The organism is Kluyvera sichuanensis, from assembly GCF_014218705.1.
GTDB lineage: Bacteria > Pseudomonadota > Gammaproteobacteria > Enterobacterales > Enterobacteriaceae > Kluyvera > Kluyvera sichuanensis.
Window position 1 is genome coordinate 52,655 of sequence record NZ_JABBJF010000018.1, and the last position, 44,632, is coordinate 97,286.

At 56.1% G+C, this 44,632-nt stretch carries 41 protein-coding genes (1 of these 41 only partly in view); 20 read left to right on the forward strand and 21 right to left on the reverse strand.

The window, feature by feature from the left end; genetic code table 11:
* Positions 1–768 carry the 3' end of a YccS/YhfK family putative transporter gene (locus tag HII27_RS17030; protein ID WP_185668970.1) on the forward strand. It extends 1,308 nt beyond the left edge of the window, so only the last 768 of its 2,076 coding nucleotides appear in the window; its start codon lies beyond the left edge, outside the window; it ends in the stop codon at positions 766–768.
* Here the strand turns inward: HII27_RS17030 and argD are convergent.
* The 3 genes from argD to ppiA form a co-directional block, all read right to left on the reverse strand.
* Positions 761–1,978 carry a bifunctional acetylornithine/succinyldiaminopimelate transaminase gene (gene argD, locus HII27_RS17035; RefSeq protein WP_123650851.1) on the reverse strand — a complete coding sequence of 406 codons (1,218 nt, stop codon included), beginning with the start codon at positions 1,976–1,978 and terminating at the stop codon, positions 761–763. The two genes, HII27_RS17030 and argD, sit on opposite strands and share 8 nt — an antisense overlap.
* A gap of 84 nt (positions 1,979–2,062) precedes the next feature.
* The gene (gene pabA, locus HII27_RS17040) at positions 2,063–2,626 is read right to left on the reverse strand and encodes an aminodeoxychorismate synthase component 2 (RefSeq protein WP_185668971.1); all 564 of its coding nucleotides are present in this window, start codon (positions 2,624–2,626) and stop codon (positions 2,063–2,065) included.
* 95 nt (positions 2,627–2,721) lie between these two features.
* The gene (gene ppiA, locus HII27_RS17045; protein ID WP_185668972.1) at positions 2,722–3,294 is read right to left on the reverse strand and encodes a peptidylprolyl isomerase A; all 573 of its coding nucleotides are present in this window, start codon (positions 3,292–3,294) and stop codon (positions 2,722–2,724) included.
* A 278-nt stretch (positions 3,295–3,572) separates the two neighbouring features.
* Between ppiA and tsgA the strand changes: the two genes are divergently transcribed.
* From tsgA to cysG, 4 genes are all read left to right on the forward strand, one after another.
* Positions 3,573–4,754 carry an MFS transporter TsgA gene (gene tsgA / locus HII27_RS17050; protein WP_185668973.1) on the forward strand — a complete coding sequence of 394 codons (1,182 nt, stop codon included), beginning with the start codon at positions 3,573–3,575 and terminating at the stop codon, positions 4,752–4,754.
* A 313-nt stretch (positions 4,755–5,067) separates the two neighbouring features.
* Positions 5,068–7,611 carry a nitrite reductase large subunit NirB gene (gene nirB, locus HII27_RS17055; RefSeq protein WP_185668974.1) on the forward strand — a complete coding sequence of 848 codons (2,544 nt, stop codon included), beginning with the start codon at positions 5,068–5,070 and terminating at the stop codon, positions 7,609–7,611.
* Positions 7,608–7,934, forward strand: a complete 327-nt coding sequence (gene nirD / locus HII27_RS17060; RefSeq protein WP_035894394.1) for a nitrite reductase small subunit NirD — start codon at positions 7,608–7,610, stop codon at positions 7,932–7,934. Before nirB ends, nirD begins: the two co-directional genes overlap by 4 nt.
* A gap of 143 nt (positions 7,935–8,077) precedes the next feature.
* Positions 8,078–9,451 (forward strand): siroheme synthase CysG, encoded by a 1,374-nt coding sequence (gene cysG / locus HII27_RS17065; RefSeq protein ID WP_185668975.1) that lies wholly within the window; start codon positions 8,078–8,080, stop codon positions 9,449–9,451.
* Between the two features lie 107 nt (positions 9,452–9,558).
* On the opposite strand, the gene trpS is transcribed toward cysG, so the two are convergent.
* The 12 genes from trpS to HII27_RS17125 all read right to left on the reverse strand — a co-directional run bounded on the left by trpS (position 9,559) and on the right by HII27_RS17125 (position 19,603).
* Positions 9,559–10,563, reverse strand: a complete 1,005-nt coding sequence (trpS, locus tag HII27_RS17070) for a tryptophan--tRNA ligase (protein WP_185668976.1) — start codon at positions 10,561–10,563, stop codon at positions 9,559–9,561.
* Complete coding sequence (gene gph / locus HII27_RS17075; RefSeq protein ID WP_185668977.1) at positions 10,556–11,317, reverse strand: phosphoglycolate phosphatase; 762 nt, start codon at positions 11,315–11,317, stop codon at positions 10,556–10,558. The genes trpS and gph overlap by 8 nt, the downstream gene beginning before the upstream one ends.
* Positions 11,310–11,987 carry a ribulose-phosphate 3-epimerase gene (gene rpe, locus HII27_RS17080; protein ID WP_185668978.1) on the reverse strand — a complete coding sequence of 226 codons (678 nt, stop codon included), beginning with the start codon at positions 11,985–11,987 and terminating at the stop codon, positions 11,310–11,312. Before rpe ends, gph begins: the two co-directional genes overlap by 8 nt.
* Positions 11,988–12,021: 34 nt before the next feature.
* Positions 12,022–12,855: an adenine-specific DNA-methyltransferase gene (dam, locus tag HII27_RS17085; protein WP_185668979.1), complete on the reverse strand. Its 834-nt coding sequence runs from the start codon at positions 12,853–12,855 to the stop codon at positions 12,022–12,024.
* Positions 12,856–12,964: 109 nt separating this feature from the next.
* Positions 12,965–14,257 carry a cell division protein DamX gene (gene damX, locus HII27_RS17090; protein ID WP_185668980.1) on the reverse strand — a complete coding sequence of 431 codons (1,293 nt, stop codon included), beginning with the start codon at positions 14,255–14,257 and terminating at the stop codon, positions 12,965–12,967.
* A gap of 84 nt (positions 14,258–14,341) precedes the next feature.
* Positions 14,342–15,436, reverse strand: coding sequence for a 3-dehydroquinate synthase (gene aroB, locus HII27_RS17095; protein WP_185668981.1), 1,095 nt, complete (start codon positions 15,434–15,436; stop codon positions 14,342–14,344).
* Between the two features lie 56 nt (positions 15,437–15,492).
* Positions 15,493–16,014: a shikimate kinase AroK gene (aroK, locus tag HII27_RS17100; RefSeq protein WP_185668982.1), complete on the reverse strand. Its 522-nt coding sequence runs from the start codon at positions 16,012–16,014 to the stop codon at positions 15,493–15,495.
* Positions 16,015–16,295: 281 nt separating this feature from the next.
* The gene (gene hofQ / locus HII27_RS17105) at positions 16,296–17,528 is read right to left on the reverse strand and encodes a DNA uptake porin HofQ (protein ID WP_185668983.1); all 1,233 of its coding nucleotides are present in this window, start codon (positions 17,526–17,528) and stop codon (positions 16,296–16,298) included.
* The gene (locus HII27_RS17110; protein WP_185668984.1) at positions 17,410–17,844 is read right to left on the reverse strand and encodes a HofP DNA utilization family protein; all 435 of its coding nucleotides are present in this window, start codon (positions 17,842–17,844) and stop codon (positions 17,410–17,412) included. The genes hofQ and HII27_RS17110 overlap by 119 nt, the downstream gene beginning before the upstream one ends.
* Positions 17,834–18,301 carry a HofO family protein gene (locus HII27_RS17115; RefSeq protein ID WP_185668985.1) on the reverse strand — a complete coding sequence of 156 codons (468 nt, stop codon included), beginning with the start codon at positions 18,299–18,301 and terminating at the stop codon, positions 17,834–17,836. Before HII27_RS17115 ends, HII27_RS17110 begins: the two co-directional genes overlap by 11 nt.
* Entirely contained in the window at positions 18,288–18,827 is a 540-nt protein-coding gene (locus HII27_RS17120) for a PilN domain-containing protein (protein ID WP_185668986.1), read from the reverse strand. The genes HII27_RS17115 and HII27_RS17120 overlap by 14 nt, the downstream gene beginning before the upstream one ends.
* The gene (locus tag HII27_RS17125; protein WP_185668987.1) at positions 18,824–19,603 is read right to left on the reverse strand and encodes a pilus assembly protein; all 780 of its coding nucleotides are present in this window, start codon (positions 19,601–19,603) and stop codon (positions 18,824–18,826) included. Before HII27_RS17125 ends, HII27_RS17120 begins: the two co-directional genes overlap by 4 nt.
* Before the next feature lie 119 nt (positions 19,604–19,722).
* Between HII27_RS17125 and mrcA the strand changes: the two genes are divergently transcribed.
* Positions 19,723–22,275, forward strand: a complete 2,553-nt coding sequence (gene mrcA, locus HII27_RS17130; protein WP_185668988.1) for a peptidoglycan glycosyltransferase/peptidoglycan DD-transpeptidase MrcA — start codon at positions 19,723–19,725, stop codon at positions 22,273–22,275.
* Positions 22,276–22,300: 25 nt separating this feature from the next.
* On the opposite strand, the gene nudE is transcribed toward mrcA, so the two are convergent.
* A complete protein-coding gene (nudE, locus tag HII27_RS17135; protein WP_185668989.1) occupies positions 22,301–22,864 on the reverse strand; it encodes an ADP compounds hydrolase NudE in 564 nt (187 codons plus the stop codon).
* Between the two features lie 303 nt (positions 22,865–23,167).
* Here nudE and HII27_RS17140 point away from each other — a divergent pair, with 303 nt between their 5' ends.
* The 4 genes from HII27_RS17140 to hslO all read left to right on the forward strand — a co-directional run bounded on the left by HII27_RS17140 (position 23,168) and on the right by hslO (position 27,366).
* Positions 23,168–25,315: an intracellular growth attenuator family protein gene (locus tag HII27_RS17140; protein WP_185668990.1), complete on the forward strand. Its 2,148-nt coding sequence runs from the start codon at positions 23,168–23,170 to the stop codon at positions 25,313–25,315.
* A gap of 68 nt (positions 25,316–25,383) precedes the next feature.
* On the forward strand, positions 25,384–26,052 hold the full coding sequence (yrfG, locus tag HII27_RS17145) for a GMP/IMP nucleotidase (RefSeq protein WP_185668991.1): 669 nt from the start codon (positions 25,384–25,386) through the stop codon (positions 26,050–26,052).
* A 10-nt stretch (positions 26,053–26,062) separates the two neighbouring features.
* Entirely contained in the window at positions 26,063–26,464 is a 402-nt protein-coding gene (hslR, locus tag HII27_RS17150) for a ribosome-associated heat shock protein Hsp15 (RefSeq protein ID WP_185668992.1), read from the forward strand.
* Between the two features lie 23 nt (positions 26,465–26,487).
* A complete protein-coding gene (gene hslO / locus HII27_RS17155) occupies positions 26,488–27,366 on the forward strand; it encodes an Hsp33 family molecular chaperone HslO (protein ID WP_185668993.1) in 879 nt (292 codons plus the stop codon).
* An 84-nt stretch (positions 27,367–27,450) separates the two neighbouring features.
* Here hslO and HII27_RS17160 read toward each other — a convergent pair whose 3' ends face one another.
* Positions 27,451–29,169, reverse strand: coding sequence for a DUF4153 domain-containing protein (locus HII27_RS17160; protein WP_185668994.1), 1,719 nt, complete (start codon positions 29,167–29,169; stop codon positions 27,451–27,453).
* Between the two features lie 368 nt (positions 29,170–29,537).
* Here HII27_RS17160 and pckA point away from each other — a divergent pair, with 368 nt between their 5' ends.
* Positions 29,538–31,154 (forward strand): phosphoenolpyruvate carboxykinase (ATP), encoded by a 1,617-nt coding sequence (gene pckA / locus HII27_RS17165; RefSeq protein WP_185668995.1) that lies wholly within the window; start codon positions 29,538–29,540, stop codon positions 31,152–31,154.
* Positions 31,155–31,358: 204 nt separating this feature from the next.
* The gene (gene nadS, locus HII27_RS17170) at positions 31,359–31,655 is read left to right on the forward strand and encodes a NadS family protein (RefSeq protein ID WP_185668996.1); all 297 of its coding nucleotides are present in this window, start codon (positions 31,359–31,361) and stop codon (positions 31,653–31,655) included.
* Between the two features lie 98 nt (positions 31,656–31,753).
* Here nadS and envZ read toward each other — a convergent pair whose 3' ends face one another.
* Both envZ and ompR read right to left on the reverse strand, forming a co-directional pair.
* The gene (gene envZ / locus HII27_RS17175) at positions 31,754–33,106 is read right to left on the reverse strand and encodes a two-component system sensor histidine kinase EnvZ (RefSeq protein WP_185668997.1); all 1,353 of its coding nucleotides are present in this window, start codon (positions 33,104–33,106) and stop codon (positions 31,754–31,756) included.
* Positions 33,103–33,822 (reverse strand): osmolarity response regulator transcription factor OmpR, encoded by a 720-nt coding sequence (gene ompR, locus HII27_RS17180; RefSeq protein ID WP_001157751.1) that lies wholly within the window; start codon positions 33,820–33,822, stop codon positions 33,103–33,105. Before ompR ends, envZ begins: the two co-directional genes overlap by 4 nt.
* 230 nt (positions 33,823–34,052) lie before the next feature.
* On the opposite strand from ompR, the gene greB reads away from it, so the two are divergent.
* The 5 genes from greB (at position 34,053) to feoC (ending at position 40,220) form a co-directional block, all read left to right on the forward strand.
* Complete coding sequence (greB, locus tag HII27_RS17185) at positions 34,053–34,526, forward strand: transcription elongation factor GreB (RefSeq protein ID WP_185668998.1); 474 nt, start codon at positions 34,053–34,055, stop codon at positions 34,524–34,526.
* Positions 34,527–34,625: 99 nt separating this feature from the next.
* Positions 34,626–36,962, forward strand: coding sequence for a Tex family protein (locus HII27_RS17190; RefSeq protein ID WP_185668999.1), 2,337 nt, complete (start codon positions 34,626–34,628; stop codon positions 36,960–36,962).
* A 438-nt stretch (positions 36,963–37,400) separates the two neighbouring features.
* Positions 37,401–37,628: a ferrous iron transporter A gene (feoA, locus tag HII27_RS17195; protein WP_052282977.1), complete on the forward strand. Its 228-nt coding sequence runs from the start codon at positions 37,401–37,403 to the stop codon at positions 37,626–37,628.
* 28 nt (positions 37,629–37,656) lie between these two features.
* Positions 37,657–39,975 (forward strand): Fe(2+) transporter permease subunit FeoB, encoded by a 2,319-nt coding sequence (gene feoB, locus HII27_RS17200; protein WP_185669000.1) that lies wholly within the window; start codon positions 37,657–37,659, stop codon positions 39,973–39,975.
* Positions 39,976–39,983: 8 nt separating this feature from the next.
* Positions 39,984–40,220: a [Fe-S]-dependent transcriptional repressor FeoC gene (gene feoC, locus HII27_RS17205; protein WP_185669001.1), complete on the forward strand. Its 237-nt coding sequence runs from the start codon at positions 39,984–39,986 to the stop codon at positions 40,218–40,220.
* Between the two features lie 51 nt (positions 40,221–40,271).
* Here feoC and HII27_RS17210 read toward each other — a convergent pair whose 3' ends face one another.
* Both HII27_RS17210 and bioH read right to left on the reverse strand, forming a co-directional pair.
* A complete protein-coding gene (locus tag HII27_RS17210) occupies positions 40,272–40,541 on the reverse strand; it encodes a YdgH/BhsA/McbA-like domain containing protein (protein ID WP_185669002.1) in 270 nt (89 codons plus the stop codon).
* A gap of 121 nt (positions 40,542–40,662) precedes the next feature.
* A complete protein-coding gene (bioH, locus tag HII27_RS17215) occupies positions 40,663–41,433 on the reverse strand; it encodes a pimeloyl-ACP methyl ester esterase BioH (RefSeq protein WP_185669003.1) in 771 nt (256 codons plus the stop codon).
* A gap of 38 nt (positions 41,434–41,471) precedes the next feature.
* Between bioH and gntX the strand changes: the two genes are divergently transcribed.
* The 3 genes from gntX (at position 41,472) to gntT (ending at position 44,517) form a co-directional block, all read left to right on the forward strand.
* Positions 41,472–42,146 (forward strand): DNA utilization protein GntX, encoded by a 675-nt coding sequence (gene gntX / locus HII27_RS17220; protein WP_185669004.1) that lies wholly within the window; start codon positions 41,472–41,474, stop codon positions 42,144–42,146.
* A gap of 58 nt (positions 42,147–42,204) precedes the next feature.
* Positions 42,205–42,780, forward strand: coding sequence for a Fe-S biogenesis protein NfuA (gene nfuA, locus HII27_RS17225; RefSeq protein ID WP_106925116.1), 576 nt, complete (start codon positions 42,205–42,207; stop codon positions 42,778–42,780).
* A 420-nt stretch (positions 42,781–43,200) separates the two neighbouring features.
* On the forward strand, positions 43,201–44,517 hold the full coding sequence (gntT, locus tag HII27_RS17230; protein WP_035892130.1) for a gluconate transporter: 1,317 nt from the start codon (positions 43,201–43,203) through the stop codon (positions 44,515–44,517).
* Positions 44,518–44,632: the final 115 nt, after the last annotated feature.

The following is a 44,632-nucleotide window of genomic DNA, read 5'->3' on the forward strand; positions in this document are numbered from 1 at the left end:
CTGGCGCTGACAGGCATGCTTATCGTCACGCTGGGGAGTTACCTGATCATCCGTCGCCACTACGGCTGGGCCACCGTTGGCTTTACTATCACCGCCGTGTATACCCTGCAGATTCTGACGCTGAACGGCGAGCAGTTCATCGTCGCCCGCTTTATCGACACCATCATCGGCTGCCTGATTGCCTTTGGCGGCATGATCTGGCTGTGGCCACAGTGGCAAAGCGGCCAGCTGCGGCAAAACGCTCAGGCGGCGCTGGAGGCAGACCAGGAGGCCATTCGTCTCATCTTAAGCCCCGACCCGCAGGCACCGAAGCTTGCCTACCAACGGATGCGCGTCAACCAGGCACACAATACGCTCTTCAACACGCTGAATCAGGCGATGCAGGAGCCAGGCTTCAACTCGCGTTATCTGGCAGATATGAAGCTGTGGGTTACCCATAGTCAGTTTATCGTCGAGCACATCAACGCCATGACCACGCTGGCGCGCGAGCACAATATGCTGACGCCGGATCTGGCGCAGCAGTATCTGGAATCCTGTGAGGTTGCCCTTCAGCGCTGTCAGCAGCGTCTGGAGTACGATGAGGCGGGAAGTAGCGGTGAAGTGAATATTATGGAGTCGCCGGACGCGCTGTCCCACGGGCCGTTAAGCACCATGGAACAGCATCTTCAGCGTATTCTGGGGCATCTGAGCACCATGCACACCATCTCGTCGGTGGCCTGGCGACAGCGCCCCCGTCATGGCGGCTGGTTAAAACGACGGGCTAGCTAACGATTTTAGCGACCGCCTGAGCGAAGCGCTGCATCCCTTCGTCGATATCCACCTCTTCCACCACCAGCGATGGTGCAAAGCGCATCACATCCGGCCCTGCGTTCAGTACCATCACGCCAACGTCCGCCGCCGCGTAGAGGAAATCACGCGCCCGGCCTTTGTATTTCTCGTTCAGCGCCGCGCCAATCAACAAGCCCATACCGCGCACGTCGCTAAAGACATCGTACTTCGCGTTGATATGCTGCAGATGCTGCACAAAGCGCTCGCGCTTGGCGTTCACGCCGTTCAGCACTTCCGGGGTGTTGATAATATCAAATGCCGCACCCGCTACCGCGCAGGCCAGCGGGTTACCGCCGTAGGTGGAGCCATGTGAGCCGACGTGGAATGCGCTGGCAATGTCGTTGGTGGTCAGCATCGCACTCACCGGGAAGCCGCCGCCCAGCGCTTTGGCGCTGGTGAGGATATCTGGCGTTACGCCATAGTGCATATAGGCAAACAGCGAGCCGGTACGCCCCATGCCGCTTTGTACTTCATCAAACACCAGCAGCGCCTGATGCTTATCGCACAGGGCGCGCAGGCCCTGTAAGAACTCAGGGGTCGCCGCCAGCACGCCGCCTTCGCCCTGAATCGGCTCAACCACGATGGCGCAGGTATGGTCATCGATCACCGCTTCTACTGCATGCAGATCGTTAAACGGCACGTGGACGATATCGGCAGGTTTCGGGCCAAAGCCGTCAGAATACTTCGGTTGCCCGCCAACGGAGACGGTAAACAGCGAACGGCCGTGGAAGGCATTATGGAAAGCGATGATTTTCGTTTTGTACGGGCTATGACGAGTGGATGCGTAGTAGCGCGCCAGCTTAAAGGCGGTTTCGTTCGCTTCCGTCCCGGAGTTCATAAACACCACGCGCTCGGCAAAGGTCGCGTCTACCAGCTTCTGGCCCAGACGCAGCGCCGGCTCGTTGGTGAAAACGTTACTGGTGTGCCACAGCGTTTCGCCCTGGGTTTTTAGCGCCTCAACCAGTGCCGGATGACAGTGGCCCAGCGCGGTCACCGCGATACCGCCCGCGAAATCAACGTACTCTTTGCCTTGCTGATCCCACACGCGGCTCCCTTTACCTTTCACCGGAATAAATTCAGCCGGTGCATAGATTGGCAAAATGACCTGATCGAAGGTCGCGCGGGTAATAGCAGGTTGTTTGGTTTCCATGTCATGCCCTTCTGCAAACGATGAAGCAATGATTGTGAGAATTTATCCACAAAATATGCATAAAAAATCACGTCATGGCAACTACTATCGCGTGAGGAAGTTTGCCAGTAGCGCGTGACCTTGCTCACTGAGAATACTTTCCGGGTGGAACTGCACCCCTTCCAGATCCCATTCACGATGGCGGATACCCATAATCTCCCCCGTTTCACTGCGGGCCGTCACCTCAAAGCAGTCGGGCAGCGTCGCCGGATCGATCAGCAACGAGTGGTAGCGCGTTACGGTGAGCGGATTATTCAGGCCGCGGAACACGCCCTGCTGCTGATGGGTAATCGGGGAGGTTTTGCCGTGCATCACTTTTTCGGCACGAACAATTCGCGCACCGAATGCCTGAGCAATAGCCTGATGGCCTAAGCAGACGCCAAGCAGCGGCGTTTTACCGGCGTAGCGGCGAATAACATCGAGAGAGATACCGGCGTCATCCGGCGTGCAGGGACCAGGGGAGATAACAATTTTGTCCGGCGCAAGCGTATCGATATCATCGAGAGTGATGTCGTCATTACGTTTGACCGTCACGCTGGCCCCTAACTCACAGAAGTACTGGTAGAGGTTCCAGGTAAAGGAATCGTAGTTATCAATCAGCAGAATCATGGCGGCTCCGGTCTTTCAATCAGCCGCCATTCTACCGGGTGCTTACCACTTTAGCGACTGGGCGGCAGCCTCATGCCAGATGCCGCCCCGTGCAATTACGGCAGGACTTTCGCTGAGAGGATGACAATCGGCTTGGACGGCACATTCTGGTATGGCCCAACGTTGTGAGTCGGCACCTGGGCAATTTTGTCTGCCACGTCCATCCCTTTCACGACCTTACCAAATACCGCGTAGCCAAAGTCACGCTGGCCATGATCCAGGAAGGCGTTATCCGCGACGTTGATAAAGAACTGGCTGGTTGCGCTGTCTTTGTCTGCGGTACGCGCCATCGCGATGGTGCCACGGGTGTTACGCAGGCCGTTATCGGCTTCGTTTTTAATCGGAGGATTCGGCTGCTTCTGCTGCATCTGTTCGTTAAAACCGCCGCCCTGAACCATAAAGCCCGGGATCACGCGGTGGAACGTGGTGTTGTTATAAAAGCCGCTATTAACGTATTTCAGGAAGTTTTCAACGGAGACCGGCGCCTTCTGGCTATCCAGCTGCAACTCGATGTTGCCAGCAGAAGTGGTCAGCAGCACGTGCGGATCGTTTTTCGCCGCTAACGCCGCAGGCGCAACCGCAGAGAGTGCAAACACAGCCGCCATGGCCGCCAGTGTGGATTTGAGCATGAGAATTCCTTTAACGGTGCAGTAGAGAAAGCAAGTGGCTTGATTCTAAAGAGGGATAGCCCCTCAGGCCAGTGCTTTACTTAAGTTTACGCGACTGAAACGGTTAATAATAATCAGGCTAAGAAAACACTCAATTCATTATGTGATCATGATCACATTGAAAAATGTAATAAAGAAAGTTTTGCGTAATAAAACTATGAATGCATCACGTCAATGACTAAAATCTGCTCGCTCAGCGCAGAGTCAACGCGCTTTACACAACTATTCACAGGCCAGTCATGACTAACAGCAACCGTACCAAGCTCACATGGATCAGCTTTTTCTCCTACGCCCTTACCGGCGCGTTGGTAATTGTCACCGGGATGGTGATGGGAAATATCGCCGATTACTTTAATCTGCCCGTTTCCAGCATGAGTAACACCTTTACCTTCCTGAACGCAGGGATCCTGATCTCTATCTTCCTCAATGCCTGGCTGATGGAAATTGTGCCGCTGAAAACTCAGCTGCGCTTCGGCTTTATTTTGATGGTGCTGGCGGTTATCGGGCTGATGACCAGCCATAGCCTGGCGCTGTTCTCCGCGGCGATGTTCGTGCTTGGCCTGGTCAGCGGGATCACCATGTCGATTGGTACCTTCCTGATCACCCATATGTATGAAGGTCGTCAGCGCGGTGCACGTCTGCTGTTTACCGACTCCTTCTTCAGCATGGCCGGGATGATCTTCCCGATGCTCGCCGCCTGGCTGCTGGCGCGCACCATCGAGTGGTACTGGGTTTACGCCTGCATCGGCCTCATCTATGTTGCCATCTTCGTGCTGACCCTGGGTTGTGAATTCCCGGTTCTGGGTAAAAAAGCGCAAACCAGCGACCAGCCGGTGGTGAAAGAGAAATGGGGCATCGGCGTGCTGTTCCTGTCCATCGCTGCACTGTGCTACATCCTGGGCCAGCTGGGCTTCATCTCCTGGGTACCGGAATACGCCAAAGGTCTGGGCATGAGCCTGAACGACGCGGGCCAGTTGGTGAGTGATTTCTGGATGTCCTATATGTTCGGTATGTGGGCCTTCAGCTTCATTCTGCGCTTCTTCGACCTGCAGCGTATCCTGACCGTTCTGGCCGGTATCGCCACCGTGATGATGTACCTGTTCAACCATGGTGAGCCGCAGCACCTGGTCTGGTTTATTCTGACTCTCGGCTTCTTCTCCAGCGCTATCTATACCTCCATCATTACGCTGGGTTCGCTGCAGACTAAAATCGCCTCACCAAAACTGGTTAACTTTGTCCTGACCTGCGGCACCATCGGTACCATGCTGACCTTCGTTGTCACTGGCCCTATCGTTGCCCATAGCGGCCCGCTGGCGGCGCTGACGACGGCAAACGGTCTGTACGCCGTGGTGTTCGTGATGTGTCTTGTTCTGGGCTTTGTGAGCCGCCATCGCCAGCATGCGGCGAGCGCCTCTCATTAATATCGGTTAGCCCGGTGTGATATTCCGTTCACTTTACGTTCTGTTGAACATGACGTGAAGTGAACGGCCCCCCCCTCAGCGCTCACAAACATGACGTATTCTCCAACTTCTCTCTCCCCCGCCGTTTTTTCACTCTTTTCGCTCAAAAAACAAACAGCAAATAAAGTTGAGTATTTTCCGCAACTTACAAAACCACTTAAAAATCATAACCCTACTCATTAAGGGGTAGGTAAAGGCTAAATTGATTTGTATCAATAATCCCAATAGCTGAATCGTTAAGGTAGGCAGTATTAGAATAGAAATCGAGGCAAAAATGAGCAAAGTCAGACTCGCAATTATCGGTAACGGCATGGTCGGCCACCGCTTTATCGAGGATCTTCTCGATAAGTCCGACGCAAGCCAGTTCGATATCACCGTCTTCTGTGAAGAACCGCGCATCGCCTACGACCGCGTGCACCTCTCCTCCTACTTCTCCCACCACACGGCAGAAGAGCTGTCGCTGGTGCGCGAAGGCTTCTATGAGAAGCACGGCGTAAAGGTACTGGTCGGCGAACGCGCTATCACCATCAACCGTAAAGAGAAGGTGATTCACTCCAGCGCAGGCCGTACCGTCTTTTATGACAAGCTGATTATGGCGACCGGCTCCTATCCGTGGATCCCGCCAATCAAAGGGTCTGAAACTCAGGACTGCTTCGTTTACCGTACGATTGAAGATCTGAACGCCATTGAAGCCTGTGCCCGCCGTAGCAAACGCGGTGCGGTAGTCGGCGGCGGCCTGCTCGGCCTCGAAGCAGCCGGCGCGCTGAAAAACCTCGGCGTGGAAACCCACGTGATTGAATTCGCCCCAATGCTGATGGCTGAACAGCTCGATCAGATGGGCGGCGAGCAGCTCAAGCGTAAAATCGAAAGCATGGGTGTGAAAGTTCACACCAGCAAAAACACCAAAGAGATTGTTCAGGAAGGCGAAAACGGCCGTAAGACCATGCGCTTTGCCGACGGCAGCCAGCTGGAAATCGACTTCATCGTCTTCTCTACCGGTATTCGTCCACGCGACAAACTGGCCACCCAGTGCGGCCTGGAAGTCGGCCAGCGCGGCGGTATCCTGATTAATGACAGCTGCCAGACCTCTGACCCGGATATCTACGCTATCGGCGAATGCGCCAGCTGGAAAAACCGCGTCTACGGCCTGGTCGCACCGGGTTACAAAATGGCGCAGGTCGCCGTTGACCATATCCTCGGTACGCCAAACGCCTTCCAGGGCGCGGACATGAGCGCCAAGCTGAAGCTGCTGGGTGTAGACGTCGGTGGTATCGGCGATGCCCACGGCCGTACGCCAGGCGCACGCAGCTACGTCTACCTCGACGAAAGCAAAGAAGTCTACAAACGCCTGATCGTGAGCGAAGACAACAAAACCCTGCTCGGGGCGGTACTGGTTGGCGATACCAGCGACTACGGCAACCTGCTGCAGCTGGCGCTGAACGCCATCGAACTGCCAGAAAACCCAGATTCACTGATCCTGCCAGCACACGCCAGCAGTGGTAAACCGTCTATCGGCGTCGATAAACTGCCGGACAGCGCGCAGATTTGTTCCTGTTTTGACGTCTCTAAAGGCGACCTGATCGCCGCCATCAACAAAGGCTGCCACACCGTTGCAGCCCTGAAAGCCGAAACCAAAGCCGGCACCGGCTGCGGCGGCTGTATTCCGTTGGTCACCCAGGTGCTGAACGCCGAGCTGGCGAAACAGGGTATCGAAGTGAACCACAGCCTGTGTGAACACTTCGCCTTTACCCGTCAGGAGCTGTATCACCTGATCCGCGTTGAAGGCATTAAAACCTTCGACGAGCTGCTGGCAAAATACGGCAAAGGCTACGGCTGCGAAGTCTGTAAACCCACCGTCGGTTCTCTGCTGGCCTCCTGCTGGAACGAATACATCCTCAAGCCGCAGCATACGCCGCTGCAGGACACTAACGACAACTTCCTGGCGAACATCCAGAAAGACGGTACCTACTCCGTTATCCCACGTTCTGCGGGCGGTGAAATCACTCCGGAAGGTCTGGTTGCCGTTGGCCGTATCGCACGTGAATTTAACCTGTACACCAAAATCACCGGTTCCCAGCGTATCGGCCTGTTCGGTGCGCAGAAAGATGACCTGCCGGAAATCTGGCGCCAGCTGATTGAAGCAGGCTTCGAAACCGGTCATGCCTATGCCAAAGCGCTGCGTATGGCGAAAACCTGCGTAGGCAGCACCTGGTGCCGTTATGGCGTCGGCGATAGCGTAGGCTTCGGCGTCGAGCTGGAAAACCGCTACAAGGGCATTCGTACGCCGCACAAGATGAAGTTTGGTGTCTCTGGCTGTACCCGTGAGTGTGCGGAAGCTCAGGGCAAGGACGTAGGTATTATCGCCACCGAGAAAGGCTGGAACCTCTACGTTTGTGGTAACGGCGGGATGAAGCCGCGCCATGCAGACCTGCTGGCCGCTGACCTCGACCGCGAAACACTGGTGAAATACCTCGACCGCTTCATGATGTTCTACATCCGCACCGCCGATAAGCTGACCCGTACCGCGCCGTGGCTGGATAACCTGGAAGGCGGTATCGACTACCTGCGTTCGGTTATCATCGACGACAAGCTGGGGCTGAATCAGCACCTGGAAGAAGAGATCGCCCGTCTGCGCGAAGCGTTTGCCTGTGAATGGACCGAGACCGTAAACGACCCGGCCGCTCAGGTACGCTTCAAACACTTTATCAACAGCGAACAGCGTGACCCGAACGTTCAGGTCGTGGCCGAGCGTGCTCAGCACCGTCCTGCGACACCGTATGAACGTATTCCGGTAACTCTGGTGGAGGAAAACGCATGAGCCAGTGGGTAAATATCTGCAAAATTGACGCGATTCTGCCAGCAACAGGCGTCTGTGCACTGCTGGGTAACCAGCAGGTTGCCGTGTTCCGTCCGTATGCCGACAATCAGGTCTTCGCCATCAGCAACATCGACCCGTTCTTTGAGTCGAGCGTGCTGTCGCGCGGCCTGATTGCTGAACATCAGGGCGAACTGTGGGTGGCAAGTCCGCTGAAAAAACAGCGCTTCCGCCTGCGTGACGGCCTGTGCATGGAAGACGAGAGTCACTCCATTCCACACTATGAAGTTCGCGTTAAAGATGGCCAGGTGCAGCTGAAAGCCTGATCGTTTTGGGCATAAGTAATATTAAAAACTTATGACCTCAAAGGGGTAACAGCGGGAAAAATCGTATATTCCATACGATAACTGCTGTTATCCTTACCCGCATTATTCATCCCCCGCATTTATCTATTCCGTGAGGTTGCCCCTTGGATCACTTACCTATCTTTTGCCAACTGCGCGAGCGCGACTGTTTGCTGGTCGGCGGCGGTGATGTTGCCGAGCGCAAAGCGCGTCTGCTGCTGGACGCGGGCGCTCGCTTGACGGTAAACGCACGGGATTACGTTCCGCAGTTCCACGTCTGGGCGGAGGCGGGCATGTTGACACTGGTGCAGGGTGATTTCCAACCCGCGCTGCTCGACCCATGCTGGCTGGCAATTGCCGCCACCGATGATGACGTGGTGAACCAGCAGGTCAGCGATGCGGCCGAAGCGCGGCGTATCTTCTGCAACGTGGTCGATGCGCCGAAAGCGGCGAGCTTTATCATGCCGTCGATTATCGACCGCTCACCGCTGATGGTCGCCGTCTCTTCCGGCGGCACCTCACCGGTGCTGGCACGTCTGCTGCGCGAGAAGCTGGAAGCGCTGCTGCCGCAGCATCTGGGACAGGTTGCTGCCTATGCCGGGCAACTGCGCACGCGGGTGAAGAAGCAGTTTGCGACAATGGGTGAACGCCGTCGTTTCTGGGAAAAGCTGTTTGAGAATGACCGCCTGGCGCAATCGCTGGCTAATCAGGATCAGCAGGCCATTGATGACACCACCGAACAGCTGCTGAACACGCCGCTGGATCACCGCGGCGAAGTGGTGCTGGTGGGTGCCGGTCCGGGGGATGCCGGGCTGCTGACGCTAAAAGGCCTGCAGCAAATCCAACAGGCAGACGTGGTGGTTTACGACCGCCTGGTCTCCGACGATATTATGAATCTGGTTCGCCGCGATGCGGACCGCGTATTCGTGGGTAAACGTGCGGGCTACCATTGCGTACCGCAGGAAGAGATTAACCAGATCCTGCTGCGTGAAGCCCAACAGGGTAAACGCGTGGTGCGTCTGAAAGGCGGTGACCCGTTTATCTTTGGCCGCGGTGGTGAAGAACTGGAAACCCTGTGCCATGCCGGCATTCCCTTCTCCGTTGTACCCGGCATTACCGCCGCCTCTGGCTGTTCCGCCTACTCCGGCATTCCGCTGACCCACCGCGACTACGCCCAGAGCGTGCGTCTGGTTACCGGGCACCTGAAAACCGGCGGCGAACTGGACTGGGAAAATCTCGCGGCAGAAAAACAGACGCTGGTGTTTTACATGGGGCTGAATCAGGCCGCTACCATCCAGCAAAAGCTGATTGAACACGGTATGCAGGCAGACATGCCGGTGGCTATCGTCGAGAACGGTACCGCAATTAACCAGCGGGTAGTGGACGGACAGTTGTCCCAGCTTGGCGAACTGGCTGAGCAAATGGCAAGCCCGGCGCTGATTATCGTCGGCCGCGTAGTGGGCCTGCGCGGCAAGCTGAACTGGTTCTCAAACCATTAACGGGTAATCTCACAGACATAAAAAAAACCGGGATCATCCCGGTTTTTTTATATCACGATCGTAGGTCGGATATGGCAGCGCCGCTATCCGGCAATCAGTACCGTTTCTTACGGCTTAGCCACAAAACCAATCGCGTCGTACACCGCTTTCAGCGTTTGTGAAGCACGCGCGCTGGCTTTATCGGCCCCGTCTTTCATGATCTTCTGCAGGAACGCTTCGTCGTTGCGGAAGCGGTTATAACGCTCCTGCAGCTCGGTCAGCATACCGGAAACCGCTTCTGCCACTTCGCCCTTCAGATGGCCATACATCTTGCCTTCAAAGTGTTTTTCCAGCTCTGGAATGCTCTGACCGGTCACGCCGGAGAGGATATCCAGCAGGTTAGAGACGCCCGCTTTCTCTTTCAGATCGTAACGGATAACAGGTGGCTCTTCGGAGTCGGTCATCGCGCGTTTGATCTTCTTGACCACGGATTTCGGGTCTTCCAGCAGGCCAATCACGTTGTTGCGGTTATCGTCTGACTTGGACATCTTCTTCGTCGGCTCGAGCAGCGACATCACGCGCGCACCAGACTTAGGAATAAACGGCTCAGGCACTTTGAACACGTCGCCATAAATGGCGTTAAAACGCTGGGCAATATCGCGGCTCAGCTCAAGGTGCTGCTTCTGATCTTCGCCTACCGGCACCTGATTGGTCTGATACAGCAGAATGTCTGCCGCCATCAGCACCGGGTAGTCAAACAGACCAGCGTTGATGTTTTCCGCGTAGCGGGCGGATTTATCCTTGAACTGGGTCATGCGGCTCAGCTCGCCGAAATAGGTGTAGCAGTTCAGCGCCCAGCCCAGCTGTGCGTGTTCCGGCACGTGAGACTGTACGAAGATGGTGCTTTTTTCCGGGTCGATGCCGCAGGCCAGATACAGTGCCAGCGTGTCGAGCGTCGCCTTACGCAGCGCCTGCGGGTCCTGACGGACGGTAATCGCATGCTGGTCGACGATACAGTAGATGCAGTGATAGTCGTCCTGCATGTTGACCCACTGACGCAGTGCACCCATGTAGTTACCGATGGTCAGTTCACCTGACGGCTGTGCGCCGCTAAATACGATGGGCTTAGTCATGTTCTGATTCCTGATGTTCACTGTGCGCAAACCCGAGAGCGGGCAGCAGTTCATTAAAGTGGTCGAAGATAATATCCGGCTCGCTGAGCGCGATGGCTTCGCCATAGTTATAGCCGTAGGTCAGGCCGACGGAGGCGCAGCCCGCCGCTTTAGCAGCTTGAATATCGTTACGAGAGTCACCGACGAACAGCAGTGCTTCCGGCGCTAACGCCAGCTTCTCCGCCACTTTCAGCAGCGGTTCCGGATGCGGCTTTTTGTTCTGCACGTCATCGCCACCAATCACTACCGCGAAGTAGTCAGCAATGCCCAAAGATTCGAGAATCGGGGCCACAAACGGCGTCGGCTTATTCGTCACTAGCGCCAGAGGTAGGCCGTTGGCGTGCAGTGCCGCTAGGGTATCAGCAACGTGAGGGAACAGGAAACTGCCCTCTTCAGCGAATTCGGCGTAGTAGCGATCGAACAGGCGGCGCAGCACGCGAAGCTGCTCGTCCTGAGGAATATCGTGGCTATCCACCGATGGTTTACCCTGAGCGGCACGCTGGCTCGCACGTTCCTGGCGGGCCCAGTTGAGGGCTCGTTCCATCAGAACATCGGCACCGTTACCAATCCAGGTGACGACCCTGTCTTCACCTGCAACCGGAAGCTCAAGCGCATAAAGCGCGCTATCAACGGCGGCGGTCAGCCCCGGCGCGCTGTCTACCAGCGTGCCATCGAGGTCAAACGCGACGCCGCGAATGGTCTGCAATTTATCCATGACTTACCTTTGCCAGTTCACTGCGCATTTCATCAATGACTTTTTTGTAGTCTGGTTGGTCAAAAATCGCCGAGCCGGCGACAAACATGTCCGCCCCTGCCGCAGCAATTTCGCTAATATTGTTCACCTTCACACCGCCATCCACTTCCAGACGAATGTCATAGCCGGACTCATCGATACGGCGACGCACTTCGCGCAGTTTATCGAGGGTGTGAGGGATAAAGGATTGGCCGCCAAAGCCCGGGTTAACCGACATCAGCAGGATAACGTCGAGCTTATCCATCACGTAGTCAAGGTAGGTCAGCGGAGTTGCCGGATTAAACACCAGGCCCGCTTTACAGCCGTGCTCTTTAATCAGCTGCAGCGTGCGGTCTACGTGTTCGGAAGCTTCGGGATGGAAAGTGATGATGCTGGCGCCTGCGGCGGCAAAATCCGGAACCAGACGGTCAACCGGCTTCACCATCAGGTGAACGTCGATTGGCGCGGTGATGCCGTAGTTACGCAGCGCTTTCAGCACCATCGGGCCGATGGTCAGGTTCGGCACGTAATGGTTATCCATAACATCGAAATGAACCACATCCGCCCCGGCAGCCAGCGCGCGGGCAGTATCTTCGCCTAAACGGGCAAAATCGGCCGACAAAATTGAAGGGGCAATCAGGTACTGTTTCATCCACATCTCCTCAGAGCCTATCCATTAGGGTCTTTTAACGTTGTTTTTTTCCAGGCGGGCGATATAGGGCCAGCAGTTCGTCCACCTTTTTACGTGTGCCGCCGTTGCGGCTAATGCTGCGACGAACCTTTACGGTATACGTTTCCGCCGCATTTTTGTACCACTCCAGCGTCAGCGGCGTGCGATGGTTGGAAATCAGCACGGGAATTCGCTTCGCCACCAGCTCTTCGGCCTTATTCGCCAGAAACGCCTGTTGCTCCAGGCTAAAGCTGTTGGTGTGATACGCCGTGAAGTTCGCCGTCGCCGACAGCGGAGCATACGGCGGATCGCAATACACCACGGAACGCGCGTCTGCACGAGTCATGCAGGTTTCATAAGACTCGCAGTAGAACTCGGCATTCTGCGCCTTTTCAGCAAAGTGGCGCAGTTCGGCTTCCGGGAAATAGGGTTTCTTATAGCGCCCAAACGGGACGTTAAACTCACCGCGCAGGTTGTAGCGGCACAGGCCGTTATAGCCGTGGCGGTTGAGGTATAAAAACAGCACTGCGCGATGGAACAGGTCGGTACTACGATTAAACTCTTCGCGCAGCTGGTAGTAGCGGTCGGCGTCATTGTTCTCAGGCACAAACATCGTGCGCGCCCGGTCGATGTACTCATCGGAGCGAGTTTTGACGATTTTATAGAGCTCGATGAGGTCGCTGTTAATGTCAGCCAGAATATAACGCGAAAAATCGGTATTCAGGAATACCGATCCAGCACCAACGAAGGGTTCAACCAGACAATCGCCGGCAGGCAGATGATCTCTAATATCGTCGAGCAGAGGGTACTTACCTCCCGCCCATTTCAGAAAAGCGCGATTTTTTTTCATGCGGCCTGACTAATTACACTTTCTCCGGCTGTGGAGAAAGCTCCGACAGCATCCTGCGCTTCTCCCCTATCCGCACGCGGCGGTGCGGATAGGGTTGTCTTAATAACGATTATTTCAGGTCAGTCTGTACCTGATGCAGCGGCTTCGCCCACGGGTTTTTCGCCTGGACGTCAGCTGGCAGCGTGGTGACAGCATGTTTCGCATCATCCTTAGATGCGTAGATGCCGCTGACCAGCACGTACCACGGCTGACCGTTACGAGAGGTTTCATACACCACGTAGTTTTTCAGGTTCTCTTTCTTCGCCCAACCGTTCAGGTTGTCGTAGTTGGAAGAGGAGCTGAGCTGCAGCGTGTAGTGCGAGCCAGAAGCGGTTTTCAGCGCGTTCACATCGCCCGCAGATTTACCGGTTGCCGCCGCAGCAGGTGCTGCTGTAGCCGCCGTTGCGGTTGGCGCGGTAGCGGTCGCTGCTGGTTTCGCCGCTGCGGTTGCCGTCACCGGCGCTTTAACCGGGGCCGCAGTCGCTGCGGTTTCGGTATGCTTCGGCGCGGTCACCGCTGGCTTAGTTTCAACAGGCTTGGTCTGCGCGGTTGGCGCAGGCGTTTTCACCGTTGCCATCGGCTGCGGTTTGGTTTCGATAACCGTGTGCTTGCGTTCCGGACGCGGGGCGGTCGCCGTCTGGCGAGGCGCTTCCGGTGCGGTCACTGCCGGGCGAGCACCGTTGCGAATTGGCGCGACGGTTGCAGGTTCAGTTGGCAGCGTAGAGTTCACTACCGCGTTATCAATCTGACCCTGCTGCTGCGTCAGCGCATTGTTCAGGTCGCCCTGGACCTCAACGCGCTGCTGGCCGTCCGGTGCCGCATTTTCCTGACCCTGGGTTGGGGTAGAGGAAATCGGAGGCAGGGAGACGTCCTGCTGCTGCGACGGCGTATTCTCCTGGGCGGCAGGCTGAGCAGAATTATTGGCCTGATCGGTATTGGTATCGCCAGAAAGCGACACGCTCTTCTCAGAAGAGGCGCTCTGGTCGTTAGAAGATGGTGCTTTCAGGGCTGAACCAATGCCGACGATCAGCACCAGCAGCACGACAACGCCAAGCCCCATCATGACATACTGGCGGGAGGCCGGTTTACGCGGCGCAGCAGCTTTACGTTTACGCGGGCGGCGCTCTACCACTTCCTCTGCATCGCCCTCTTCGGCATCGTCAGATTCATAGTATTCGTCTTCCGGCTCAGCTTCTTCACGCGCTTTACGACTACGGGACGGACGACGCTCATCAGCATCGAGATCCACATCATCAAAGTTGATCTGTGGCTCGTTGTCACGATCGGAAGACTGACGAGAGCGACCAGTACGACGATCGCTGGGATCGGGTTTCAGCTCGTCTTCTGGTTTAAATTCATCCATTTAACACCCCACTAAAAGGCTTATGCCACGACAATTGCATATCACCTGAAGTTAAAACACCGCGCGAACGCGGCTTGACCTTTCTTATAGTTGCGCTTGCTGAGTATCAGCAATAGCGCCAAGAACCACGTCGTGGGATACGCCACCGCGCACCTCACTTTTCCCGATGGCCAGCGGCAGCACTAACCGCATTTCGCCAGCAAGAACCTTTTTATCTCGCATCATGTGCGGCAGATACGCCTCTGCCGACATTTCCTGCGGGCCAGCAACCGGCAGGCCTGCGCGCTTGAGCAGCGTGATGATACGCTGCGTGTCTTCGGCAGCAAACTGCCCCAGACGTTCTGATGTATGCGCGGCCATGACCATACCTGCCGCAACGGCTTCGCCGTGCAGCCAGTTGCCGTAACCCATCTCGGCTTCGATCGCATGACCGAAAGTATGCCCAAGATTGAGTAAAGCACGTAACCCGGTTTCGCGCTCGTCGGCTGCCACAACATCCGCTTTCAGCTCACAACAACGGCGGATACAGTACGCCATTGCTTTTTCATCGAGCGCCATCAGCGCATCGATGTTCTCTTCCAGCCAGTCAAAGAACGGCGCATCAAGAATGATGCCGTATTTGATCACTTCAGCAAGACCGGAGGAGAGTTCGCGTTTCGGCAACGTTTTCAGGCAGTTCAGGTCAACAACCACGGAGGCTGGCTGCCAGAATGCGCCGATCATGTTTTTGCCGAGAGGGTGGTTGACCGCGGTTTTGCCGCCAACCGAAGAGTCCACCTGAGACAACAAGGTGGTAGGAACCTGAATAAAACGCACACCGCGCTGATAGCTCGCCGCTGCAAAACCGGTCAAGTCGCCAATAACGCCGCCGCCTAAAGCAACGAGAGTCGTATCGCGACCGTGCGGTTTTTGCAAAAGCGCAGTAAAGACGGTGTCCATGACGGCCAGGCTTTTATACTGTTCGCCGTCCGGCAGAATGACGCTATCAACCTTCACGCCAGCCTGCTCCAGCACGGAACGAACCTGGTCCAGATAGAGCGGTGCCAGCGTTTCGTTGGTGACCAGCATAACCTGATCGCCAGACTTGAGCGGTAAGAAGGAAGCTGGATCGTTAAACAAACCAGCCGCGATGGTTATCGGGTAACTACGTTCCCCGAGAGTTACAGTAAGCCTCTCCATAACGCGACGTCCACCTTAGTTACTTTTATTCGCTGGCGTTCTATTCTGGGCCAGTATTAGTTGCTTTCCAGCATATGGATAATCTGGTTGGCGACAACTTTTGCGCTCTGATCGTCAGTACGGATAGTGACATCCGCAATCTCTTCGTACAGTGGATTACGTTCATCAGCCAGCGCTACAAGCACTTCGCGCGGTGGAGTTTCGACCTGCAGCAGCGGGCGCTTTTTATCGCGCTGAGTACGAGCCAGCTGTTTTTCAATGGTCGTTTCCAGATAGACGACGACACCACGAGCGGAGAGACGATTGCGCGTTTCACGTGATTTTACAGAGCCACCGCCTGTTGCCAGAACAATACCCTGCTTTTCCGTTAACTCATTGATGATTTTTTCTTCGCGGTCACGGAAACCTTCTTCGCCTTCGACATCAAAGACCCAGCCCACGTCAGCGCCTGTTCGTTTCTCAATCTCTTGATCAGAATCGTAAAATTCCATATTGAGCTGTTGAGCCAGCTGGCGCCCAATGGTGCTTTTGCCGGCACCCATAGGCCCAACCAGAAAGATATTGCGTTTCTCTGCCATTTTTTTGGTACTACTAAGACTATTCGTTAATGATAAATCCGCGCCGCAGTCGTTCGCGCGTCGCTGGACATGAACTGAAACCTCTTATGCAATAGAGCGAGAGTCAGACTGAAAATTATCTCAATACTCCGGCTGGTTTGGCAACAGATTAAATCAGCAGACTTCAGGAGGAAGGAATGTTATTCACTGACGCTCAAATCGGTACTCCTTGTATGCTAAATCCGGCCCCACGTCAAACTTGGGAAACACCTTATTCACCAAATCAGCATGTTTCCCCGTCGCTACTGCACAGAAATAATACGCGGGGTGATAAACACCACCAGCTCGCGCCGCTCATTGTCCTTGCCATCGTGACGAAAAAGATGGCCTAACAAGGGGATATCACCAAGAAACGGAACGCTATCGCTGGCCTTCTTGTTCTTCTGCGAAAAAATGCCGCCCAACGCCAGCGTTTCCCCGCTTTTGACCTCAACCTGGGTTTCAATCTCCTGTTTATCAATCGCCAGCACTTCGCCGTCCGCCTGCTGTAGCACCTGGCCGGGCATGTTTTCGCTGATACGCAACTTCAGGCGAACGCGCTGGTTTTGCAGCACGGTTGGTGTGACCTCCATGCCGAGCACCGCCTCTTTAAACTCCACTGAGGTCGCGCCACTCTCCCCACTGGAAACCTGATAAGGGATTTCGCTTCCCTGTTTGATGCTGGCAGGCTGCAAATGCGAGGCCAGCAGCCGCGGGCTCGCGATGATATCAACCTTCTGCTTTTGCTCCAGCGCCGAGAGTTCCAGCTCAAGCAGGCGGCCGTTGATTTTACCGATATTAAACCCGCCGTGCGTCGTGGCGTCCGCAACCGAAAGATCGCTGCTTAAGGTGGTTATCTTGCCAGAACCGGTTGCCCCGGCGGCGTCAGCAAGATTCCACTTTACTCCTAATTCTCGTAGGCTGGTTTCGTTGATAGTGACAATATGGGCCGCCAGCTCAACTTGCCCAACCGGGATATCCATCTCCTTTGCCCACGCTTCCAGCGCCGGGAGGTGCTCACGGTCATCACGTACGATCAAGCGATTGGTTCGTTTATCGACGGTGAGTGAACCGCGCGCGCTCAGTAATTTATCCCCAGCTTTCACCAGCTCGCTGGCATCAGCATGGTGCAGCACCAGGCTGCGATTCATCAGCGGCAGCGTCTGCTGGCGTTTCTCCTTTTCCTGCTGCGCTCTCGCCTGTTTCTCTTCGCGCCAGCGCTGTGAGTGCACGTAATAGACGCCTCCTTCCTGCGTGAGCACCAGTTCCATGCAGTTAATCACCGTCTGAACCGCCTGCTGCCATGGCAGGTTACGCAACTGGAGCGAGAGCGTTCCCTGCACTTCCGGGGAGATAACCATGTTCTTCTGCTCCAGGTCAGCGAGGCTCTGAAGCACCTGCGCGACCGGCACGTCGTCCACTACCAGCGTGACGTTCTTCGCCGGGGCCAGCGCTGACACCAGCGCCAGCATCAACAGCACTATCCTTTTTATCATTCGGCGTTCCTTCTCTTTTCCATTGCCATACTCGGGGCTCACATCCCTCACCCGTTTCCACAGTCAGGCTATCCAGCGTGATTGCCGTAACCCGCCAGCCGGTGTTCAGCGTCTGCCCGACCTCCACGCGCCGCCAGCGTTCATCCCGTTCCTGCGCCATGCCAATCAGCCGTGATGCCGATTGTGTTCCACCCCGGTAGTGCCAATCAGCAAGCTGCGCTGTCTGACAGGCATCCATCACCGGGGCGAACGGATCCCGCATTCCGCATAGCAGCGGAACGGTGAGTAATAAAAGAAGCGCGCGTTCAGGATTCATCGTCGCGTACCAGTTGCAGGGTAAAACGGAGCACATCGTTGTGCGTTGCCAGAGTAAAGCCCACAACCCGCATTCCGCGCTCGGCCAGCCGCAAAAAGGTGCCAGGAACGGCATGCCACGGCGTATCCAGCGAGATTTCACCGCCCGCCTCTGAAGGCTGCCAATGGGCCAGCCGGGCGCCATTTTGCTGAAAACCGACCGGAGAGAACGGTGGGATATCCTGTTCTTCCAGCCATGGTGTAGCGCACACGCCAGCGTTGAGGTGAGCGACGCGATGCCAGTGCGCCAGGTACTGCTCGTGCTGTTTCCGCCATGCCTCACGGCTTTTTCCCGCCTCAACATAGGCCTGATGTTCGACCCGGTAGCCGCCGTACATCGCTACCAGCATCAACAGTAGCGCTCCCGCCCCCACCTTCGCCGTAGGAGACAGCGGCCATAGGCGTTCAAGGCGACGCATTTCCACTCTCCTCGCGTAATGCGTACTGGAACTGCCAGCGGCCGGCGCTATCGCGCTGAATTTTGCCGGCCTGCATCAGATGAAACCCAGGGATAGCTCGCAGCGTTTGCTCAACCTCAGCCAGCGCGGAAACCGGCGTCAACACGCCCGATAGCGACAGCACGCCGTCACGGTAGCTCAGCTCGCTCAGCCATGCCGAAGCGGGGAAATGCGCGGCCAGCGCCAGCAACCTGGGCGACCAGGCTTCAGTCACCTGCCGCGTACGTTGCCGTTTTTTGAGGGCGGCCTGCTGCTGTAAACCCGCCTGAAGCACCTGCTCCCGCTGCGCCAGTTGCTGCACTACCCGCCGTTCTGCCTCGACATGGATATTGCTAACCGCCGCGACCGGCAGCCAGTATCCACGCCCGATAAACGCCAGCACGCCGCACAACAGCCAGACAACACCTGCCCACACGAGCCAGCGCTGAAGCAATCGCCGAAAGCGGCGCTGTCGCCAGGGAAGGAAATTCACCGGTGGGATGTTCACGATGCCACCCCCATAGCCAGTGCCAGCGCCACCGCAAAGTCATCGCCTCTGGCTGGCAGCGGTGGATATTTCTGCGCCACTACACTCCAGGGATCGAAGCCTTTATATTCGCCTGGCTGAGCAGTACAGCACACCAGGCGCTGTGGGTTGACGCCCAGTTGGATGCCGAGTTGCGTCAGCGAGGGGGCATCGTCAAACGCGCAGTGCCCCCAGCCTTCCCGGCTGGCCCAGAGCCACTGCCGGGTATCGCGCCAGACCAGCATGGCATCCTGCGAATCTAAGTGCGGCACCAGCGTCTGGAGCGCGCAGGCATCGGGGGTGATCGCCGCAATCTGTAAACGCAGCGCCTGCCCCAGCCGTTGTAGACGGGTGATATCGTGCTGCTGCGCTGCAGTGACGTTCCATCGCCCTTGTGGCTCCACCAGGTGATAATCAAAGCAGAGCGATGCCGCATTCATCTCAAGCTGCTGCGACATCGCGCTGGCAATCCACTGCGTTTGTTCGTTTTCGCGCAGCGACATCGCCGCAAGAGGGAGGTTTTTTTGTAACGTTCTATTGGCCGGAAAGGCCAGTCTCACCGCGTGCTGCCAGGGCAACGCCTGCCGCCACGGTTTGAGCACCGCCAGCAGCGCGTCATCGCCTTGCTGCGCGGACGGCGGTAGCGGCAGTTGCCACCAGCGGCGAAGGAGCCAGCCGCGGCGAGTACGCTGAAGTGCAACGATAAAGACGTTATCCTGCTGAATATGAAGACCCATTTGCCAGCATCTGAAAGCCATTTCACGATCATCCTTACGTCACCTCACGGTGACGGCTATATCAATGCATCTGGCTTGCCTTTATACTACCGCGCGTTTGTTTATAAACTGCCCAAATGACACTTAATGGGAATTCTCCGGTGAAGTTCGTAAAGTATTTATTCATCCTTGCAGTCTGTTGCATTCTGCTGGGAGCAGGCTCGATCTACGGCCTCTACAAATATATTGAGCCTCAGTTGCCCGACGTGGCGACGCTCAAAGACGTGCGCCTGCAGGTGCCAATGCAGGTCTATAGCGCGGACGGTGAACTCATCGCGCAGTACGGTGAAAAACGCCGTATTCCTATGACCCTCAACCAGATCCCACCAGAAATGGTGAAAGCGTTTATTGCGACCGAAGATAGCCGCTTCTACGAGCACCATGGGATCGACCCCATTGGTATCTTCCGTGCGGCAAGCGTAGCGATGTTCTCCGGCCATGCGTCGCAGGGGGCCAGTACCATCACCCAGCAGCTCGCGCGTAACTTCTTCCTCAGCCCTGAAAAGACGCTGATGCGTAAAGTGAAGGAAGCGTTCCTTGCCATTCGCATTGAGCAAATGCTGAGTAAGGATGAAATTCTTGAGCTGTACCTGAACAAGATTTACCTCGGCTACCGCGCATATGGCGTAGGTGCTGCCGCTCAGGTCTATTTCGGGAAACCCGTCGATCAGCTCACCCTGAGCGAGATGGCGGTGATTGCCGGCCTGCCGAAGGCACCGTCCACTTTTAACCCACTCTACTCGCTGGATCGCGCCACCGCGCGCCGCAACGTGGTGCTGTCGCGCATGCTGAGCGAAGGCTATATCACCCAGGCGCAGTACGATCAGGCGCGTAACGAAGCGATTGACGCCGACTATCACGCTCCGGAGATTGCCTTCTCTGCCCCGTACTTAACGGAGATGGTGCGTCAGGATATGGTGAAGCAGTACGGTGAGCAGGCCTATGAAGATGGCTATCGCGTGTACACCACGATCACCCGCAAGAACCAGCAGGCGGCCCAGCAGGCGCTGCGCAATAACGTGATGGATTACGACATGCGTCACGGCTATCGCGGCCCGTCAAACGTGCTGTGGAAAGCGGGCGAAACCCCGTGGGATAGCCAAAAAATTCGCGCGTCGCTGCGTCCGCTGCCGTCCTATGGCCCGTTAGTGCCTGCCGTTGTCACCGCCGCCAATCCTCAGGAAGCGACCGTTCAACTGGCAGATGGCACCTCGGTGTCATTAGCCATGGAAGGGATGCGCTGGGCGCGTCCGTACCGTTCGGACACTGCGCAGGGGCCAACCCCGCGTAAAGTGACCGATGTGGTGCAGGCAGGCCAGCAGATCTGGGTTCGTCAGAACGGCGATAGCTGGTGGCTGGCTCAGGTGCCGGACGTGAACTCCGCGCTGGTCTCCATCAATCCGCAAAACGGCGCCATTATTGCGCTGGTCGGCGGCTTCGATTTCAACCAGAGTAAGTTTAACCGTGCTACCCAGGCGCTGCGTCAGGTCGGCTCGAACATTAAGCCGTTCCTCTACACCGCCGCGATGGATAAAGGTTTGACCCTCGCCAGTATGCTTAACGACGTGCCTATCTCCCGCTGGGATGCCGGCGCCGGTTCCGACTGGCAGCCGAAAAACTCCCCGGCGGAGTACGCCGGTCCAATCCGTCTGCGTCAGGGTCTGGGGCAGTCGAAGAACGTGGTGATGGTACGTGCGATGCGCGCGATGGGTGTTGATTACGCAGCAGAATATCTACAGCGTTTCGGCTTCCCGGCGGACAACATCGTGCATACCGAATCACTGGCGCTGGGCTCGGCATCCTTTACCCCGCTGCAGGTCGCGCGCGGCTATGCGGTGATGGCTAACGGCGGCTTCCTGGTCGACCCGTACTACATCAGCAAGATTGAAAACGACCAGGGCGGCGTGCTGTTTGAAGCGAAGCCGAAAATTGCCTGCCCTGATTGCAATATCCCGGTTATCTATGGCGATACGCAGAAGTCTAACGTGCTGGAAAACAACGACGTTGAAGATGTCGCTGTCTCCCAGATGCCGCAGAATTCCACCGTACCGATGCCGGCGCTCGAACAAGCTAATCAGCAGTTGGTTGCTCAGACCGGCGCTCAGGAGTACGCGCCGCACGTGATCAACACGCCGCTGTCGTTCCTGATTAAGAGCGCGCTGAATACCAATATCTTCGGCGAACCGGGCTGGCAGGGTACCGGCTGGCGTGCCGGGCGTGACCTGGGCCGTCGTGATATCGGCGGTAAAACCGGTACCACCAACAGCTCGAAAGATGCCTGGTTCTCCGGCTACGGTCCGGGCGTGGTAACGTCAGTGTGGATTGGTTTTGACGATCATCGTCGCGATCTGGGACGCACGACGGCATCTGGCGCTATCAAAGATCAGATCTCCGGCTACGAAGGCGGCGCGAAGAGCGCGCAGCCTGCATGGGATGCCTTTATGAAGCAGGTTCTGGCGGGCGTTCCTGAGCAACCGCTCACGCCACCGCCGGGCGTGGTCACGGTCAATATCGACCGTAGCACCGGGCAGCTAGCCAACGGGGGCAGCAGCCGCGAGGAGTACTTTATCGACGGAACGCAGCCTACGCAGCAGGCGGTTCACGAGGTGGGAACCGAGGTGATTGATAACGGGGAAACCCACGAGTTGTTCTAAGAAAAAGGCGCCATCGGCGCCTTTTTTATGCCAATCGACCCTGTTCTCTTAGCCACTCGCGCAGCAAGAAGAGCGCGCTGACGTTGCGCGCTTCGTTAAAATCAGGCTCGTCCAGCAGCGCCATCAGGTTCGCCAGCGGCCAGCGGACCTGCGGCAGCGGCTCTGGCTCATCACCCGGCAACGATTCCGGGTAGAGGTTTTCCGCCACAACGATATTCATCTTGCTGGAGAAATAGGATGGCGCCATGCCGAGTTTTTTCAGGAACGTCAGCTCATGCGCGCCGAAACCCACCTCTTCTTTCAGCTCACGGTTCGCTGCTTCCATCACCGTTTCGCCAGGGTCAATAAGCCCTTTCGAGAAACCGAGTTCATAGGACTCGGTGCCTACCGCGTACTCGCGGATTAAAATCAGGTGGTCGTCGACAATCGGCACAATCATCACCGCTTCGCGCGAGGACGGTTTCATACGTTCATAAACGCGACGTACGCCATTGCTGAACTCTAAATCAACGCTTTCCACGTTAAAAAGGCGTGACTGCGCGACGGTTTCAACATGGAGAATGGTAGGTTTCTGTAATGATTTGCTCATTGGGCCGGGGTCTTTGCTGTAATGACTTTTATCATTGTGCGATAGCGATGCCGTTCCAGCAATGCATAACGCGCTTTATTTACATTGTTGCAACCTATTGCTTCTCATCTCTCATTTATGGATAAATGTCAAGAGCTTGAAATACAATTGGGAATTTACTGATACTCGCTGGCCGATGGGTTTGTTATGCTTACGTTTTGCGAGAGTCTATAGACTCTTTTTGTGAATGTGTAATACGTGCCAATGGTTTATACGAAAAGCAGGCAACGAAGAGACCTCTAAAATAAGTATGATGGGAAAAGCATGGGCACACTGATGATCTTTACCGTAGCGATACTGATCTGCGCCGTGCTGGTCGGTTGGCTCTTGCGTAAACGGACGAAACGTCTTCAGCTACCGTGGCTGCACCAATTTCCGGGTGCCACCACGCGAAAACTGACCGATGAAGAACGTCTGGGCGTTGAAAACTACCTCAGCTATCTTAATCAGGATCTGCAGATGCCGGCATCTGGGGCCACCATCGCCCCTACGGTGCTAGCGCTCACGCCACAGAGCAACACCGTGTTTACGCTGACGCGCGCCATTACCCGCTACGGCATCACCACCGATGATCCTAATAAGTGGCGCTATTTCCTCGACTCCGTGGAAGTACATCTGCCGCCGTTCTGGGAACAACACATTACCGATGAAAACAGCATTGAGCTTATCGCCACCGACGACGTGCCGCTGGTCATTGGCCTGAATGGCCATTCGCTTAAGACCTATTCGCCTGAAAATAAAAGCTTTGCCCTGGAATCATCCTCTTCGACTCAGGCCTCTATCCGCGGTGAAGAGAGCGAGCAGATTGAGCTGCTCAACATTCGCCAGGAAACCCATGAAGAGCACGCACTAAGCCGACCTGACGGCCTGCGAGAAGCGCTGTTGATCGTCGCCGCCTTCATTCTTTTCTACTGCGGGCTGATCGCCCCGGCGGTGTTTACGCCGTGGATTTTCGGCATCGCGGTTCTGCTACTGTGCGCCGGGCTATGGGGGCTGTTTGCGCCGCCAACCAAGTCGTCGCTGCGCGAGATCCACTGCCTGCGCGGTACGCCAAAGCGCTGGGGTCTGTTTGGCGAGAACGATCAGGAGCAGATCAACAACATCTCCCTTGGGATCATCGACTTAATCTACCCTCGCCATTGGCAGCCCTTTGTGGCCCAGGATCTGGGGCAGAAAACGGATATTGATATCTATCTCGATAGGCACGTGGTGCGCCAGGGACGTTTTCTCTCCCTGCATGACGAAGTCAAAAACTTCCCGCTCCAGCACTGGCTGCGCAGCGTCATTATCGGCGGCGGCGCGCTGCTGGTGGCCATCATGATGTGGGTCAGCGTGCCGCTGAACATGCCGTTCAAATTTACCCTTTCCTGGCTCAAAGGCGCACAAACCATTGAGGCCAAAGACGTTCGCCAGCTGCAGCAGACGGGTGTCCGCGTGGGCGATACACTGCACATCAGTGGAACGGGGATGTGTAACATCCATTCGCCGGGAACCTGGACGGCGCAGGAAAGCTCGCCGTTCCTGCCGTTCGACTGTTCGCAGATTATCTGGAACGATGCCCCTCGCCTGCCACTGCCGGAATCAGAAACCGTCAATAAAGCGACCGCGCTGGTGCAGGCTGTCAACCGTCAGTTACACCCCACGGCGGATGATGATTCTCGCGTTAGCCCGGCGCTGCGTTCGGCTATTCAGAAGTCCGGCATGGTGCTGCTGGACGATTTCGCCGATATCGTGCTGAAAACCAAAGATCTCTGTTCTGCCGCCGACGACTGTGTGCGCCTGAAAAATGCGCTGGTTAACCTTGGCAACACCCGAGACTGGGATGCGCTGGTGAAGCGCGCCAACTCCGGCAAGCTCGACGGCGTCAACGTTCTGCTGCGCCCGGTCAGCGCCGAGTCGCTGGACAACCTGGTCGATACCTCCACCGCGCCGTTTATTCTGCGTGAAACCGCACGCGCGGCGCAGGCGCTGAATAGCCCGGCTCCGGGCGGTTTCCTGATCACCAGCGATGAAGGCAGTGATTTCGTCAGCCAGCCTTATCCCACCACTATGCTGTACGACTACCCGGCTAGCGAGCAGTGGGGAGAGTTTCAACGGCTGGCGGGTATGCTGATGCATACACCATTCCATGCCGAAGGGATCGTCACCAATCTCTATACCGACGCCAACGGCACGCAGCACATCAACCTGCACCGAATGCCGGACAGCAGCGGGCTATGGCACTATCTGGCCACCACGCTGTTGATGCTCGCAATGGTTGTTTGTGCGGTATACAACGGCATACAGGCGCTGCGCCGCTATCATCGCCATCGTGAACGTCTGGCTGACATTCAGAAATATTATGAGAGCTGCACCAACCCCGTGCTGCTTTCCGCCCCTGATGAGTTCAAGTCCGATTTTCCAACGCACTAAGCCTCATCGTCATCATCGCGACAGGTTATGTTAATCTGTCGCGCATTTCTTCCGTCTGGAGACCCACCATGCATTTTGATATCGCCTGGCGCGAGGTAGATACCGTTCTTCTGGACATGGATGGCACGCTGCTCGACCTCGCTTTCGATAACTATTTCTGGCAAAAACTGGTGCCGGAAACCTACGGCGCGAAGCTTGGGATCACGCCGCAAGCGGCGCAGGAAGCCATTCGCCAGGAGTACCATGCGGTGCAACATACGCTAAACTGGTACTGTCTGGATTACTGGAGCGATCGTTTGGGCCTCGATATCTGTTCGATGACCAGCGAACAGGGGCCGCGCGCGGTGCTGCGTGAAGATACCATTCCGTTCCTGAACGCGCTGAAAGCCAGCGGCAAGCGCCGCATCCTGCTGACCAACGCCCATCCGCACAACCTGGCGGTGAAGCTGGAATACACCGGTCTCGGCGAGCACCTTGATTTATTACTTTCCACCCATACATTTGGTTATCCGAAAGAGGATCAGCGGTTATGGCGGGCAGTTGAGGAACATACGGGTCTGGATGCCGAGCGCACGTTATTTATTGACGATAGCGAACCCATCCTGGATGCCGCCGCCCACTTTGGGATCCGCTATTGCCTCGGTGTGACCAACCCCGACTCCGGCCTTGCGGAAAAGCAGTACCTGCGTCATCCCGCGCTTAACGATTACCGTCGTCTGATCCCCTCACTGCAGTGAAGGAGCGACCATGAAAGAGAAGTCTACCGAAGGCGTCAGGCTTGATAAGTGGCTCTGGGCCGCGCGGTTTTATAAAACGCGCGCCGTGGCCCGAGAGATGATTGAAGGCGGTAAGGTTCACTACAACGGGCAGCGCAGCAAGCCCAGCAAAGTGGTTGAACTGAACGCCCAACTGACGCTTCGCCAGGGAAACGATGAGCGCACCGTGGTGGTGAAAGGCATTACGGAGCAGCGGCGTCCGGCGACGGAGGCAGTCTCGCTTTATGAAGAGACGGCGGAAAGTATCGAGAAGCGCGAAAAAGTCGCCCTGGCGCGCAAGCTAAATGCGCTGACCATGCCGCATCCGGACAGACGGCCGGATAAAAAAGAGCGGCGCGACCTGATGAGATTTAAATACGGCGACAGTGAATAACTGCCACCCCAAGAGAGAAAATTATGACTCAACACGATCAATTACATCGCTATCTGTTTGAAAACTATGCCGTGCGTGGCGAACTGGTCACCGTATCCGAAACGCTCGAACAGATTCTGGCAGGCCATAACTACCCGCAGCCGGTGAAAAACGTGCTGTCCGAGCTGCTGGTCGCCACCAGCCTGCTGACCGCAACGCTGAAATTTGATGGCGATATCACCGTGCAGCTGCAGGGCGATGGCCCAATGACGCTGGCGGTGATCAACGGTAACAACCACCAGCAGCTGCGCGGCGTCGCGCGCGTGCAGGGCGATATTCCGGCAGATGCCGACCTGAAAACACTTATCGGCAACGGCTATCTGGTCATTACCATTACGCCTGCTGAAGGCGAGCGCTATCAGGGTGTTGTCGGCCTGGAAGGCGATACGCTGGCGGCCTGTCTGGAAGATTACTTCCAGCGATCTGAGCAGTTGCCAACCCGTCTGATTATCCGCACCGGCGAATCTGACGGTAAGCCAGCGGCGGGCGGGATGCTGCTGCAGGTTATGCCTGCACAGAACGCGCAGCCGGAAGATTTCGAACACCTGGCGGCGCTGACCGACACCATCAAAGCCGAAGAGCTGTTCACGCTGCCGGCTAACGATGTACTGTGGCGCCTGTACCACGAAGAAGAAGTCACCCTGTACGATCCGCAGGACGTTGAATTCAAGTGCACCTGTTCACGCGAACGCTGCGCCGGTGCGCTGAAAACGCTGCCGGACGAGGAGATCAACAGCATCCTCGAAGAAGAAGGTGAAATTGATATGCACTGTGACTACTGTGGCAGCCACTATGTGTTCAACGCGATGGATATTGCAGAAATCCGCAATAACGCAGCACCGTCTGACCCGCAGGTTCATTAAGTTCTGAGCCTTTCCCGGCGTCACTTCGTTCGGCCGGGCTACGATCGTTTGTAGCCCGGCCAAGCGCAGCGCCGCCAGGGAAAATCAGCGCCGATACTCCAGCACCACCGTTTCATCCCCCAGCGTAATATCTTTCCACGTCTTCGGTTTCGAACCTAACGTTCCATCCTTCGTAGCCTGCAGCAGCTTCGCCTTATTCACGCCGGATGGCAGCGGCGCACTTGCTTTGTATTCCCAGCCCTTCTCACTCTGACCAAAGACCAGCACGGTACGATCGCCAAAGGCATACAGCACCTGCTCCGCCTTGCCATCAGCGTTGAGATCCTGACTCACCAGCACGCAGCTATCGGCGTCGCCGCAGGACTCCACCAGATAACGGCGTTCAATCACCGCTGTCCATAGCGCATCATCCGGCGGAGTACTACCTGGCAGCACCAGTACGTTTTTCGCCAGCACATCAGGGGTCAGTTTTACCGTCGGGCTAAGGTCACCGCTCAACAGGCGCTTAAGCTGCTGCTGACGCTTCGCATCTTTGGTGAACTCGTTATCTTTCTGTAATTCAAGCAGCGCCGCGCGCCCCGGCTTGCCGCTGTGCGATAGCATGTACAGGCTGACCTGATCAGCATTAATTTTCCCGCTGTGGTAACGAGCCATATGGCTATTCACGCTGATGCGCCAGCTGTCCAGCACTGGCGTATACAGCAGCGCCAGCAGCACCAACCCCAGCAGTGATACCGTTAAGTTCACCCTTCCCAGCGCAGAAGAGGGATCGTCGCGGCGGCGCAGCAGACTCAGCAAATAGCCCACCGACCAGACCAGCAGAACCACCACCACCAGCACGCCGTGTAGACGGTCTGACGTCCAACCATACTGTCCAATGCGCACCCACAGCGCCCAGGCAGCAATCAGCACGTATACCGGCGAGAGCATCACAGCGGCCAGAATCAGGCCACGCAGCGGCCGTGGATAAGCCAGACGCGCCTTATTCGGCTCCCAGACCATCGCCGTCAGCAGCAGTTGCACAAAGGCCAGCGCGGAAAGCAGCCCCGCAGCGGAAAAACGCTGAGAAATCGCCGTCACACCCGCAAACGGCAGCGTAACCAGAAACAGCAGCGCCAGCAGCGATACCAGCGGCAGCAGCCCAGTAGCAATCAACGCCAGCAGCTTGTGGATGGCAGCAATCAATCGTTCATTCTGGCGGGCAAGGATAACCGTCAGTGAGGTCACCAGACCAATGCAGATAAAGACAAACCACTGCGTATCGAAGAACAGGTGTGAAAAGAAGCTAATATTGGCAAGCTCAAACAGCCCGCTCCAGAGCAACAGAACCAACCACACCAGGCCGTTAGCAACGCCAATCAGCAGCAGCGTCAGCGCGTTTTGCCACTGCTGAGCATAAAAATGCGCATAGCGCGCCACGCCGGGTGCCGGTTGAAGGCGATACTGCAGCCACGGCAGCGCCAGCATCGCCATCAACAGCAGGCACCAGCCGTAGGTCCACAGCGCATCGTACTGCCGCCAGTGGTCTTCATCATTGAGATTGAACTTAAGCCAGCCCCCCATCCCCAGTACCACCACCAGCACCACTGCCAGCCAGCACCATAGCGCGCGCTGTTTGAAGGAGACCACGGTAAACAGCAGTACAGAAGATAATGCCAGGCTTCCCGGCAAAGCATAAAACATCCAGCCGCTGTTTTTAGGGATCAGATACATCGTCAGTAAATAGCACAAGATCCCTTGTATGACGCCGGTTAGCACCATACCCCAGCGGGTTGGGGATGAAAGAGGAGTCACAGCATCCATATCGATATTCCCGTTCCAGAAGTGAAGAAAAAACGCATTTCGCGTCCCGGTTAGAGCGCCAAAACTCAATTATGCTCAGCGTGGTGAATCGATTTTTTCTCTGAAAGCATTACGTAATTTTCTTTCATAAATGCGATTAATTTCACATTTACGCTGTCAATTAAACCATTTTGTAACCATTTAAGAACATTCGTGCCAATTATGGGGCTTTTCCTGTCATAATCCCTGTCGCTTCGTGACAGGAGTCACAATGTTTTCGTAAGTAAGACGTTTGTCGGGATACGTAAATCTATGAGCCTGGTCGCGGTCAACACCCCTAAAATACCCATAGAATTTATAGCAGTACATATTGGCTAAGGAGCAGTGAAATGCGCAACGGTATAACCCCGCAGGACCTCAAGGCTTATGGTATTAACGACGCACAGGATATCGTCTACAACCCCGATTACGATACATTGTATCAAGAAGAACTCGATCCTAACCTGGAAGGTTATGAGCGCGGTATCTTAACGAACCTGGGCGCAATTTCCGTCGATACCGGTATCTTTACCGGCCGTTCTCCAAAGGACAAATATATCGTTCGCGACGACACCACGCGCGACACGGTATGGTGGTCTGATAAGGGTAACGGCAAAAATGACAACAAACCGCTGTCGCCTGAAATCTGGCAACATCTTAAAGGCCTGGTCTCCCAGCAGCTGTCCGGCAAGCGCCTGTTCATCATCGATGCCTACTGTGGCGCGAATGAAGACACCCGCCTGTCCGTCCGCTTTATTACTGAAGTCGCCTGGCAGGCGCACTTCGTGAAGAACATGTTTATCCGTCCAACCGATGAAGAGCTGAAGACCTTCAAGCCAGACTTTATCGTGATGAACGGCGCAAAATGCACTAACCCACAGTGGAAAGAGCAGGGTCTCAACTCGGAAAACTTTGTCGCGTTTAACCTGACAGAGCGCATCCAGCTGATCGGCGGGACCTGGTACGGCGGCGAAATGAAAAAAGGGATGTTCTCTATCATGAACTACCTGCTGCCGCTGCAGGGAATCGCGTCCATGCACTGCTCGGCTAACGTCGGCGAAAAAGGTGACGTGGCGGTCTTCTTCGGCCTGTCCGGCACCGGTAAAACCACCCTCTCCACCGACCCGAAACGTCGCCTGATTGGCGATGACGAACACGGTTGGGACGACGACGGCGTGTTTAACTTTGAAGGCGGCTGCTACGCGAAGACCATCAAGCTCTCCGAAGCTGCAGAGCCTGATATCTATCACGCGATTCGCCGCGATGCGCTGCTGGAAAACGTAGTCGTACTGGCTGATGGCACTATCGACTTCAACGACGGCTCCAAAACCGAGAATACCCGCGTCTCCTACCCGATTTACCACATCGACAATATCGTGAAGCCAGTGTCAAAAGCGGGCCATGCGACCAAGGTTATCTTCCTGACCGCCGATGCCTTCGGGGTTCTGCCGCCGGTATCTCGCCTCACCGCCGATCAGACGCAGTACCACTTCCTCTCTGGCTTCACCGCGAAGCTGGCGGGCACCGAGCGCGGCGTCACCGAACCAACCCCAACCTTCTCAGCCTGCTTCGGCGCAGCCTTCCTGTCGCTGCACCCAACGCAGTACGCAGAAGTGCTGGTAAAACGCATGCAGGCCGCTGGCGCACAGGCTTACCTGGTCAACACCGGCTGGAACGGCACCGGCAAACGTATCTCTATCCAGAATACGCGCGCGATTATCGATGCCATCCTTGACGGCTCGCTGGACAACGCAGAAACCTTCACCCTGCCAATGTTCGACCTGCAGATCCCAACCGAACTGCCGGGCGTAGACACCCACATCCTCGACCCGCGCAGCACCTACGGTTCGCCGGAGCAGTGGCAGGAAAAAGCGCAAGCGCTGGCGAAGCTGTTCATTGAGAACTTCGAGAAATACACCGATACCCCGGCAGGCGCCGCACTGGTGAGCGCAGGGCCGAAGCTGTAACGAGTAAATACCTGATCAAGCCCTTGCCCTTCGGGATAAGGGCTTTTTTTTATCTAAACGCTTTTTAAGTGTACCAAGTACACTTATACTTGGTGAAAATATCATCTACGCAGGAAGCGTAATGTTCACCTTCATCGAGCTACAGGGATTCAGTAAACGACGCCAGGTCCTACAGAAGCAGTTATCCAATGCGATGAGGCAACCATGAAAGATGAATTATTTGCCGATCTGCTGGCCAGTGCAGAAGAGATGGTACGCATTGAAAAAGGCGATGAGACGCCAAAACCTGAGCGCGTCCATACCTTCAGCGAGATCGATGTAAAAGCCATTCGCGAAGCCACCGGGCTCCGCCAGCAAGATTTTGCCATCGCCGTCGGCGTGAGCCACGACCTGGTAAAAAGTTGGGAGACAAAACGTCGACAGCCAACGGGGGCACCAAGAAAACTCCTGCTGCTGATTCAGGCCAACCCATTTATCATTAAGCAGTTGATAGCCATTTAGCACGCCCGTACAAGTAGCCCGGCCAAGCGAAGCGCCGCCGGGACAGCACACTGCACCACACAAACAAAAACCGCCGGGGTTTCCCCCAGCGGTTTTTTTTAGCTCTCTTTCGTTGGTGCTGGCGGTCGCCCACCCGGCACCGGCAGCCAGGCGCGTATCAGCAACCCACCACGTTCACTGGTATCCAGCTCCAGCATCCCGTTGTGGTTATCGATAATACGCTGCACGATAGCCAGCCCCAGGCCCGTTCCGCTGATGGTACGGGCACTATCGCCACGTACAAACGGCTGGAACAGGTGCTTACGCTGCTCGGGTTTAATCCCTGGACCATCGTCTTCCACCTGGAACCAGGCGCGATGCGCTTCACGACCGCTACTGACTTTAATCCAGCCGTTGCCGTAACGCGCCGCGTTCACCACCATATTGGCCAGTGCGCGCTTGATAGACAGCGGATGCACCCTTACCGGGATCTCGTCGTCGAACAGTGCGGTATCAATTTCCCGCTCATAGCCGCTTTCTGCTGCGATCACTTCACCGAGCACGGCATTGAGATCGATAGACTCCAGCGGCATCTCCTGACCGGTACGCAGATAGTCAATAAACTGCTCGATGATGGCATTGCACTCTTCAATATCTTTATTGATAGATTCAGCAAGATAACCATCCTCTTCGCCCATCATCTCCGTCGCCAGACGAATACGCGTCAACGGCGTGCGCAGGTCATGGCTAACCCCGGCCATCAACAGCGTACGGTCGTCGGAAAGCTGCTTCACGCCCGCGGCCATATGGTTAAAGGCTCGAGTCACCGAACGCACCTCTGACGCACCGTATTCACGCAGCGGCGGAGGAATGATGCCCTTACCGACCTGCAGCGCAGCGTGCTCCAGGTCGACCAGGGGTCGGTTCTGGATGCGGATAAACAGCCATGCGCCGCCTATCGCCAGCAGCATAATCGCCAGGGTATAGCGGAAGAGCGGGGAGAAGTCTCCCTGATGGATCTCGGTTAACGGCACACGCACCCAAATATTGGGCGACAGCCAGGTCTTCAACCAGACCACCGGGGAGCTTTTATTGACTTCAACGCGAACTTCAGTCGGCCCGCCCAACTGCTGGGCCATCTGCTGACTTAAGAACTCGTAGTGTTGAGCCCAGCGTAAACCGGCCTCTTCAGCGGCTTCATCGGAATAGAGTGAGATACCCAGTTCACGATAGATCTCGCGGCGAAATGCCGGCGGCACGACAAGTTGCGTGCCGTCTTCCAGCTGCAGTTTATCGGTCATCAGCATACGGACTTCGTAGGCTAAGACCTTATTAAACTGCTGCAGGCTTGGCAAAATCGCGAAGTTCAGCACCACAAGATAGGTTGTCACCAGGCTGACGAACAGCAGGGTGACAATCAGCAGCAACGTGCGGGCAAACGAACTTCGAGGCGAGAAGCGCAGTCGCCTCATGCTTTAGAACCGTCCGGGACGAACACGTAGCCCAGACCCCAAACGGTCTGAATGTAACGTGGGTGAGCCGGATCTTCTTCCACCATGCGGCGCAGACGAGAAATCTGCACGTCGATAGAGCGTTCCATCGCCGAGTATTCACGACCACGCGCCAGGTTCATCAGCTTGTCGCGAGACAGCGGCTCGCGCGGGTGGCTGACCAGCGCTTTCAGCACCGCGAACTCACCGCTGGTGAGCGGCATAGGCTCGTCTTCACGGAACATTTCACGAGTACCAAGGTTCAGCTTGAACTTACCGAAAGCGATAACCGCTTCTTCCTGAGAAGGCGCGCCCGGCAGTTCGTTCGCCTGACGGCGCAGCACCGCACGGATACGGGCCAGCAGTTCACGCGGGTTGAACGGTTTCGGAATGTAGTCGTCGGCACCGATTTCCAGGCCCACGATACGGTCAACTTCTTCCCCTTTTGCCGTCACCATAATGATCGGCATCGGGTTGCTCTGGCTACGCAGACGACGGCAAATCGACAGACCATCTTCGCCTGGCAGCATTAAATCCAGAACCATCAGATGGAATGATTCACGGGTCAGCAATCTGTCCATCTGTTCGGCGTTAGCTACGCTTCGAACCTGGAAACCCTGCTCGGTCAGATAACGTTCCAGCAGCGCACGCAGGCGCATATCGTCATCCACAACAAGAATCTTATAATTCTCTTGCATTGTTTTTACTCCCAAAGGTTCGCAACAATTATTCAGCATGTATTCTCAAAAAAGCCTGCGCTTGCGACCAGCTAAATCTGGTATAAATTCCAGGCTAAATTGTTACAAAGCATATTTAACAGCGAGTTAAGTATACAATGAATCTTAATACACATTATTTATTCTGTCGGCATACTCACGTAATACGTATTGTGCGTATTCTTTCCTCGGTAGCCAGGTAAGCACGGAACATGAAAACACAGTTGATCACCCGTGAAGGGTACGAAAAGCTCAAAAAAGAGATGGATTATCTCTGGCGCGAAGAGCGCCCGGAGGTCACAAAGAAGGTGACCTGGGCCGCAAGCCTTGGCGATCGCAGTGAAAACGCTGACTACCAGTATAATAAAAAACGCTTAAGGGAGATTGACCGCCGCGTTCGTTATTTGACCAAGTGTCTTGAGAATCTGCGTATTGTCGATTACTCCCCGCAGCAGGAAGGCAAAGTCTTTTTCGGCGCCTGGGTTGAGATAGAAAACGACGACGGCGAAACCAAGCGTTTTCGTATTGTCGGCTACGATGAGATTTTTGGTCGCAAGGACTATATCTCCATCGACTCGCCGATGGCCCGCGCGCTGCTGAAGAAAGAGGTCGGCGATCTGGCGGTGGTCAACACCCCGGCCGGCGAAGCCAGCTGGTACGTTAACGAGATCGAATACGTAAAATAAGGCCGGAACAATCCGAAGCCCCCGCTGATGACTGGCATTTTTGCCAGTCAATCCGTATAACTGTCCCCTGATTTTATGACCTAACAGTGAAACCAAGCCATGATGAATGATTCGCTCTGCCGCATTATTGCGGGTGAACTTCAGGCCAGAGCCGAACAGGTGGAAGCCGCCGTTCGCCTGCTTGATGAAGGGAACACCGTGCCGTTTATTGCACGTTATCGTAAGGAAATCACCGGCGGACTGGATGATACGCAGCTGCGTAATCTGGAAACCCGCCTCGGGTATTTGCGTGAGCTGGAAGACCGCCGTCAGGTCATTCTGAAATCCATCGGTGAGCAGGGTAAGCTGACCGAATCGCTGGAAAAAGCCATCAACGGCACGCTCAACAAAACCGAGCTGGAAGACCTCTACTTACCGTACAAACAGAAGCGCCGCACCCGCGGGCAGATTGCCATTGAAGCGGGCCTTGAGCCGCTGGCCGACCTGCTGTGGAGCGAGCCGTCTCACGACCCGGAAACCGAAGCCGCCAAATTTATCGATGCCGATAAGGGTGTAGCGGATACCAAAGCCGCCCTCGACGGTGCGCGCTATATCCTGATGGAGCGCTTCGCGGAAGACGCCGGCCTGCTGGCAAAAGTGCGTGACTACCTGTGGAAGAACGCCCACCTGGTCGCCAAAGTGGTCAGCGGTAAAGAAGAGGAAGGCGCAAAATTCCGCGACTACTTCGACCATCACGAACCGATTTCAACCACCCCTTCCCACCGCGCGCTGGCGATGTTCCGCGGGCGCAACGAAGGCGTGCTGCAACTCTCCCTCAACGCCGACCCACAGTTCGACGAGCCGCCGAAAGAGAGCTACTGCGAACAAATTATTATCGACCACCTTGGTCTGCGCCTGAACAACGCCCCGGCGGACAGCTGGCGTAAAGGCGTGGTCAGTTGGACCTGGCGCATCAAGGTGCTGATGCACCTTGAAACCGAGCTGATGGGCACCGTGCGCGAACGCGCGGAAGATGAAGCGATCAACGTCTTCGCCCGTAACCTGCACGACCTGCTGATGGCGGCACCGGCTGGCCTGCGCGCCACCATGGGTCTCGACCCGGGCCTGCGTACCGGCGTAAAAGTGGCGGTGGTTGACGGCACCGGCAAGCTGGTCGCCACCGACACTATTTATCCGCACACAGGCCAGGCGGCGAAAGCGGCGGTTGCCGTTGCCGCGCTGTGCGAAAAACACAACGTGGAGCTGGTGGCTATCGGTAACGGGACGGCATCTCGTGAAACCGAGCGCTTCTTCCTCGACGTGCAGCAACAGTTCCCGAAAGTCACCGCGCAGAAGGTGATCGTCAGCGAAGCGGGTGCTTCCGTCTATTCCGCCTCCGAGCTGGCAGCGCTGGAGTTCCCGGACCTCGACGTTTCCCTGCGCGGCGCGGTCTCTATCGCCCGTCGCCTACAGGATCCGCTGGCAGAGCTGGTGAAAATCGACCCGAAATCCATCGGGGTTGGCCAGTATCAGCACGACGTCAGCCAGACTCAGCTAGCACGCAAGCTGGATGCAGTGGTGGAAGACTGCGTAAACGCCGTCGGCGTAGACCTGAACACCGCCTCCGTGCCGCTGCTGACCCGCGTAGCGGGCCTGACGCGCATGATGGCGCAGAACATCGTCGCCTGGCGCGATGAGAACGGTCAGTTCCAGAACCGCCAGCAATTGCTGAAGGTGAGCCGTCTGGGACCGAAAGCGTTTGAGCAGTGCGCGGGCTTCTTACGTATTAACCACGGCGATAACCCGCTGGATGCTTCAACCGTTCACCCGGAAGCGTATCCGGTGGTCGAACGCATTCTGGCTGCCACGCAGCAGGCGCTGAAGGATTTAATGGGCAACAGTAATGAGCTCAGAAACCTGAAAGCCTCTGAGTTCACCGACGATCGTTTTGGTGTGCCCACCGTTACCGACATCATCAAAGAGCTGGAAAAACCAGGCCGCGACCCGCGCCCTGAGTTTAAAACCGCGAAATTCGCCGACGGTGTAGAAACCATGAACGACCTGCTGCCGGGGATGGTCCTCGAAGGCGCCGTCACCAACGTCACCAACTTTGGCGCATTTGTTGATATTGGCGTGCATCAGGACGGCCTGGTTCACATCTCTTCGCTGGCGGATAAGTTCGTCGAAGACCCACATACCGTGGTGAAAGCGGGCGATATCGTCAAAGTGAAGGTGCTGGAAGTGGATCTGCAGCGTAAGCGCATCGCGCTGACCATGCGTCTTGACGAGCAGCCAGGTGAAACCAACGCCCGTCGCGGCAGTGGCGGTAACGATCGCAGCCAGGGCAACAACCGCCCGGCCGCGAAAGCCGCAAAACCGCGCGGGCGTGAAGCACAACCAGCAGGCAACAGCGCCATGATGGACGCGCTGGCAGCCGCCATGGGTAAAAAACGCTAAATAGTAACAAGTAGCCCGGCCGAGCGCAGCGACGCCGGGAAAGGCTCCAGAGCCTCCCCGGGGTCGGCGTTAAACGCCTCGCCCGGGCTACCGCTTATTTGACAGACCTCAGCCATTATTATCTTCCTATCAGCTTTTAATAATAAGCGTCATCATGTTTTATTTTATTAACCAATGAAACTTTAATTAAACATTAAGTGAAGAAAATAATATTTAATTCATTTACGGCTACAATGAGTTGCTTGCGTCATATCAAAAAAAGTGCAAATTCCGCTCGAAATTCCTGCCGATCGCATAATATGTATTGATGATAAAAACCATTCTCATTATCATCATTTTCAGTAGGCTTTATTTCTTTATTCGTTGACGACGCCCCGGTTGCCGCCAGGCAGCGCGCGGTGCTCCCCTCGTTCAGCTAGCGATACACAAGTAGGTTATATGCAATTTACACCTGATACTGCGTGGAAGATTGTCGGTTTCTCCCGCGAAATTAGCCCAGCTTATCGTCAGAAACTGCTGTCCCTGGGCATGCTGCCGGGATCGTCCTTTAATGTGGTTCGCGTAGCGCCACTCGGCGACCCTATTCATATTGAAACCCGTCGCGTTAGCCTGGTATTGCGTAAGAAAGATCTCGCGCTTATTGAATTAGAAGCCGTCGCGCAATAACCCCAGCCCGGTACTAAGAGTCTGAAATATGAAAAAATTAACCATCGGTTTAATTGGTAATCCTAATTCCGGCAAAACAACCTTATTCAACCAGCTCACCGGCGCGCGCCAGCGCGTAGGCAACTGGGCCGGGGTAACGGTAGAGCGCAAAGAAGGCGCGTTCGTCACCACCGACCATCAGGTCACCCTCGTCGACCTGCCGGGTACCTACTCGCTGACCACCATCTCCTCGCAAACCTCGCTGGATGAGCAGATTGCCTGCCACTATATTCTGAGCGGTGATGCCGACCTGCTGATTAACGTGGTCGACGCCTCCAACCTCGAACGTAACCTCTACCTGACGCTGCAGCTGCTCGAGCTGGGCATTCCGTGCGTGGTCGCGCTGAACATGCTCGATATTGCCGAGAAACAGCAAATCCGTATCGACGTGGATGCGCTCTCTGCGCGCCTCGGCTGCCCGGTTGTGCCGCTGGTCTCCACCCGTGCTCGCGGAATTGAAGCACTGAAAATGGCGATTGACCGCCATCAGGGCAACCAGCCAATTGAGCTGGTTCACTATCCACAGCCGCTGCTGCGCGAAGCCGATAACCTGGCAAAAGAGATGGCGCAGGAGATCCCTGAACGTCAGCGCCGCTGGCTGGGCATGCAGATGCTGGAAGGCGATATCTATAGCCGCGCCTATGCCGGCGATGCCGCGCACAAGCTGGACGTCTCCCTGGCGCATCTGAGCGAAGAGATGGACGACCCGGCGCTGCATATCGCCGACGCCCGCTATCAGAGCATTGCCGCCATTTGCGACGCCGTCAGTAACACCCTGACCGCCGAGCCAAGCCGCTTCACCGCCGCGCTGGACAAAATTGTCCTCAACCGCGTGCTGGGCTTACCGATTTTCCTGTTCGTCATGTACCTGATGTTCTTGCTGGCTATCAACATCGGTGGCGCACTGCAGCCGATCTTTGACGGCGGCTCCGTTGCTATCTTTATCCACGGCATTCAGTGGATTGGCTACCAGTTGCACTTCCCGGACTGGCTGACGGTCTTCCTGGCGCAGGGTATCGGCGGTGGTATCAACACCGTACTGCCGCTAGTGCCGCAAATCGGCATGATGTACCTGTTCCTCTCCTTCCTTGAGGACTCCGGGTACATGGCGCGTGCGGCATTCGTGATGGACCGCCTGATGCAGTCTCTGGGTCTGCCGGGTAAATCCTTTGTACCGCTGATCGTCGGCTTCGGCTGTAACGTGCCGTCGGTCATGGGCGCACGTACCCTGGATGCACCGCGTGAACGTCTGATGACCATTATGATGGCACCGTTTATGTCCTGCGGGGCGCGTCTGGCTATCTTCGCCGTCTTCGCCGCTGCCTTCTTCGGCCAGGGCGGCGCGCTGGTGGTCTTCTCCCTGTACGTGCTGGGGATCGTTATCGCCATCCTGACCGGCCTGATGCTCAAATACACCATTATGCGCGGTGAAGCATCGCCGTTCGTGATGGAACTGCCGGTGTACCACGTACCGCATATTAAGAGCCTGATTATCCAGACCTGGCAGCGCCTGAAAGGTTTCGTGCTGCGCGCGGGTAAAGTTATCGTTATCGTCAGTATCTTCCTGAGCGCGCTGAACAGCTTCTCGTTCAGCGGCAAAATCGTCGATAACATCAACGACTCCGCGCTGGCCTCCGTCAGCCGCGCCATTACGCCGGTGTTTAAACCGATTGGCGTCCATGACGATAACTGGCAGGCCACCGTGGGTCTGTTTACCGGCGCGATGGCAAAAGAAGTGGTGGTCGGTACACTGAACACCCTCTACACCGCCGAAAACATTCAGAATGAAGAGTTCAACCCACAGGAGTTCAACCTCGGTGAAGAACTGCTGGCAGCGGCTGATGAAACCTGGCAGGGGCTGAAAGACACCTTTAGCCTGAGCGTACTGGCCAACCCAATCGAAGCCAGCAAGGGCGACGGCGAGATGGAAACCGGGGCGATGGGCGTGATGAGCAGCAAGTTCGGCAGCGCGGCAGCAGCCTACAGCTACCTGATTTTCGTTCTGCTCTACATTCCATGCATTTCGGTGATGGGGGCGATTGCCCGTGAGTCGAGCCGCGGCTGGATGTCCTTCTCTATTCTGTGGGGTCTGAACATCGCCTACTCGCTCTCGACGCTGTACTACCAGACGGTGAGCTTCAGCCAGCACCCACGCTACAGCCTGGTGTGCATCCTGGCGGTGATTCTGTTCAACGTGGTGGTGATTGGCCTGCTGCGCCGTGCCCGTAGCCGGGTGGACGTCTCACTGCTGGCGACGCGTAAAACGCCAACCTCATGCTGCTCTAGCCCAGCGGGCGATTGTCACTAGGAGTCATCATGGCATCATTGATTGAAGTACGCGATATGCTGGCACTGCAGGGACGTATGGAAGCCTCACAGCTCAGTGCCCAACTGCACACGCCGCAGGCGATGATCGATGCCATGCTGAGCCGTCTGGAAGCCATGGGGAAAGTCATGAAGATTGACGAAGAACCAGATGGGTGTCTGACCGGCAGCTGCAAAAGCTGCCCGGAAGGGAAAGCCTGCTTACGTCAGTGGTGGGCGCTACGCTAAAACGTATTCCCGGCGTTAACGCAACGCCGGGAATAACATGTTCGACCCTACTTACTTATAGACGTCCGCGTTACCGTGAACGTTTTTCTCGTTTTTCTGACCCGCGATAATCACGTAGTACTTGCCGCCCAGCTCATCCGCTTTTTTCGACAGATCGTGCTTCGCGTCCATCGGCGACGTCGTTTTTGACGTGGTGATGTTGCCAATTTTAGTCAGCTTCATCTTCGCAACGTCTTCTTTAGTAATTTCCTTGGCGGCAAATGCGCCAAATGACAGAGAACCAATAACCAGAGATGCAACAATACCTGTAACAAGTTTCATAGGCCTACACTCCATTCAGTTATTTTTGTAGGTAACGGTGGCTTACTGAAATAGTCAGCCACCGCAACAAGTTAAGTATTGCTACAAATTTGCCATTTACCACGTCAGGTAAAAAATTATTTTAAAGCTGCTTTTTTAACGCAATCAACGACTCGCAAAATGCCTGTGGATGCGAAATAAACGGCGCATGGGCCGCCTTATCAAACACCAGCGATTCACTCTGCGGCCACTGGGCATCCAGCAGCGGCACAATCTTGCGCGGGACTAACCCATCAAGCCGACCGTAAAGGCGCAGGAACGGCACCGTCAGCGCGGTGAGTGACTGGCGCAGGTCAGCGGTTTTGAGGATCTCCAGGCCGCCGTTCAGCACCTCAGAAGAGGGCATTGGCAGGGACAGCACCGTCTGTTTCAGCGCGCGCGCATCCTGACGGGCGCTTTCGGTACCCAGCGTTTGCAGCGCCAGGAAACGCTCAACGGTGCGCTGGAAATCTTCGCTAAGCTGCTGCTGGAACCCACTGAGCACCTCAGGCTTAATGCCGGGCCACGCGTCATGCGCGCTAAAGCAAGGGGACGATGCGATGGTGACCAACGCCTCGACGCGTTCCGGGTGGCGTAATGCCACTTCGCTTGCCACCAGCCCCCCAAGACTCCAGCCAAGCCAGATAGCGTTAACCGGCGCTTTTTCCAGCACATGTTCGGCCATCTCTTCCAGCGAAAGCGCACCAAACCCACCGCTGCGGCCATAGCCCGGCAGGTCGACCAGATGCAGCGTAAAATGCGCGCCTAATTCCGGCGTAATGCAATCCCAGACCTGAGCATTCAGCCCCCATCCGTGCAGCAGCACAAGATGACAATCTCCTTCGCCCGTGGTTTGCCACCAGATGTCGTTCATCAGCTATTGTTCTCGTTTTATTGGTTCAAGGAGGGATTATGCTAACAGTCCACGGCTCGTGCTGGCTATGCAAAATGCCGCTAGCGCTACCCGCGTGGGGCATCTGCTCGCGCTGCACCCACGCGGTAGAAAGCGAGATTTGTCGCTGCCCGCAATGCGGTTTACCTTCGGGGAGCACCCATGCACCGTGCGGGCGCTGCCTACAAAAACCGCCGCCCTGGCAGCGTCTGGTGACCGTAAACGACTATCAACCACCGCTCAGTACGTTGATTCACCACTTCAAGTTCAGCGGCCAGGCAGAGCTAGCCCCCGCGCTGGCGCGCCTGCTGCTGTTAGCCGTGCGGCGTAGCGGTACGTGGCCCATGCCGCAGCAGCTTATCAGCGTCCCCTTGTGGCAGCGCCGTCACTGGCGGCGCGGGTATAACCAGAGCGAGCTGTTGTGCCGGGCGCTGGCGAAATGGCTGCCCTGCGAATTTACCCCACGGGCGATCGTCCGCATACGCCCCACCGCCACCCAACACCAGCTCAGCGCCAGGCTGCGCAAACAGAACCTGAAAAATGCGTTCCAGCTTGAATTACCGGTGCAGGGTCGCCATATGGTTATTGTGGATGATGTGGTCACCACCGGCAGCACCGTTGCCGAGATTTCCCGGCTTCTTTTGCGAAATGGCGCGGCGAGCGTTCAGGTATGGTGTCTGTGTCGCACCTTGTAGACCCCCAGCGATGGGCGTATTATAACCAACTAAAGTAGTCAACTATTAGGTCAAAGCTATGATCCGTATTTCCGATACTGCGCAAGCGCACTTTGCCAAACTTCTGCAAAATCAGGAAGAAGGGACACAAATCCGTGTATTTGTGATTAACCCTGGTACGCCTAACGCAGAATGCGGCGTTTCTTATTGCCCGCCGGATGCGGTGGAAGCAAGTGATACTGCCCTGAAATTTGAGCAGCTCACCGCTTATGTCGACGAGCTGAGTGCTCCGTATCTGGAAGATGCGGAAATCGATTTCGTCACCGATCAGCTGGGTTCTCAGCTGACCCTGAAAGCGCCAAACGCGAAAATGCGTAAAGTGTCCGACGATGCCCCGCTGATGGAGCGCGTTGAATACATGCTGCAGTCGCAGGTTAACCCACAGCTGGCCGGCCACGGTGGCCGCGTATCGCTGATGGAAATCACCGACGACGGCTACGCCATCCTGCAGTTTGGCGGCGGCTGTAACGGTTGCTCGATGATTGACGTCACGCTGAAAGATGGGATCGAAAAGCAGCTGCTGGCTGAATTCCCTGACCTTAAAGGCGTTCGCGATCTGACCGAACACCAGCGCGGCGAGCACTCTTACTACTAAGTTAGCGCCGTGCTTGTCCCGGTGGCGCTTCGCCTGGCCGGGCTACAAACAAGCGCGACTCTCACTGGTAGCCCGGGCGAGGCGTTTACGCCGACCCCGGGAAATTCTCCGTTCGACACATGTTACCGCACAACATGCCTCGCAAATTCCCGCTCCAAACTCTGCAATAACCCTACCAATAATTTGACTACCGTCGCAGATTTCACATTTCCATGCCTGGGGTTATTCTCAACCTCTACATGTTACCCGTATCATCGCAACACGCACCACCGCGTTAAATAAATAGCCAGCTATCCTTTGTCTGAGTCATAAACATACGGTGGTGTGAAGAAGTCAGTACCTATTCCCTCTGTAGGGACAATTGGACGTTGTCGCAGCAACAGTGACGTTACCCATAACAAATTAAAGGCTGGATAAATTATGCCATTAATCATCGTAGCTATCGGGGTTATCCTCTTATTACTGCTGATGATCCGTTTCAAAATGAACGGGTTTATCGCTCTGGTTCTGGTGGCACTCGCCGTCGGATTAATGCAGGGCATGCCCCTGGACAAAGTTATCGTCTCCATTAAAAACGGCGTTGGCGGCACCCTCGGCAGCCTGGCGCTGATTATGGGCTTCGGCGCCATGCTCGGTAAGATGCTGGCGGACTGCGGCGGTGCGCAGCGTATCGCCACGACCCTCATCGACAAATTTGGTCGTAAGCACATTCAGTGGGCCGTCGTACTGACCGGCTTCACCGTCGGCTTCGCGCTGTTCTATGAAGTGGGCTTCGTTCTGCTGCTGCCGCTGGTGTTCACCATTGCGGCAAACGCACGTATTCCACTGCTGTACGTCGGCGTGCCAATGGCGGCGGCGCTCTCCGTGACCCACGGCTTCCTGCCACCTCACCCGGGCCCAACCGCTATCGCCACTATCTTCCACGCGGACATGGGTAAAACCCTGCTGTACGGTACGCTGCTGGCTATCCCGACCGTTATTCTGGCGGGTCCGGTTTATGCGCGCTGCCTGAAAAGTATCGACAAGCCAATCCCGGAAGGTCTGCACAACCCGAAAACCTTCACCGATGCAGAGATGCCATCCTTCGGCGTGAGCGTCTGGACCTCTCTGGTGCCGGTTATTCTGATGGCGCTGCGCGCTATCGCGGAAATGGTGCTGCCAAAAGGCCACGCCCTGCTGCCTGCCGCTGAGTTCTTCGGCGACCCGGTGATGGCGACCCTGATTGCGGTGCTGATTGCTATCTTCACCTTCGGCCTGAACCGTGGCCGTTCGATGGATGACATCAACGATACGCTGATCTCCTCCATTAAAATCATCGCCATGATGCTGCTGATCATCGGCGGCGGCGGTGCCTTCAAGCAGGTACTGGTCGACTCCGGCGTGGATAAGTACATCGCATCTATCATGCACGAGTCCAACGTGTCTCCGCTGTTTATGGCCTGGTCTATCGCCGCCGTACTGCGTATCGCGCTGGGTTCTGCCACCGTTGCGGCCATCACCGCTGGCGGTATCGCGGCGCCACTGATTGCCACCACCGGCGTTAGCCCTGAACTGATGGTTATCGCCGTCGGTTCCGGCTCCGTTATCTTCTCCCACGTGAACGATCCAGGCTTCTGGCTGTTCAAGGAGTACTTCAACCTGACTATCGGCGAGACCATTAAGTCCTGGTCGATGCTGGAAACCATTATCTCGGTTTGCGGTCTGGTGGGTTGTTTGCTGCTGGGAATGGTGGTGTAACACGGTATCCCCGGCGTCGCTTCTGTACGACCGGATACATAGGTAACACTTCAGACCGGGAACATAGGTAACACTTTCCTAGTCTATCCGGATAATACTACGGCTTTTCCGGTCA

Excerpts from the sequence above, each read along its gene's own strand:
- trpS (WP_185668976.1), bottom strand. The coding sequence starts at position 10,563 with ATGACTAAGCCCATCGTATTTAGCGGCGCACAGCCGTCAGGTGAACTG.
- dam (WP_185668979.1), bottom strand. The coding sequence starts at position 12,855 with ATGAAAAAAAATCGCGCTTTTCTGAAATGGGCGGGAGGTAAGTACCCT.
- ppiA (WP_185668972.1), bottom strand. The coding sequence starts at position 3,294 with ATGCTCAAATCCACACTGGCGGCCATGGCGGCTGTGTTTGCACTCTCT.
- pabA (WP_185668971.1), bottom strand. The coding sequence starts at position 2,626 with ATGATTCTGCTGATTGATAACTACGATTCCTTTACCTGGAACCTCTAC.
- nudE (WP_185668989.1), bottom strand. The coding sequence starts at position 22,864 with ATGAGCAAATCATTACAGAAACCTACCATTCTCCATGTTGAAACCGTC.
- pckA (WP_185668995.1), top strand. The coding sequence starts at position 29,538 with ATGCGCAACGGTATAACCCCGCAGGACCTCAAGGCTTATGGTATTAAC.
- HII27_RS17125 (WP_185668987.1), bottom strand. The coding sequence starts at position 19,603 with ATGGCTTTCAGATGCTGGCAAATGGGTCTTCATATTCAGCAGGATAAC.
- bioH (WP_185669003.1), bottom strand. The coding sequence starts at position 41,433 with ATGAACGACATCTGGTGGCAAACCACGGGCGAAGGAGATTGTCATCTT.
- rpe (WP_185668978.1), bottom strand. The coding sequence starts at position 11,987 with ATGAAACAGTACCTGATTGCCCCTTCAATTTTGTCGGCCGATTTTGCC.
- gntT (WP_035892130.1), top strand. The coding sequence starts at position 43,201 with ATGCCATTAATCATCGTAGCTATCGGGGTTATCCTCTTATTACTGCTG.
- gntX (WP_185669004.1), top strand. The coding sequence starts at position 41,472 with ATGCTAACAGTCCACGGCTCGTGCTGGCTATGCAAAATGCCGCTAGCG.
- nadS (WP_185668996.1), top strand. The coding sequence starts at position 31,359 with ATGAAAGATGAATTATTTGCCGATCTGCTGGCCAGTGCAGAAGAGATG.
- nfuA (WP_106925116.1), top strand. The coding sequence starts at position 42,205 with ATGATCCGTATTTCCGATACTGCGCAAGCGCACTTTGCCAAACTTCTG.
- hofQ (WP_185668983.1), bottom strand. The coding sequence starts at position 17,528 with ATGATAAAAAGGATAGTGCTGTTGATGCTGGCGCTGGTGTCAGCGCTG.
- greB (WP_185668998.1), top strand. The coding sequence starts at position 34,053 with ATGAAAACACAGTTGATCACCCGTGAAGGGTACGAAAAGCTCAAAAAA.
- aroK (WP_185668982.1), bottom strand. The coding sequence starts at position 16,014 with ATGGCAGAGAAACGCAATATCTTTCTGGTTGGGCCTATGGGTGCCGGC.
- hslR (WP_185668992.1), top strand. The coding sequence starts at position 26,063 with ATGAAAGAGAAGTCTACCGAAGGCGTCAGGCTTGATAAGTGGCTCTGG.
- HII27_RS17210 (WP_185669002.1), bottom strand. The coding sequence starts at position 40,541 with ATGAAACTTGTTACAGGTATTGTTGCATCTCTGGTTATTGGTTCTCTG.
- envZ (WP_185668997.1), bottom strand. The coding sequence starts at position 33,106 with ATGAGGCGACTGCGCTTCTCGCCTCGAAGTTCGTTTGCCCGCACGTTG.
- feoC (WP_185669001.1), top strand. The coding sequence starts at position 39,984 with ATGGCATCATTGATTGAAGTACGCGATATGCTGGCACTGCAGGGACGT.
- HII27_RS17140 (WP_185668990.1), top strand. The coding sequence starts at position 23,168 with ATGGGCACACTGATGATCTTTACCGTAGCGATACTGATCTGCGCCGTG.
- ompR (WP_001157751.1), bottom strand. The coding sequence starts at position 33,822 with ATGCAAGAGAATTATAAGATTCTTGTTGTGGATGACGATATGCGCCTG.
- hslO (WP_185668993.1), top strand. The coding sequence starts at position 26,488 with ATGACTCAACACGATCAATTACATCGCTATCTGTTTGAAAACTATGCC.
- HII27_RS17115 (WP_185668985.1), bottom strand. The coding sequence starts at position 18,301 with ATGCGTCGCCTTGAACGCCTATGGCCGCTGTCTCCTACGGCGAAGGTG.
- HII27_RS17110 (WP_185668984.1), bottom strand. The coding sequence starts at position 17,844 with ATGAATCCTGAACGCGCGCTTCTTTTATTACTCACCGTTCCGCTGCTA.
- HII27_RS17160 (WP_185668994.1), bottom strand. The coding sequence starts at position 29,169 with ATGGATGCTGTGACTCCTCTTTCATCCCCAACCCGCTGGGGTATGGTG.
- gph (WP_185668977.1), bottom strand. The coding sequence starts at position 11,317 with ATGGATAAATTGCAGACCATTCGCGGCGTCGCGTTTGACCTCGATGGC.
- yrfG (WP_185668991.1), top strand. The coding sequence starts at position 25,384 with ATGCATTTTGATATCGCCTGGCGCGAGGTAGATACCGTTCTTCTGGAC.
- feoA (WP_052282977.1), top strand. The coding sequence starts at position 37,401 with ATGCAATTTACACCTGATACTGCGTGGAAGATTGTCGGTTTCTCCCGC.
- tsgA (WP_185668973.1), top strand. The coding sequence starts at position 3,573 with ATGACTAACAGCAACCGTACCAAGCTCACATGGATCAGCTTTTTCTCC.
- feoB (WP_185669000.1), top strand. The coding sequence starts at position 37,657 with ATGAAAAAATTAACCATCGGTTTAATTGGTAATCCTAATTCCGGCAAA.
- argD (WP_123650851.1), bottom strand. The coding sequence starts at position 1,978 with ATGGAAACCAAACAACCTGCTATTACCCGCGCGACCTTCGATCAGGTC.
- nirD (WP_035894394.1), top strand. The coding sequence starts at position 7,608 with ATGAGCCAGTGGGTAAATATCTGCAAAATTGACGCGATTCTGCCAGCA.
- HII27_RS17190 (WP_185668999.1), top strand. The coding sequence starts at position 34,626 with ATGATGAATGATTCGCTCTGCCGCATTATTGCGGGTGAACTTCAGGCC.
- damX (WP_185668980.1), bottom strand. The coding sequence starts at position 14,257 with ATGGATGAATTTAAACCAGAAGACGAGCTGAAACCCGATCCCAGCGAT.
- nirB (WP_185668974.1), top strand. The coding sequence starts at position 5,068 with ATGAGCAAAGTCAGACTCGCAATTATCGGTAACGGCATGGTCGGCCAC.
- aroB (WP_185668981.1), bottom strand. The coding sequence starts at position 15,436 with ATGGAGAGGCTTACTGTAACTCTCGGGGAACGTAGTTACCCGATAACC.